Source organism: Pedobacter alluvionis, from assembly GCF_003664035.1.
Classification (GTDB): domain Bacteria; phylum Bacteroidota; class Bacteroidia; order Sphingobacteriales; family Sphingobacteriaceae; genus Pedobacter; species Pedobacter alluvionis.
Window position 1 is genome coordinate 173,015 of sequence record NZ_RCCK01000016.1, and the last position, 57,671, is coordinate 230,685.

Consider the following 57,671-nt stretch of genomic DNA (forward strand, 5'->3'; position numbering starts at 1 on the left):
GTGTAGGTTCACTTACTCAAGTCAACAATGTTGAAGTTGCTTGGGGATTGGATGATGGGTTCGAATTTTTCGGAGGAACTGTAAGTACATCTGACCTTGTTGCCTTGTCAAATGATGATGACCAGTTTGATTTTGATTTGGGTTACCAAGGAACTTTAGCTAATTCATTTGCTATCGCAAACAAAACTTCTACTCACAGTGCAAGCAGCGGTGCCAGCGATTCTAATGGTGCGGAAATAGATAACAACCCAGCAACGTTTACAGCTTCTCCGGTTACTCACCCTATCTTTAGTAACGTTAGGATTGTAGGTACTCAGGATCTTTCAGGAATAACTGCACCAGGTTTCAAAAACGGTATCACTGTCCGCAGAGGTGCTGAGTTAGAGCTGTTTGATTCAAAAGTAACTGGATATAACATCGGATTGAGAATCGATGCGAATGCTACTGCTGCCAATACATTGGTAGGAACCAGTTCTGTGTTTGGGTTTGTATCAGCAGTTAGCGCAGCTTCTGGTACCATTACAGATGATGGTGGAAACACTTTCCCTCCAGCTGCTGCTACAGCTCCAGGCTTCAGCATCAGTACTCAGCCTTTCTATAATGTTGCAGGCTTTGTTGCTCCAACATCGTATTCTTGGGCTAAATATGTTTATCCGGTTGTTCCTTAGGCAGTAAGTTTTTAATTATAGTCAATTGTTCAATCTCGGGATGCAGGTTATTTGCCTGCATCCTATTTAAAGTTTTTCTCATTTTATGAATTATAAAAATACCTTTTATTACATTTTTATCGTAGTTTGCTTCACTTTACTTACGAACTCCTGTAAAAAGTCGGAACCATTGGAACCAGTAACACCTCAGATTGTTAAAGTAAAAATCAGTGGAAGTACTTCAAAAGATCTTGAATTCGTTTTCAGGGATAGCATAATCGCATCTGGTTCTCAAGCATCAGGTGGCTTTGAATCGACAGTATTGTTGAACGTTGCCGGACAATCTGCAGATATTCTAATAAGGGAGAAGGGTTCATCAATTACGCTAGAGTCCTGGAAGATCTCGCCTGCTCTTTTTAACCAATCCTTTAGCATTTACTACGATGGTACTGGCGTTTATGATGGTGCCGTAAGTTATCATATCAAAGGATATGCAACGTCTGGCGAACTGGAATTTTTACTAGATGGGCAAGTAAAAGGCGAAGGCTCCTTGAAAATAGAAAACACTTTTAGCATTCTGATAAACAAAGGCCAAAGCAGGATGTTCGAAGTGCGCAAAAAAGGAGAAACAGTTCCGTTGATTAGCAAAGTGATCAACGCTTCACCAGCCACCGGGCAATCATTAAATTTCTTTTTTGATGGAGAGAAAATAGTAGACAACGTAAAATTAAGTCCTCCGGCCAACCCAAATAATATGGCTATTAGTGCACAGTTCAACCCTAACTTTCAAGGATCTTTGCCGCCAACATTTTCCGGTGATGCAGAACTGGATCTCGTATTTTATATTCGTAATACGGACGGGGTTGTAACAGACCCAAATATCCGGATCACGATGCCGACTGACGGCCGTTTCGTGGATTTCGAATTACCATCCTTGTCAGACGAAAATTCCCTTTACACTTTTGACATCTGCAAAAAAGGAACTCATGAGATACCTTACAGCAACTTTCCCTCCGAGGCTACCTCTCCCCCTAAGCAAAGCATGGGTTATTACGGGGAATTGGTTTTTGGGACTATAGCTGGGCCTAAATATTTTGAACCCGGTGCTTCAAAATTGCTTTTGTTGGGGCCCACATCCAGATCTATTAGAAGCCCCACTCGATTTAGGGCCGTATATGGAACGATCTTTCAGGATCTTTCAGAATATTTTCAATAATTGAGATCCATATTGCAAGTAATTAAAACAAAATATTAAAGGGGAACGCAACGGAAATACAACAGCTCTTCCCGGGTGTTTGACGCATATGGATACTATGTCAGAATGCCCCTTAAAAAAGTTCCGACAATGTACAAACCGTGTTGGGCTGGCAACGTTTCATGCCGAATCCATAGGAAAGGACGTGAACGCCACGGGAGCGCGACTATTATAAAACCCTGTCTTGGTGACCCGGCGGGTGCAGATTATTTGCCGGGTTTTCTTTTGAGAAGGATGGTGGAACTTATAACATTACCCACATAATCTCGCCCCCGATGTCAACGCATTCGTTGATGAACTTGCCTGTTGGAAGCTTTCATCTGTAATAGATGCCGGGAAGGATATTACCGAGAAAGATCAGTTGATATTGAAGAATTCACTTAACGAGGTCAGCACCTATTTAAAAAGAACTTTGATAAGGGCTGGATATGACCAGCAGCATATGCAAGTGCCGGACGATGAAGAAACAGGTCGGCTGATCAGCTTAGTGATTAAAGAAATAATGAAGGGGGAAGCCGGTCATCCTCCGCTGCTTTCTGATAAAAACGATCAGAATACTCAGTTGAAGAAGCTTTTTCGTTAATAAAGCGCATTCTAAATAACGGAATTATGCAATCAATAATGATAAAAATCTAGCGCAGATTATAAAGCAATTAATATGAAAATAAAAGCTTATGCAGGGTGTAAATAAAGGCAAACACGAACAGCTACAAAACGCCCTGGTTCAATTGTCAAACTTATTAGAGAACGAACAGGAGGATAAAGAAAGCATCCAACAGGCCATTGATTACCAAAAAAAACTGGAATATGTGTACAGCGACTATCAAAAAAAGCTGGCCGATCTGGAGCAAGTGGTAATTGAATACGAAGACTTCTATGCCCATGTTAAAGCGCAGTTTTTGACGAGAAAATTAAAAGAACTGAAAAGGGAAATCCGGACAAAACAACCTGCTTATGGACTGCTTGCAGAAAATATCCGGCTCTCCTATGGAACATGATTATTTTTTATTTACAAATATGCAGTCAACTGACCTCGCCATCATCATACTAACATTGCTAAGTCTATCTGTCCTGATACTTTCAAACCACTTTGACCGAAAGTTCTACGGGATTACCTTTTTCGACCAGTTGCAAGCTTCCCGGAGTTTTTTTTATAACAGCTCCTATAAAGAGCCGGTAAACCGCTTTTTGCTTAGCAAAGGCGGACTGCTGCTCTCCACGCTGGTCTTAATGACCGAGATAACAGTAGGTATAATAATTGAGCATGCAGCCTGACCACATAGAAAGTAGCTATCAGGAAGACCTTAGATATAATCCGTATCTGTTAAGGACGAGCTGTGTGACTGTCTTGTTAGGTTTAATTATTTATGCACTGATCACCTGGCTAAGCATGTCGCTGTTAAAATTAAACGGATAAAAAGAAAGATGAATACACCTGTTAAAACTATAAATACTAACGCTTTGTAAATATACTAACTGCCTATTGCATAACCGCTACACCATATAAAATATATTTTAAAGCTCTGAACCCTTTTCCTGATCTGACTGGTTTTGGAATAGGGTTATAAGCGATGGCAGTTATGATAAAAGCGACACACGAAGACAAAGACCTGGTAGCAGGACTGCTGACCCGTTCTTTTGAAAACAACCAAACTATAAATTACCTGATCCCTAAAGGTAAAAACAGAATCAGTCGCATTGGCATGCTAATGCAGTACGCATTTTATAGGTGCCATTTGCAGGGGGACGTATTCTTATCCCAAGACCGCAGGGCATGCGCCTTGGTATTATATCCCCATCTGGAAAGGGCTACCTTGACAACAATATCACTGGAAATTCAACTGATCCTGAAAGGTCTCGGCCTGGGAAATTGCATAAGGGTACTAAAATACAGGCGTATGACGAAAACCAGGCTTGGTAAAACTGTGGTAGCCCGAATCTGGATGCTTGGAGTTTCACCTCGTTTCCAGAGTTTGGGAAATGGCAGCAGGCTCTTACAGGATGTAATACTGGAAATGCAGAAAAAGAACTTGCCGGTATATCTGGAAACCCCGGAATTTTCACAGGTAGCTTGGTATGAACGCTTTGGATTTATGCTCTACAATACGTATGAGTTGGGTCACAACCTTTATTTTCTGAAACGTGTAGCTGATAAAGGTTAGGATATGGTATTCGGATCCCAAACACACAACTTAACGCTTGTCTTTATCGTTCTGGAGATGATACTACTGATCTGGCAGCTAGCCAGGTACTTTTACCGGCCCGGGGATCCGCACCGGGGCTGGTATATTTTACTGTTATCCCTGTTATTACTCCACAACATTACCGCCGCATTTTTTCCTGATCCTAAGCGCACTTTGCCTGTTTTGCTACAGAACGGCCGTCTATGGAACGGGGTTTGTCATGGCCTCTATTTTCCCTTTTATTTTCACAAAGAATTAGAATTGGTTGAAATACGCAGGCATGTCCTGATATGGGCCTTCATTTGTATTAGTGCCCTACCTGATCTTCTTTGTGATTATATATTCCATATACGGGAACCTGGATTTAGCTATCAACTACGGCTTTATAGTTCCGGCTGCTGCTTAATCTAGTTATATAGGAGACACGCCAATATGAGAAATACATGGCTATGGGAGCCTCGCATGTTCACATGCTTTTACTAAACTATTTTCGCTTTCTTAAAATATCAAATTTATCAAAAGCTTAAAGCATAAATAAACACTTTAGGTATCAGGTAGGAAAGGTATACATATTGTTATTCAATATCTTATATGTATATTTAAGAACTGTTTACAATCTTATTAACCACCTCTCATGGACGAAGAAATAAAAAACATTATTCAACATTATACGCTGAATCCCATTCAGATAGCGCTTTTAAGCGTCGTAGTTTCGGTAATAACATTTTTAATAACCAATTATCTCAAGAATATTTTTGAGAACAAACTGTTGCAACGAAAACTTGAAATAGAACATAAGTTTGATCAACAGAAAAAAATCAAAGAAGTTTTAGCTAAAAATAAAGTTCATTTGCTGACAGCATGTGAAGATCTAAATCATAGAATGTGGAATTTTGCTAACTGCTATAAAGAAGGCTGGCTAAATATCAAAGGAGACTTTGCAAACCACCATTATTATTTTCATTCTTTCGCTTACAGATTTCTTGCAGTCTATGCCTGGATAAAGAAAACTCAAAAAGAGATGATTTTTCTGGATACAACAATAGCTACAAAAAACGATATGGAATTTATTAAGTTCCTTAAAGTATTTCCTCAGATATTTTGCGACTTGACATTTCTAGAAGGAAAGAATGCAGATGGCAATTACGCAGATGACCATTTTTTTAGAAATGTATTTGAACTTCTTCCTGATTGTATCATTTTGGAAAATGGTATTAAATCTTTTTCTGAATATACAGATGCGGTTCCAAATTTACAGGATTGCTTAAAAGAGCTATATGTCGCTTTAGATGGAACTTCTCCAGACGAAAACCGTAAGCGTTGGGATAGACTTCATTTGCTTAACTTGACATTGATAATTTTTTTAAATAAATATGGCTACGACTTTCAACGAACTGACGTAAAGAAAATGGAAGAGGCAGTAACTAAACCTAAAGTTTCCTCATACTTGAAAAATTATTTCACTTTGCTTAAAGAGTATCGTTTGGGCGATAGTGCTGAAGTTTTAAAACTTGAAAAAATAGCTAAAAAATATTATTTGTAAATAACGAACTTCAAAGGTCAATAGGCAACATAGGCTAACTGTAGCAAATGGTGTTACTGCTAAGAATAGCTGATGAAGAAATATTTAACTAGATTACAACTATGAAAATCTAGACCTCAGAGGGATAGTAGTTGTTGAGCTGAAAAATGAAGAATAAAATACAAATAGGGCTATATGGAAGTATATAAAGCAGCTGAAAATATTTACTGGACTTTCAGCTCTCAGCACAAGCAGTCGCTGCATTTATTGGTTTTATATCGCGGGCTTCTTTTTTAGTCATGACCGTATAGATCGGCAAGTGGATCGGGATGAAACCTTGATGGAGATGTATAGCTTTTTAAAGCCCAGCACGTTAAAAAGCTACAACTTTTGCTATAGCTGACTGGATTTTCTATCATTTTAAGCCTGTTAGTGGTATTTCTAAATGGGTTGAATACAGGGTATTTTCTGCCTGTTTTTGCTTTATTTTTTGCCCTTCTCAATGGTTATACTGTTTTAAGGGCAGTTTTGCTGGTAATTGATATGGTCAATCCGAAAAAAAAGTTGAAAATGCAGCTAAAAAGCTTATCAAGTAAAGTAGTGGTGAATCAATAAGTGGATCTTTATCACAAAGCCTTTCTAGAGGAGAGTTCCTTGAGAAGTTTATCGAACTCGAACAGCTTGCGAGAAATATGGCAAGCCGAAAATTTGGTGCTAGCGTTAAGGATAGGGAAGACCCTCGGTCCGTGCCATTTTCGTCAGTAATCAGACTGCTTGCCGGTAAAGGCATAATCACTAGAGACCAGTTCGCAAAACTTAGTGAGGTGACTAAAATGAGAAACCTGGTTTCTCACTGTCAAATGGAAAAAATCGATAGCAAACAGAGTATTAACCTTGATGAACTTATCTGCATATTTAAGAATCTTTAGTTATAAAGCCACTACTAACTATGGTTTAAAATTACTCCCTTATCATTAATTATCCATTAAACACTAGTTTACAAAAAAAAAGCAATTTTGTGGCACATGGAAAAATCCTAAGCTTTAGGGCAATTTGAGCTTAGGACACTAAGCAATCGAACATTCTTGTTTTTGACTTACTTAGGTTTTTCTTTGGATTTCTTTTGGCTGATCCCTGCCACACATCATTTCCGCCTTGATTGGGTACCCCAAAGCAATACCCATCCTTCCTGGCAATCCCTCTATCTAAATAAACCACAGTTTTTCAACCAACATATCAATTTGAATCAGGCTTTGCGTCATATCATCAAAGGGTCTAAAGACCCATATGCCTATGAAAAACCAAAACGCAAGAGAACTAATTGATAAATGTCTGGAAGGAGTGGCCACAGCATAAGAAAAGAGCTTTTTTCTTAATGACTGACTATAATCTGCTGTTTGCTGGTTTTTCCATCTTTAGTTATATGTAGAAAATAAGTGCCATTGGGAATAGTAGTAGTATTAAGTGTGATCTTATCCTTTGCAAAGGGATTTGTTGCAACCACTTTACGCCTTATATCATATAAAACCGCTGAAAATCTGGAATTGCTTTTGGCGTTAGCCTGTGGCTGAGCTACTTGGTTTTGAAAAGTGGATGTTGTTCCTGTGAGCTGTGTTGTTAAATCTTCGTTTATTGGAACCAGTTCGACTGAAAGCTCACTGCTCACAGGATTTGGATAAACCTTAAAAGCAGAAGATGCCGGTAAATGTGGATAATCATCCAAATTGATTGCAAAATGCTGCCAAGCACTTACACCACAAGTATTGGTATAGCGAACAGTAATGGTCCGGTACATCCCGTAAGTGGTATCAAAGGAAACACCAGGTACATTTTGAAGGTTGGTTGCAGGATTCAGGGTGTTCAGGGGGATGAAGGGATTCCCGTCCGCGCTTTCCACATCAAAATAACTCCCTGGATATACATTGTTATATTTGAACATGACAGTAACATATCTGGGGGCCGGGGGAGGTGGACCTGATGCCAGGGTGATGTTTGCTATACCAACCTGGACAGTTTTGCTTACGTTTACTATCCGACTATAACCCTTGCTATCAGTAATAGTTACTGTAAGCTGGGTGTAGGCTGGTAATACCGCCGCATTCCTGTTGACGACAATACTGGAGGTATATTGGCCGCTGATTAAGTTGAGGGTATTAGGAACATTCCAGCTATAGCTACAGCCAACAAGATTTGGCACTGAATACGTATGGTTGTTATTATCGCAATAGTCAATATTTTCATCACCATTCATTATTATTGTGCTTAGGATAAGGGGATTTACCGCTTGGTTTCCTGATGGAGATAATAAGGGCTGTAGTCCAGCATCACCCCAGGAATAGCTGAATTTGCCGTAGCGGTCGCCAAAATCAGTGAAATCGCAGCTGCTCCATCCCCCACGCAGTTGTCCAACGACCTGGTCATATTGATTAAATAGACCAGCTCCTGAAGAACCAGGTGATACGACTCCCTCAGCATAATGCGCCGTCCAGAATTTATTTCCCCAAAACCAGTCTCCTACATCGCGGGTATCTGTGATCCGCATGTCTTCTCCATTTGGATGATGCAGGATATAAGAACTGTAATCCGCAGGAGCAGTGGTCTGCCGGTTCCAGCCAGCATAGTTGACCCCATCACCAACGCCAGGAGGGTTAGTGAGCTCAAGTACTACTACATCGGTTTCTTTAGAAGATGCCTTCAGGATTGCACCGGTGAACTGGATTCCAAGATCATTAACACTACTCAAGCAGTTGTTGCGCCAGAACTGAAATAGAAATCTTGCTCCAGACAGTGCAGCGATTTCTGAAGGATCCAATACATCGTTTTCATCAGCGTCCAGGACATGAAAAGCGGTTAGAAAGTAAGCCTTCCCGTTATTATATTCATTGTTGATCAACGTACCGGTACCTGCGAACCCATTGGAAGAAAACCTGGCGACTGCCCTTGCTGAATTCATCATATAGGGCCGGCACATTACCGTGGGGTTACAGTTTGTGGAAGCCTCACGCATCAATGTTCCATCTTTGGAACCGCCTATTTCCTTGAATCCTACCTCTATTTTATTGATCGAGATACTGCTTTTAAAATCTCCCGAATTATTAGGTTCAACAATGTAGATTGTGATATTGTTGCCGCCAAAAGGTGAAATACCTATTGTGTTTGAAACCGTGAAATTATTTTTTTTAATGCAACTGTCCATTATGGTTTTTTGATCATTGAAGATATACATCTCTGCTGTCGGAGAAAGGTCAAAACTATTAAAAATCAGACCGATATTTAAAGCATTGGGTATGCTGATGCGGAGTGCCCATACTTTTCCCGCTGAACTTGAGCTGATCTTGCCATCAGCCATACCAATGGCTACAGAAAGGATATCGGCATAATGATCAGTCTTATTGATTTCAGTTTTTGGATCGCCATCAATCGGTGTCAGAATTTTAGCCTTTGAAACCTTCGGTGAATAATTGAAGGTTTTGGTATTAATGGTTTTAAGCTCTGAATAGCCAGGGATCTGGCGATTGATTTTTTGAGCCGAGGTAGCGACCCTTAAAATCTGCGCCTTGGCAGAAAAAATCAGGATGCTCAAAAATACACTGAAAAGTATTCTCATATGTGCGTTATTTGCTTGAAAAATGAGAGAGATTTGTTAAAAGACAGCTGGGCTTCCGCGTATGAGTTCCGCTACTTTGACTGTATATAACCACAGGAGTACTTACGCTACAGTTTGAGGTTGAAGTAGCTGTACCTGCTATTGTAAAATCAAAACCTACCTTTTGCCCTACTTTCTTTAAGCTTTCTGGTAGGCCAGTTGTTTTAATGACATTTGTATAGGTGATTCCGTTTAGGGTTAATTTGTCGCCAAACTGTTGTTGGACAGAGGAAGATGAGGAAATTTCAATCAGCCAGTAATCTTTGCCTTCATCTGTATTACAGGTTTCTTTTGCGATAACAGTGCCTGACGCACCATCATGGGGTGGTTTGAACGGTACTTTGTCTTTACAGCTGGAGGTGATGAGGAAAAATATTGCTGAAAGAAGTAATTGGACAGATGTTTTTTTCACTAGAGATGAGTTAAGAGCTTGATATTTTAAAGTTAGTTGATATATATAATATTAAAAATTATCCGACATTAACTTATTGTTAAATATTCCCAATTGCTATATATTAGGCAGATTTAGTTATCAAGATTATGTATTTCCTCACAAAGCCAATTGTTTATTCGCCATCTCGCCAACTATATTACCTCATCGCTAAATTGATTGCTAATTCTATTGCAATACCCATGCTTCCCAGCGAATCGGCTACCTTGAAAGATAAACTACATTTTTTCTCAAACCCATGTACCAGTTTGAACAAAGCTTTGTGTCAAAGTATCAAAGGACGTAAAAGATCCATATACCTATGAAAAACCAAAACGCAGAAAAAAACTCATTTACAAATAGCTGGAAGGAGAGGCCACAACTGAAGCAAAGGCCTATATCGAAACCTGGTATAATAGAATTTCCGCAGATCAAGTTGAACCAGAGGGTATCACTGATTTTGATGCTCGCTTTGAACAGATCAAAAGCGGCATTCCAGATGAAGCTTTTTTTTAGAAAAGAAAGCATGCAACTGGTTTTAAGCTATCTTATGCGGTTGACATCAGGTCCAATGCTTATTTGTCTATTAAATTTTTCTGGAAATGGAAAACAACTCTGTTGATTTGCTTCTACCTTTTAAAAGGTTATATCCAGAAACATAATATCCTTTCTTCCTGCACAGGGTGATGGTATGTTCCCCAAAAAAAATACGCAATGTGCCCTGGCCCAAACTGGCGCTAAATTCGGAATAGAATTCGGTAATCACAATTATTGCACCCATATTAGATCATAATGCCGATCATTACATAGTCAGTTAAAAAAGCTAAAGCTGGCGATGAAAGGATTTTGAATGTCTCGGTAAGTATTCCCATGAACATTCCTGCAGTCGGGATCGCGATTATACTTCTTCCAAAATTATAGGAAACACCAGTAGCAGGATAGGAATCCAGATGTCCCAGAATACCTTTCTCCAGTCTGCAATAAATCAAGCTAAAAATAAACCACAATACGCCGAAAGGAATGACGCGTCCAATATTTCTCTTGGTTTTTGGTGACAGCATAGACAAGGAAATTTATTTAAACCCACCCTAAAATACCTTCCGACTTTTATTATAAGTTAGAGATACTGGTGCTAAGTTCAAGTTACTGAAATCTACGGAAAATATTTGTCATCTGGCCGATATCTCTTAAGATATTGGTTGTTTCTTGACTTTTGACAAAACTGGTGTCGGTAATTTATAGCTATCATTATATTTTAGAGAGCCTGTGTGCAATAAAAATGAATTGGTTTGAAGACAAAAAGTTAAGATAAACTTTTTAAAATAAGCTTTAGGCCGGCTAATGAATTAAAATAAGCATTTTGAAACATGCCATTAAATAGGAATGTCAGAAATTTCAAAGTTACAGGCTATTACAAAAGCCGAGGATAGGAAGTTAATCAGGCAGATTGTTTTCATCGTCTTGAATTAGTTTTTAGTATTTAAAATCACCTGAAGGTTACAAATCTTCCGAGGATATCAACAGGAAGAAAAAAACTTTTTCCATAGCAATAGCCTGGCTCAAAAAGTAAGCGGAAATATTTTCATACCACGATTTTTCCATCCGGGAATGCGTTTGAAGATACCTTTGTTGTGGACCATTATACAAAGGATATTGAAAAACGTGGTGGTGTGCAGATTTATCGAGCAGGTTTACCAAATGCAGCCAGTGAACTGATTAATAAAGAAAAACCGGCGTATGCCGAAGATATGTATGATCCAAATGCCATACAAATACAAGCAGTTTCTTATTAATAATAAGACAGAGAAAATTTGGATCGAACTGTGCCATAGGCTGAACTCAAACCAGATTGATCTGACCGTTATGCTTGAAAAAAAGGATATAATAAAAAATCTGTCGTGGAATATTTCTGTTTTGGTCCAGGGTTATCTATAGGAAATCATTAAAGGGCATGCGCTAATGCGCTGCCCTTTAAATTTATGGAATTGGTCGCCTAAGTTTCGTAAGCCAACTGAATATTTTCGATCAGCATCGGGAAAGCCGGCTTTTGAACCGAAATCTCTTTTTTTAGCTCTTTGAGCTTTTTGGCCAGGAATTGCACCTTAACCTGGTTATGGAAAATTTCATAAGCGGTAATCTGCCCGGCGAGCTCACTTAGCAGCCGCTCATAGGTCCGGTACATGATTTCCAGCTCCCGGTTGTAATCAATCGCCTGCTGTAAACAACCACATTCCTTTTGCCGCTCGCTTAATAATCCTTCCATTTGCAGCAAGGCAGCTTTTAAATGCTCATGCCGGCTTTTACTAATTCCATGCATTTTTTAAATGATTAATTTGCTAACCGTCATTATCGTGGAAAAATCTGTACGAGATCATAAGACTGTAGAAAGAAATTTTTATCGGCCCCTATTATCTTGTTTAAATTTATGCTCTGTACTTTGCCAGGCGAAACACCAAAGTATGGTATTTCCATATTAATTGTACTGTAGTCCCTGCTTTTATTGACATAATAGTCTTTGGTTTTAGAATCCCTTACTACTACTATCGGATACAATTCTGTTCCACTTTGCTGTTGGGTTACCATAGGTACTTGAACTTTTACGTAAGGAGTCCATTCTCCAGGCTTAACATTCTCTACTATTGGGATGACAGTGGTATTTACCACGATGAGCGGATCGGGCTTGGTAGCATCATAATAGTATTCGAGCACCTCTATATTGATGTCTACAGGTGCAGAACCGCCTTTTTTATCTACATAAAAATTAGCTGTATAGTCATCTCCCTGCGGATCCGGGTATTGATATCCCTTGCGGAACGTTATACCATCATAATAAAAACCCGGAACGATATTTTGCTTGTCGTTGATGTTGAATTTTTGCTGATAAAGGACCTTTCCGGTGCTTTTGCTTTTCAATTCCATGTTGATTTCATCCTTCTCAAACGCAAGCTGGTTCTGCTGGCTTGTAGTCATCCTCACTTTTCCGTAATAGTCACGCATTTTAACTCCGTCAAAATACTGTTCAATCGTATCTCCCAGTACAAATCCGCTTATACTAAATTCGTTATTAATAGCTTTTATCTTCGGTATGATATTAGTTCCGTCCTTTTCGCAGGAGCTGAACAGGAATATAGTCAGGATAACTGCCAGAAATATTTTATATGTTTTGATCATGATTAATAAATTAGAAATTATACGTAATAGAGAAACTGAACGTACGGCCTACATAGCGGGTAGAAGTTTCCCTGTCGCCAACCCGTCTGTTCGTAATCGGATCAACATAGCCCTCTTCAAATTTTTCCGTGAAACCAAATTTATACGCGTACTTGTCATTCCATTCCAGCCCTAAGCCGTTCTCTGTGCCTGGCTTTTGTTCATAGGTAGTTGGGTCATTGATAAAATAACGGAAAGGAGCATCCAGCAAATTACTGATATTCAACTTGGTTTCTATCTTCCCCTTCAAAAATTTATAGCTAATCTGCGCGTCCATTTGTGAGCGTGGCCTTTCATACTCAACATAAGCAGGCTCTATTCCGGTAATAAATGTTTTGTAGCCGGCATGGTTATAGGTGAGATTCAAACCCAATTTTTTGCCCGAATATCGTATCCCGGCGTTATATAACAATGGAACCTGCCCATACAAGGCGCGTGGATACTTCAGGTATTTGTAGTACATCGTATCGACACCGGCAGGAGTAGTTTCATACTGGACCTCACGTGCCCTTACCTCTGATTTTTGAAGAGTGAGGTTACCGCTGATATATACATCCTTAAGAAAAGGAAGGCGGTCATAAACAAACCCTAAGCTTTTACGAAATTCAAATTCCCAGCCCCTTACCTTTGCCCAGTCAGAATTGGCAATGGAGATGTAACCCCTTCCGTTATTTTCATTATCTAATCTGTAATATTCTGCCGGTTTGTCAAAATACTTATAGAAATAGGCTACCGACAAGAGTTCGCCCGCACCGGGAAACAGCTCTATCTTGGCATCGTAATTATCAATAATGGTACTGCTAACACCATTGCTCCTAACAACCGATCCGTAGTTTGGATTGAAACGCGAGAATCTCGAATTTTCCATCAGCCCCGGACGAACGGCTGCCTTAGCATAGGATGCACGGAGGTTCAGGTCTTTTAATGGGGAGTAAGTAATGTTCGCCGAAGGCAGAAAATACCAGTCCTTGTCTTCTGCAAAAAATATCCTGCTGTTTTTATCGGCCAGTTTACTGGCAGAGTTGATCAAGGTATCCAGCTTGAAATATTCGGCCCTTATACCCCAAACCAGCCTAAGTCCCGGCAGCAATTTGTGATCTAACATGGCAAATGTACCAGTGTTTACGCTCTTAGCCTCAAATTTATTTGAAGTATAATCTTGCTTAAAGTAAAACAAACTGTTCTCGGGGTTCTCCATGCTCATATAGTTGCCCCAGTCCTGAATAGGGATCAATTCAATGGGAACGGTGGAGTTTGTTCCCTTTACTATAGGAAGCACCTGCCAGTCATAAAACGCATGCTTCTTTAAATAATTAGCACCGGTTTTAAAGGTATGGCTGGTTTTGCCCAGCTTAAAATCATAGGCAGCGCTTACCACAGCCTCAAGGTTATTTTCCCTGTAAAGATATTCATCGCGGTGTAACGGGCCGGCACCAGGATCACTTACAGTACCCGGCTGATACACGTACAATACCGTGTTTCCAATTTCTCTTGCGCCCATCGAGGCCGAGATCGCGTCGCGTTCTGCAGATTTTAAGGTGGTTCTGGCTAAACCCCATTCAATTTTAACTGAATTAAGTTGATGGGTGCCACTTACCTTGTTTTGCAGCAAATCTGTAAATTTAGGCCGGTCATCTTCCAGTATCCCCCCATATTTCATGTCCTGATCGTTTTTCGGATTTTCAAAAGTCCATCCGGTATAACGGCTAAACCGATTGTCAAATATGCGTGTATATAGGTTATAGGTGTTGATCTGGTGCTTCTCAGTCTTAAAACCACCGTTCAGCAATAACCCTAACGTGGTGTTAAACCCATATATATTCCCGGTATTTACATCCGTAGGATCATCGCCGCGCGTAGGCTCATGCGACCAGTCGCCCCGGCGCATGTTGGGAACGTAATCATTGGTTTGCGTATTCCGGTAACTCAGCGAGGCCACAAAACCGAGCCTTCGCTCTTTTGTACTGCTTAGCGCGTAAGTGCGGCCCAGGCTTAACTGGTAATTTTGCGAAGGTAACGCGTCAAAACGCCGCGCTCCTAACCGCTCTGTTCCGCCGATACGTTTATTCTGCTCGCCAACCTGAGCGGCTTTTATCTCATTCTGCTCATCGCTTCTGGTGGGGTCGAACTTACCTACCAGGTTCAGGAGGTCCTTCGGAAAGTGATCCCGTGTACCGTCGTCAAAACCCAGGTAATCATATTTTCCGCGACCATAACCCAAAAATTCTTTCCCCGTGGTGCGGCTGTTAAAAGAGGTGCCCGCGCTTACTGACAGGAAATTGCTTTCAGGAACTGATTTGGTGGTGATCTGAACCAAACCTCCGGCAAAGCCATATGGCATATCCGCGGTGATAGACTTAGCCACCACTATGTTTTCTACCAGGCTGGTAGGGATAAGGTTGAACTCAAAGTCGCGCTCCTGCACATCTGTACTTGGCAGCGTACTTCCGTTTAGCAGCGATACGTTATAACGCTCGGCAATACCACGTATAACCACCTTCCTGTTTTCGTTGGTAGATACACCTGTGATTCGTTTCAGGGTTTCACCCACATGTTTATCGGGCGTGGCACTGATCTGATCGCCAGAGATGCCGTCTGAAAGATTGGAGGTGTTCTTTTGCTGCGCATATAAACCCGCAACAGAAGCCTTTTTGTAGCCGGAGGTAATCACCACGTCTTTTAGTCCCTTTGTATCTGTTTTTAGTGCGATATCCAGCGGCGTGCTTTTGTCTTCTGTTACCACAACACCGGTAACCCTTTGGGTTTGGAAAGATATGAAGCTGAATTCAAGCGTGTAAGTGCCCGGCGGCAGGTTTAATACGTAGGTGCCATCAACAGCTGACATTGCGCCGCTGCCTGTTTCTATCACCCGTACCGATGCGCCCGGCACGGCCTGGCCTTTGTCATCTGTGATCTTGCCGGAAACACGGCCGGGTTTGGCAGGAATTGGTTTCGCATCAATAATGATAAAGTCCTTTACCAGGCGGTAATTTAATTTTGTGCCTGAAAGTATCTTTCTAAGTGCATCCCCGGCGGTAATATTGCTACTATTCAGTGTTATTTTTTTTGCTTCTTTCTGTAACAATTCATCAAAAAAAGAGATACGAATACCGCTTTTGCGCTGAAGAGTCAGAAGACTCTCCTGTATGGTCGCTTTATTTAGCGACAGGTTTACTTTAACCTGATCCAGGTTCTGGCTCTTTACGTCGGATGCCAGCAAAATCCCTGAAAAGGTTAACTGTATGGCTAATATGATGAAAGAACACCGCATAATAATAAATAGTATATAAGGACGTAGTTGTACTACATTTTGCATATTTTTGAAATGTTAGAGTTGTTTTTTATAAATGATTTTAATCACGCCGCCGACCTGGTCGGCAGCATTTCCCCATTAGCAAAGGGTCTTCGAAAACTGTAGCTAAGGGAGAAAAGAATGACCGCTCCCATTTTGGGAGCGGTTTTTTTATGGGTATGGTCAAGGTCTAAATCATCATCCTCCTTTTTTCGTTATGTTAACTGTGTGACCCTTGATTTTATAGTGCAGGTGTGTGGTATTGCAAATAATGTCGAGTGTATGGGTTAGCGGATCGGTGCCTTTTACGATCAGGGATACATGGTAATTCGCGGTCTTCCTGTCTTCGAAATTGATTTTCACGTTATACCAGCGTTCCAGATTTTCGGCAATGTCGCTAACTGAAGCGGCGACAAAGGTCATTGTTCCGTCCTTCCAATCCCGTACGCCCTCTGCATCTACGATGTCAACTGCTGCTGTTTGGGTTTTTACGTTCCATTTTACCACTTGTCCTGGTACAAGAACCGCCAGGGATTGTAAGGAATCAGTACCGGCTATTTTTTTGGATACCTGCACTTTTCCTGTGGCTACTGATACGCTTAGGTTTTTCCCCTCAAATGCGTCAACCTTGAAGGAGGTTCCCAAAACTTTGGTCTGCACTTCGCCTGTATGAATGATGAAAGGATGCGCGCGATCTTTGGTAATCTCGAAAAATGCTTCACCCGTCAAAGAAACTTCCCGGTTACCCAAGCCAAATTTTTCCGGATACCTGATGCGGCTTTCTGCACCTAAATACACAACAGAACTGTCTGGCAACAAGATCCTGGAGCGCTGTCCTCTTGGGTTCAGCGTTTGGAGCATAGCAGCGACAACCTGTTTTTCCCCAGCTGTTTTATTGGTATTGAAAAAATATAAGCCTATGCTAAACATCACAATGCAGGCGGCGGCATATCCCAGCCAGGGACGGCGCCACAGCGGGCGAACAGGGTCAGCAATATACTTTTCCTGAAAACGCCTGTTCCAGGCATTACTTAACTCTTCATCAGGCAGGTCAACCTCAAAATTCTTGAAATCCTCATCCAACAGTTCATCCAATGCCCGTTGCCACTTCGGCTGCAGTAAGAATTTTTTTACGAGTATAGATTCTTCTGCATTGCATTTGCCTTGCATAAACCTTACCAGTAACTTCCTGTCTATTGATTCTTCCATATTACAGCTTTATAAAAGCGCTTCTATTAGGTATACCGTAAGAAAGGGAGAAATTCCGGGTGCTTAAAACAACTTTTTATTAAAAAAAGCTATAATTGCTTGATTATCAATTTAAAAATTAGCTATAATGTATTAGGCTTGCAAGCGAAGCTGGCAGTTAGTTTACAAATACGGAATCTTATAGAATGAAGAGAATAATGATTAAAAGAGCAATATCAGTATGTTTTCTAAGATACTCTTTTACGTGCAACACTGCTTCACTTAGATAAGAGTCGACAGTTTTTACGGAAATATTAAGCTCAGTTGCTATCATCTTATAGCTCATGCCTTGTTCCTTTCTCATTTCCAATACCAATCTTTTTTTTGGGCTTAAATAACGCAAGCTGGTCTGGTATAAGTCGCTTAACTCTGTGGCAAGAAGGTTGTCGTCAGATTGTGCAGAATGTTTAGGCTCCTCTTTGATCTCTTCAATATGGATAAGGGCTACTCTTTTTTTCCGGTAGTTATCAATGATTGCCGCTTTCAGGGTATGGAACAGAAATGGTGCTAAAGAAGCCTGTTCCTGTTCAAGCTTATCTCTTTTTTGCCATACTTTGAGCATGATATCCATTACCAGCTCCTCGGACAGTTCCGGGTCGCCGGTATGACGAAGGGCAAACTGATTGAGCTTATAAAAATGAAACTTAAACAATTGGTCAAAAGCCTTTTCGTTGCCGTTTCTCCACCCGGAAATTAACTCGTACTCACTTTTGGGTTTTGAAAACATTTATGACCTGCTTAACAGCTTCAAAAGTACAGCACCCTGCAATAACCATGCATTAAATGTATGTTAACCAATCGTTAGCTCAATCGAAGTTTATACTTTCAGATATTCATCCAATTTTCTTATATTGAATTTTAGTTTGCCATAACGTTGATAACGAACCACACTACATTCTCCAGCTTCGATGAAAATAAAATGGAAGTTTTTTCAGAAAGGCTCGCTAAAAAAGCTTTATAAATTTACTCCTGGTAACATTACCGTTTAAATACATCTTATGCCCAATATAATTGAACTTTCGGTAAGTGATTTTGCGCTCGGGGGCAGGTCCCAAACAGCGTTCCTTTGATTCTAATAGTTGTTGGTGAGTTGATATTTCGCCGCAGATGATTTTTTATAAAGGATGCGCACAGATATAAAAATCCGTGTTTATCTGTGTGCATTTGTGGTTAAAACCTTAAATTAATGACATTGGGATTTGTGAGATAGGCCGATTTTGGTTCCAAAAAAAAATGGATAACCAAATTAATGGTTACCCCCAATCTAAATTAACGCTCTCTCAGGCTTTCACCAGATGTAGGACTCTCACCCCGTAAATTATACTATGCGTAAAAGTTGATCAAGCGGTTTTCTTCTAACAAGGATAAATTATGCTTGGAGATGATGAAGTCGGTACACCTGAAGTATCCGTTGCTTGTCCGCTGGCGTAATATATTATCCGACAGCTAGCTTCATTTAAAGGAGTTTTTTCCAAATCCAAAATCTCTTAAACAACATTGCCTAAACCTTTCCTGCTATTTTCATGTTAAGAGGAAGAAAGAATAACAATCTGGTTGTATACTGATATGAGCTTAATGGCCATTAAATCTCACATTCAATAATATAATGATAAAAATCATATCTTACAAAGCACTCCAACGTTAAAAAATGATCAAATATGATAGATCTAACCTAAAAATTAAGCGATTATGATGGCGTCATTAGACTGGAAAAACATATTTCTAAACGATCTTGATTTTACCATCGCGGTAGAAATTGGCATGCGCACCATTATTATGTTTGCCCTGGTACTGATATTCCTGCGGTCTACGGGTAAAAAAGGAGTGAGGCAGCTCAGTATCTTTGAGGTGGCCATTATTATTGCACTTGGCAGCGCCGCAGGCGACCCTATGCTAAGCGGTGAATCCGCTATTATTCCATCTGTATTGGTTTTCTTTGTGATTTTACTGGTTTACAGGATCATTACTTTTTTTGCTGCGAAATATCAAAAAATTGAGAATATACTCGAAGGTGTACCCATGTATATTGTTGAAGATGGCAAGTTTACAATGAATGAAGAAGGGGATGCCAACTTTGCTCAAGATGAGTTTTTTGCTGAAATGCGGGTAAAGGGGATTGAGCATGTTGGTCAGGTGAGGGCTGCTTTACTTGAAACTAACGGTCAGGTGAGTTTTCTTTTTTTTGATGATGAAGAGGTAAAACCAGGATTGCCCATCTACCCAAAAATATACAACAAGAAATCTAAAGTTATAGCTAATGCCGGACTTTATGCATGCACACACTGTGCAGAAGTGCTGCACTTAAGGAGCCAGCAGGCTTGCAGTCGTTGTAACAGAGAAGAATGGGTGGCCGCGATGGATGATAAGCGTATAAAATAGCGGTGCTCAACGACAAATTGGCTTCGGATGATCTTGAATATCGAGCCTTTTCCAACCTCACTTTCCACGCTGATTGTGCCTCCGGCTAAAATAACAATCGCATTTACCCAGGTAAAGGTCGTTGTGTTGGAGGCTTTTAGTGCAGGTATGCAGGACAAATGCTTTAAGTTTTTCATTGGTTTATAACTTGTTAGGGTGCTTTGCTATCCCAGCCGTTTTTTCCAGTCTGCCTTCAGCAATTTATAGATCGGGTGGGCCTCTGCCAGTTTGTAGGTGGAATAGAAAATTTCAGCGGATTGTGCTTTTTCTGCCGATCCGGTGCCGCGTTCCAGTAGCTTATAATCTTTGTCCTTGTCGTATTTCTTTCCGCCTTTGTAATTGGCATACCGCCTGGCGCGGGTGTAGCCCATCTGCAGGTATTTCCTTGCCATGTCCGCCCCCACGAAATCATTTGCCCTGATGTAATTACTGAACATTTCAAATATCTTTTTACTACTTTCTTTTGCAACCTCTGGTGTCCTGAACCTCCAGAATTGGCCGATCTCAGATTTATAGGGCTCGCAAATCAGAACACCCTGTTCGCCCTTTCCAACCCTGTATTTTTCTGGATTGTCTTTATAATCAATGTCCTGCTTCCATGGGTATTTTTCGCTATCAAAATTAAGGTAGGATGGTTTTCTTTCTGCTGGCATAGCTAAGCAACATGTCGGCTTATTGTTATGTTTTTATTGCCTGTGGGATTTTGCTAAAACCTTATAGGGTTGGTTGCTGTTTTTTAGTAAAATAATTCACCATGGAAAACAATCAAGAGATCATTTCGGACCTAAAGGGTCTGGTATCCATCATCAACGATGGAAAAGAAGGATATAGTTCAGCAGCAGAATCCACCGATAATGTGGAGCTAAAAGCAGTATTTTTGAAATATGTTGCAGAACGTGCCTTGTATGAAAACGAGCTGAAGGCACATCTGGAAAAACATGGCGGGGATTCGGATAACCAGGAGGGTGGAATATTGGGAGCGATCCATAGAACCTGGATCGATATCAAGGAAGCGCTGACCGATAAAAGCGAGACCGCTTTGTTAAGTGCAGTCGTGACAGGTGAAAAGGCAGCACTAGAAAAGTATGACATGGTCATAAAGGACAATGAACTCCATTCTGACCATTTAAATTTATTGACCACCCAGCGCAACGGTATTGCCGAAGCCTTAAAGGAGATCGAGGTTCTGGAGCAGAAATATTCGGACAAGTAGTTTTTGTTTTTTTTTGCGGGGATAAAATAGCTGTAATAGCTATGCGTTAAATTATTTGTGAGCGATAATCTATAAGCGGGAAAGGCCTTTGGTTTTTCCCGCTTTCTTATTTGCCAGCCTGGCTTTAGTAGCGGCGTTTGCTTAAGCTTTTTAGGTGCAGGAGCTGCACTTTTTGGCGATTTGCGTATAGGCTTTTTCAACGACGTTTTCTTCTTTCGTGCATTTTTGATGCGGTATTCAAGCAGGTACAGCCTGGTCTGCCATTTCTCGATGATGGTGTCGTCGCTTTTTGGAAGGCCTGTTGGTTCCAAAAGACCGAGTACATGGGCCAGTTCCCGGGTGCTGTCTGCCTTGGCCTGGTTTTCTTTCAGCCAATCTTGTTGTTTGGTTTCATGCGATTGCCGGTATTCGGCTATGGCCAGTTTGATGAGCCTGACCTCATCTTCTTTTGATTTAGCTTTGCGCAAAAGCACCATCTGTCTGTTCCACGCGTGGGAATTGGCAGGATCTGTTATTGCAGATTTCCGGTAAAGTTTTAATGCGGCAGCATTATCGCCCGCTCTTTCCAGTTCGAGCGCAGCAGCAAACTGCTCTTTTGACCGTATCTGTTTTCTTCTTGACATGACTGATTTTGGAACAATTAGCCCGGGCTATTGTTTGCCAATGGGTAGTAGAGGTTATGACTACACAATGACCTTTGCGCTATAGGAGTAATGGTAACTTTGAATTTAGCAATTAATGAAATGAAGAAAATCGGATTTTTATCGTTCGGGCATTGGTCAGAACATCCCTCATATCAGGCGCGTACCGCTGGTGATACTTTGCTGCAATCTATCGATCTTGCTGTTGCGGCCGAAGAGATTGGCCTTGACGGAGCGTATTTCAGGGTACACCATTTTGCAAGGCAATTGGCATCACCTTTTCCGCTGCTTTCGGCAATTGGCGCAAAGACTTCTAAGATCGAAATCGGAACTGGCGTTATCGATATGCGCTATGAAAACCCTTTATATATGGTCGAGGATGCTGGTGCGGCCGACCTCATCTCTGGTGGCAGGTTACAACTGGGCATTAGCAGGGGTTCGCCCGAGCAGGTGATCGAAGGCTGGCGGTATTTCGGTTTTGCACCAAAGGATGGGGAGAACGATGCTGATATGGGAAGGCAAAAGGCTTTGGAGTTTCTGGAAAGACTGAAAGGCGAAGGTTTTGCAAGGCCTAATCCAAATCCAATGTTTCCCAATCCTCCGGGACTGTTAAGGCTGGAACCATATTCCGAGGGACTGCGCGAGCGCATCTGGTGTGGAGCCGCTTCCAATGCGACTGCCGTTTGGGCGGCAGAGAACGGAATGTACCTGCAGAGTTCTACTTTGAAGTTTGATGAAAGCGGAAAGCCCTTCAGTATCCAGCAGGCCGAGCAGATCAGGCTGTACAAGGAAGCCTGGAGAAAAGCGGGACATGATCGCGAGCCAAGGGTTTCTGTCAGCCGTTCAATATTTGCGCTGATGAACGATCAGGACCGGTATTATTTCGGGCAGCAGGGAAAAGGGGCGGATAGTTTTGGCTATATCGAGCCAACCCAAAGGGCGGTTTTCGGTAGGGGATATGCCGCTGAACCCGATCAGCTGATAAAGGAGCTGGCTGCCGACGAGGCGATACAGGAAGCGGATACGGTGCTGTTGACCATTCCAAATACCTTGGGCGTAGATTACAATATCCATGTGTTATCTGCCATTCTGGAGCACGTTGCACCGGGACTTGGATGGAGATAGGTTAGTTTGGTTTTTTTTAAATCGCACAAAACAAATTGCCGGCAATGGCGTTTATATTCAGAGAGCGTTAATTTAGATGAGCGGGAAGAGCCTTTGGTTTTTCCCGCTTTCTTGTTTTTATTCCCTACTGCAATCTTTCGCTTTGATGATGGCACGTTAAAGCCTGTAAAACTACCGGGTGGCGATCGTTTTTACCTGAAAGATCTGCTGGCCGCCTACCTGGAGAGCCAGCGAAAAGGCCGTATCTGATTACCCCTTCTTTACCTGTTGTTTACCCTTTCTTCGTACCAGGTTAACCCCAGGGTTACCCCATGGTTACCTATTCTTTACCTTTTGGTTACCTAAAAGGTAAAGCCAGGCTTTGGCTTGGCTAAACGGCACCACTGTTTATGGTGCTGCTGCCCTTAAGCAGCCTGCCACCGGCGCCCCGTTTTTTGCACCGCCTGGCAGTAATCCGATGGTCCATTACGGCTCAAAAACGCCAGGATTTGGCTCAATTTAGCTCATTTTAGCTCAAAATGAGGTGATAATGCCGCCAGGCCGCTAGGTTTGAGCATGGATTTAAACATACCGGTATAAACAGAAATCCTTTGATACAAACATTTTTTCAATAAAAAACAAAAATTATGGCAACTTATTCAAAAGGCGCAAATGGCGCATTCTCTGGCAAAGTAGGTAGTGTAATTGGCAGCAACTGGCGCAGCATCGATTACCTGAGGGGCTTACCAAAAAAAAGCAGCAAACCCAGTACCGAACCCCAACTGGCCCAGCGTGCTAAATTTGCGCTCGCCGCGCTCTACCTGAGCCCTATTAAAGACATTTTAAACATTGGCTTTAAAGATAAACAGCTGAACAAGATTACAGGTTACAATGCAGCAGTAAAAATCTTCTTAAACCAGGCGGTTGGAGGCAGCTACCCTGATTTTGCAATCGATTTTTCGCAGGTGGTGATGAGCAGAGGTTCGCTCTCGGTTTTTCATGGCCTTAATGCAAGCCTGCAAGGGGCAGATCTGGTACTGAACTGGCAGAGCATTTTAAACCGTTACAATTCTTTTACTGATGATTCGCTTACCGTAGTGCTTTTTAACGCTACCAAAAGCATGTACCTGGTGTACGAAGATGCGCAGCGCGCCGCACTTACTTACACCGCGGTAATTGGCGCCGGCTTTAGTGGTGATGTTTTTCACGGATGGGCTTTTGCAGTGAAACGCGATGCCATGGCCGTGGCAAACAGCCAATACCTGGGTACCTATACCATTCCTTAGTTTAATTCATCACCCGCCCAAACCATGCAGTATTGCGGGTTTGGGCTATTTAACAGAAAAAATATGAAAACATTAAAACTGGCTTTAACGGCGCTAACACCGAAAAGGCAACTACTCGAAAAACTGATGCTGGCCACCATCTTAATTCTGGGCTGGCTTACCCTCCCTAATTTATTAAGAACCTTCGAACCCACCGCTGCTCTGCTCGATGCAGGTATTTGGCAGCTAATTTTGCTTGGCTTGTTGTGTTATGTTGCCCTAATGCAGATTTCCTGGTGGCTTTTGTACCGCTTTTGGCTCGGCTTGGGCCTGCTTAATTTAACAGATATGGTTTTACGATTTAAACAGCTCACATCATGGCAACAGTTAAGATTTTTCTGGGCATCGTTTGCTTTGCTCTTTTTAGCGGGTATAGCCTGCCTGGCCGCAATAGTATAAACCTGACGCCGAGCAGTGAACTAGCCGATAGAGAAAATCTGTTGTGCATTGCAAAAAACGAAGTAGGTGTGCGCGAACTTTCCGGACACAACGATGGACCGCGGGTAGCCGCATACCTATACTATGTAGACGTAGAAGAGGGCAGTGCCTGGTGTGCAGCTTTTGTAAGCTGGGTTTTTAGCCAGGCCGGCTACGCGGCACCGCGTAGCCCCTGGAGCCCGGCCTTATTTCCATTCGATAAACGCACCGAACAGATACGCCCTGCAGTAGTATTCGGCATCTACTTCAGCAACCTGAAACGTATTGCCCATTGTGGCCTGGTGGAGCGACAGGAGGGCGATTGGCTTATTACCATAGAAGGAAATACCAATATGGAAGGCAGTAGAGAAGGAGATGGGGTGTACCGGAAACGGCGTTCAGTAAAAGCCATCAAATACTTCGCCGATTGGATCAATAAGAAAGGAGCGGATGATGAAAACTGAGTTAAATCTATTGGTGGCCTGTAGTATGCTCATTACAGCTTGCGGAAGTTTAAAAAGCAATAAGACGCTGCACACGCAAGAGTTTCAATCGAACAGCTATAACGAGGAAAATACAAATCAGCAAAGTTGGGCAACAAAAAACACCGTTTTGCTTGATACCAGTAACAGCGAATATGTGGTGCAAATTACACCATTGGGGAAATTTTTCTACAGCACGGAAAAAGGTTTCGAGGGCATGGCCGAAAAAGTTGTGGTTCGAGGGAAAGCAGGTAGAAAGCAGATCCTGCACCAGCAACAACAAACAGGCCATCAGCTTCAGCAGCAAAAGCACAGTCTGGAAAGCACACAGTTAGCAACCAGGGTGCAGCGCATTGATAAAAGCAGAAGGCCAGCTTCGGCCGTTTGGTGGATAGGGCTGGCAGTGGCACTTGGCCTGGTTTACTGGCTAATAAGAAAATGGCGCTTCGCCTGAATTGTAAAAATGCTCCCTTTAAACAATTTAGGGGAGCATTAATTGCTGGTTTATGCTGTTGACAGAACCTTTAAGCGTAAATTATGTAGTTTAGCACAGATGTTTACCCTGAATACATTAAATTTATTTTAGTTAAATAAGTAAAATGGAGACAGCACATAACGAGTATAAACAAGGTTTTATCGACTTTGTAAACAGCCTTAACAATTTGCGAACTGAGGTAGCCACTGTACTGGCGCAGCAGTTAGAAACGGTTTCATTTAAAAAAGGGGAAGCAATACTGGAACAGGGAAGTGTATGCAGATATGTCTACTTTATCAATAACGGATTGGTTAAAACTGGTTTTGAAAGTAAGGACCGTACTTTTATTATGCGTTTCTTTGCGGAAGGAGCGATGTTTACTGTTCTTGACAGCTATCTTAGCCGGCAAGCATCTGCTTACCAGATCCAGGCACTGGAAAATACCGTGGTTACGCGTATCTCGCGAACAGCGTTGGATGATTTGCGGGCACGTTTTCATTCCATGGAAACCTTTTTTAGTAAACTGCTTGCCACGGCATCGGTTAACATGATGTGGAGGATTGGGGAGATCTTAGAGGAGCAAGCCTCGGTGCGTTACGCAAACTTCATCAAAGAAAATCCGGATCTGGTACAAAGGATCAGTCTGGGCGACCTGGCCGCTTATTTAGGAATCACCCAGGTTTCTTTAAGCAGAATCAGGGCAGGAAGGTAGTTTTTTATCATTTGATAAATTTTCGACGGGGCAGACGGGCTAATTTTGGTGCATTAATTTAATGTGATGAAAACAAAATTCGCTATTTCGCAAAAGTTAAGCCTGATGATTGCAGTTGTGTTTACGGTTATTGCACCGGTAATGGGGTATTTAGCTATCGGATTACCTCCCGTTATTATTGTGGGTGGATCTGCATTAATCGGACTAGTATGCTGGTATTTTACCTATCTTCAAAAACCGGTAGACCCAAAAATTATTTTACCACTTTTTCTGTTAACCGTGTCCGGTCTTCAAATCCACATTATAGAAGAATATTTAACAGGTTTTGCCCCTGCAATGAGCAGGCTGTTTGACATTCCATGGACTGAAAAAAGTTTCCTGATGGTTTTTGCACTGGTTGGTCCTACCATTTATACCCTTACGGCCCTCGGTTTGTATCATCGGGTTCCGATTGCTGGTTTTGTGGCCTGGTTTATTTTTATAGGCCCTGGTGTAGCGGAGTTTACACATTTTATCTTTCCGCTGATTAAGCCGGAATTGAACGCAACGGCATTGAATCCACTTAGTGCAACCATCGATGGAACATTGATTGCCAATATGCGCAATTATTACCTTGGTGCTACCGGAACTTATTATTTTCCGGGCATGTGGACGGCAATATTGCCAATGATACCCGGGATTTATGCCATTTATCGTTTGTTTAAGTTGAACAGATTGGAAAGGGTATAATAAAGGCATTTTGCATACGCTGGCTTGATAGCTGGAATACCTGTCAAAGCCCGTCAGTATTGATTTGTTTTTTGCATAGCGATCAAAACGGCTCCCTTTTGTACAGAACAGGGAGCCGTTTAATGCTGATTAGTTCGGCCTTATTTTCTTCGCTTTAAGGTATTTGATCAGTGCTTCCGGATGATCAGTTTGTAATCCCTGAACGCCGGGTTTTATCGCTTTGTCCCAATTTTCAGGGCTTTCAGTAGCGTTTTGCACATCAGCGAAAATACTGATCCCCATTCTTTTTAACAGGGGCAGCAGATCTTCGGCCGGAACACGATCAATTACCTCCAGGGGTGCTTTTGCGAAGACCTCCATCAGCGCTTCCTTTGTGGTAACCGACTGTGCTAAACTGGCTATCAATGGCATCTGGGCTGCAGTTTTTCGCCACGAAGTATAATCATGGCTGTTCCCTACATACACCAGCACCTGGTGCTCCATGTTTTCTTTTTTAATGGCGCGGTAGGCTTTTTCCGGATCGGCCGATTTAAAATCTAAATAAATATTGATTTTGTTTTTGCAGGCTTTCAGGGCTTCATCAAAACCGGCTATTTGATGTAAACTGCCGTCTTTGCCTTTGAGTACAAGTTTTTTTACCTCCTCAAAATCAAGGTCTTTTATTAAACCCTGGCCATTGCTCACCTGGTCTACCCCTTCATTATGCAAGAGTACCAGTTGCCCGTCTTTTGTTGTCCGCAGGTCCAGTTCCACATAGTCGGCCCCTATAGCAATGGCATCCTCAATGGAAGCGATTGTATTTTCGGGCTTGATTAAGTGGCTTCCCCGGTGGGCAATCACAATAAAAGCATTTTTGCTTTTAGGCAATGGCCGTAGCGCCTGTTGTGCAGCTACGGTGATCCAGAAACTGCTCAATAACATGATGGTGAATGACAGGCCTGCTTTAATGCTCATGGTTTAGTGTTTTTTGCAGGGTTCAGATCTGTAAATGCTGCCGCATGGTCACGGCCTGCTTTTTTTAACGAAAAAGCATCAAAAAGTTCGCCCGAAGTTTTATAAGCCTCAAATTTAAGGTTGGCTCCATCAACATGGATCACCTGGAAAAGCTGCGTATTTTCTAAAGAGACATCCATCCATTTTGCACCATCTACCTGGTACATTTTAGGGCCTGCAACCGAAACCAGGTAAACCGGTCCGTTTACTTCCCGTCCCGATAGTCCTCTTGGCAGGTTTTGTCCGCGGCTATAGGTATGGTCGTGCCCCTGTAACACCAGATCGACATGGTATTGGTCAAACAAGGGTTTAAAACGTTCCCTGAATTCTTTATTGTCTCTGCTTTTCGCCGTAGAGAAAATAGGGTGGTGAAAGGTGATTACGGTCCACAATTTTTTATTCTCTTTCAGCACTTTTTCGAGCCACTCATATTCCGCTTTGGCCGAATTTTCGTCTAATATAATCATTTGCGAATCCAGTGAAATGATGCGCATATCCTGGTAATCTACATAATAAACCGATTCTTCCAATCCCTTTGGTCCGTTGCCGGCAAACGTGTACTGTACGCCCCAATGTGGATCGAGTACCAGTTTTCTTTTGTCATCCCGTACATATTCGTGGTTTCCGGGAGCGGGAAGGCTGGGAATCATACCATTGATGAAACCTCCTCCATAATGCCATTCGCCCCATTCCTGGTCGTTATTGGAACGGTTAATCAGGTCGCCGGCATGGATAATAAACCTGGCATCGGGCTGGTGTGAAAATGCCTTACGGATTACCCGCGACCATTTTGAACGGATATCGTTCTGTGCATCGCCCAGGTAAATGAAAGAAAATGGCTTATGGTTAACTGATGCCGTGGTAAACTGGAACCACTCGCTCCAATGCTCGCCCGACCCCACACGGTAGGCATAAACCGTTTCCGGTTTGAGGTTGGTAAAAGTAACATGGTGGTATTTGGCGATTTCGTAATTATTTCCGCTTCCCAGCAGGGTAGAAGTGGCCTCATAGCTGGTAATGGATTGTTCGAGTGCCGGATTGGAATCTTCAGCCTTGATTTGTGCTTTTGAAGCTTTAATCGTGGTATCGGTGCGCCAGTTAACCGTTTGGCTGGTAGCAGGATCTGCGGCCCAGGTTAAAATTACGCGGTCGGGAAAATGCCCGGGTTTAAAATCCTGGGCATGAGTTTTAGCCCCAACAGCTAAAAAAGAGAGTGTAAATAGAAAAAGTGCTTTGATATATAATTTCATTGTTGTAATGATTAAGAATTTAATTTATTTAAGGGACCACATTAAGGTGTACTGATTATCAGCACCGAAAACAGCAACCGCTTTTTGATAATTGACGCGGTTTTTTGCGCTTTCCGAATCAGGATAGGTATAGCGTTTTGGTATGCCTCTTCCGGCCGCAAGCGGACCGGTAACAAAAGCAGGGTAGCCGGTGCGGCGCTGATCAAACCACCCTTCTGCACCTTTGAATAACATAGCCAGCCATTTCTGGGTAATTAACTGTTCAAGCGTAGCATTATATTTCACCAATTGCTGCTCATAGTAAGTTTGTGGGGCGGTTATGGCATAACTGCTCATCGATTCCCTGATGCCTTTATAGTACAGCGATTCTGCTGTTTCGCCGGGTACGGTAAGTTTTCCTTTTTGCACGGCTTCTGCTAAAATAAAACACTGCTCGGTATACGTGATGAGGCTGGCTTTTAACAAGGTGTTAGCAGTGCCTCCGTTTTTCCGGAAAAAAGCAGAAGAGAAAACGGAAACATGATCTTCGCCACCGTTATAGGCTGATGGCGCATCGATGGCATTGGGTACGCCCACATATCGGTTCAGATCTACCGTAGCACCTGTGGTGCTTTTTACCGGTTCTACCCAGACACCAAGTCTTGGGTCGGTCCTTTGGATCAGCTTGTCTACCAGTTCTTTGCTTACTTTGGTTTTCTGGTAATCGAAATCGATCATCGCCAAAGGTCCACCAGGCCAGCTATAGGCGGCAATATTGCCTAAATAGGCCATTTCGGCATTGTCTGCACTGCTTTCGAAGATAGGATATGCTGTTTTATCGTTCACAATTTCCTGCATCTCGGTAAAGGCTGGTGTATAGTTTTTCGAGATGCGCAGCAACATCCGCAGGCGCAACGTGTTGGCAAATTTTCGCCAGGCAAGGGTTTTGCCTTTAAAAAGTACATCGCCTTTGGCATTTATTTCCTGACTGTTGCCTTTCAATAGCTCGTTCGCTTCCCTTAATTCTTTCAACAAATCAGGATAGATGGCCTGTTGCTGATCGTATTCAGGGTAGATGAGGTTGGCCTCTTTCGATTTTAAGGCCTGCGAATAGGGGATATCGCCATATAAATCGGTAAGGTAGCCAAAGTTAAAAGCCTTCATGATTTTACCGATGGCAACATACTGGTTCTCGGAACGTTTCTGTGCCGTTTCCATAAAGGTTTTATTTACTGTTAAGCGGGCATAAATATCATCCCAGTCAACCGGACCCCAGTCTAACAGATCGTAACCGGTATTTCGCACCAGGGTAAGGTAGCGCGCTGCCGAAGCCGGTCTTCTGTTAACCGCATTTTCCTGGTAGGCATAAGCGGTAGAAACCAATACATCCGAGAGTAAAAACTCGGTATTGGTCGTTTCAGGTGCATTGGGATTGGTATTTATTTCTTCAAAATCTTTAGTACAGCTTGTAATCAGGGCAAGCAGCACGAAAAGCAGTGTGGTATATTTGAATTTCATTTTTGTACAGGTTAAAAGTTACAACTTAGTTTAAAACCGAATGAACGTGTACCCGGTAAAGTCCAGTGGCCTACGCCGAGTTTAAAGCCCTCGGTAACACTCATGGTCGTTTCCGGATCATAACCCAGTCCGTTGGCGGTCCAGGTGTACAGGTTCCGTCCGATAAGTGATAACGACAGGTTACTGATGGGCAGTTTACCCGTTACCTTTTTGTTGAATACGTAGGTTAAAGAAGCTTCCCTGATTTTCAGGAAGGAAGCAGAATACGTTAATCTTTCGTAGTATTTATTATAAGTGTTGTTATAAAAGTCAGAAGCTGCAATAATCACGGTGTTTTGGCTCAGGTTACCATTTGCATCAGCAATATAACCGGGAATAATCATCCCATCGTTCCGTTTTCTACCCTGCGAATCTGTCCATGGTAAACCACCGGTTTCCGCATCCCTGCCAGCCAGGGTATTATCGGTTAAACCGGCATTGATCAGGCTTTTAACCACGTACGAATAAAAATTACCGCCTTTTCGCCAGTCTAAAAGTACATTTAACGTAAAGTTTTGATAGCTGAAGGTATTGTTAAAGCCGACGGTAAAATCAGGGTTATAATTTCCCACCTTAATGTATTCGCTATTGTTGCGGATATAATGACCTGTTTTATCCAATAAAGCCGCTCCTGCATTTGGGCCGCTGCTTACCTTGGTATAGCTCGGCGTATAGAAGTCGCCGATTTTTGTACCCTCCTTAATCAGGTAACGGATATTATCCCCGTCGGCACTGCCCATCGAATATTCTTTTAAACCGTCTGATAACTCAATGACCTTATTTTCATTTTTGGTGAAGTTGACATTGGTTTCCCATTTAAAGCTGCCATCAAAAGGAACCGCATTTAATCCGATTTCCCAACCGCTGTTCTGGATATTTCCGGCATTGATTAATCGGTTGGATGAACCTGAGGCAATGGTGGTTGGGATGTTAATGATCTGGTTTCTTTTGTTTGTTTTATACCAGGTTACATCGATGCCTACACGGCTTTTAAAAAAGCGCAGGTCTCCGCCAAACTCGTAAGAAGTAGCAATTTCAGGTTTCAGGAAGTTGTTTTTAAGGTTAAACTCAATGGTAGCTCTTTTTACATCGCCCCAGTCCTGGTTAAACGGAATGGTATTGTACAATTGGTAAGGATCGGTATCACTACCCACCTGCGCCCAGTTGGCCCTTAGTTTAACAAACGACAACACATCTGATTTGATCTTGAACACATCGGTTATGATGGTGCTTAACGATGCGGAAGGATAAAAGTACGAATTGTTGCCGGCCGGGAGTGTACTCGACCAATCGTTCCTTCCTGTAAGATCAAGGAAAACCATATCCCTGAACGATACCTGACCGAGGCCATAAATACTATTGATGCGTTTGCGTGAATTGTATTGCGAATTTACGATGGTACCCGCCTGTGCATTGGCAATATTGTAAACACCCGGAATACTCAGGCTTTCTGTTTTCTGCGCGGTTGACCTGTTGGTCTGATTCATTTGGTTACCCCCGGCAGAAAGACTCAAAGACCAGTCCTGATTTAACAGTTTTTTATAGCTCAGTAAAAAATCGGTGTTCTGTTCCTTAAAGAAGGAATTATCTACACCATAACCCCCAAATTTAAACCGTTTAGAACTAAAAGGGCGTTTGGTTTCGTGCGCTTCATTGTACATATCAAGTCCGGTACGTACCATTAAGCTCAGGTTTTTGGTAATGTCGTAAACCGCCTGTACATTTCCGGTTAACCGGTTCCTGTCGTAGCCGTTGGTATGCTCATAAGCTACAAAATAAGGATTGTCAGAATCATCTGCTGAAAACTGCTCGATGTTTTCCCGTCCTGGTTTCCAGTAGTTTTTCAGGTCATTGATGTTCATATTAGGTGGAAGTGAATACAGCATCTGCGTAACACTTTCCCGGTAAGCCGATGGCCTGTTGTCGCTTTTATTGTTTACATAACCAATATTGGTGCTGATCTTTAATTTAGGATGCAGCACATAGGTGGCAGAAAGGTTAAGCGTATTCCTTTTCAGATCGGTATTGGGTACGATCCCTTTATTGCTCAGGTTGGTGTACGATAAGCGGTAATTACCATCCGCATTTTTTCCGCTGATGGAAATGTTGTTGGTATAGGTAGCACCGGTTTCATAAAAATCCTGTGGATTGTTAGGATGAGATACCCAATCAGTGGCAATTGGTTTTCCGCTGGCATCCAGGGGACTGTTCCATTGCAGGTGTTTTGTACCTGCATCAAGCCTCGGGCCCCATGCAGAGGTGGTAGAAGATGCAGGGTCGTCGGTATATTCGCCGCCGCCAAAGGTATGCTGAAAATGTGGGAACATCCATGCCTGATCGTACATGGCGTTTGAGTTAAAGTTTATCCCTAAACCCTTTTTATTTACCGAGCCACTTTTTGTGGTAATCAAAACCACACCACTTCCGGCCCTGCTGCCGTATAATGCGGCGGCACTTGCACCTTTTAATATGGTGATACTTTCTACATCATCCGGACTGATATCTGCAATCGGGCTACCATAATCAACCGATGAGCGGCCAACTTCTGATGTTGCACGAAGAGAATGTGCCACCGGAACGCCGTCTACCACAAATAAAGGCTGGTTGTCTGTCGCGATTGATGATTGGCCCCGGATGGTGATAAATGAACTTGATCCGGGATCAGCACCTGTGCTTACCACATTTACACCAGCTACTTTTCCGGCCAGTGAGTTGATCACATTCACCTCTTTTACCGTGTTTACATCGCTGCCTTTTACCGTGGCAATGGAATAACCAAGGGCTTTTTCTGCACGTTTAATACCTAAGGCGGTAACCACCACATCAGAGAGCGCCGTTTCATCAGGAGAGAGACTGATGTTTAGTTCAGTTTCGCCATTCAGGGCAACCTCCCTGCTTTGATAACCGATCATTTTAAAGATCAGTAAGGCCTGATTATTTAATACATTCAGGTTGAATTCTCCGTTTAAGTTGGTGCTGGTAGCGTTGTTGCTGCCTTTTTCAATTACGTTTACCCCCGGCACTGGCAGACCTTTTTCGTCAGTTACCTTACCTTTAATTCGTATCGACTTTTTGATAATGATCTGGTTTTTCTCGATCAGGTAGGTGAGCTGAAAAGGAGGTAATACCCGGTCGAGCAAAGCGCTTACAGCTTCATTTTCTGCCTTAAAACCACTTAGGTTTTGTTTTTCTATGGCATCTTTGTTGGTGTATACAAAATACAGGCCGGTTTTCTTTTCTATGGTTTTGAAAAGTTCCGTTAATGATCCCTTTTTGATATTGATACTTACTTTAACGTTTAATTGCTGTGCATTTACGGGTGATGCCTGCCCTACAAAGAGCATAGTGGAGAGCATGATGTAAATAAGGGTAAAAAAACGCATTACGCTAAAAATTAATTGACTAGTCACTGCGGACTTTTTCATAACTTTGTTTGTTTTAATCTTGATGGGTTAAAATAAAATTTAAAATTTCTTAGCTGTGGCATGCGCCAACATGCTGCAGCTATCTTTTACTCGGTGTTTAGTTACATCTACCTCCTTTTATATAAATAATCTGTTTGTTTATGGTATAATGGATATCAAATGTAAGCTCCAGTGTGCGCAACACCTCTTTTATGCTTACATTATCAAATTTTGCTGTCAGTTCACAGTTATCGAACGATCTGTCTGAAACTACCTTAAGGGCATATTTACGTGATATGGTCTGGAATACATCTTCCATAGGCGTTTTATTGAAATACATTTTTCCGATCCGCCAGTCAGTTGATGTTTTGGCATCTTCTACATTTTCGCGTACCAGGAGTGCCAATTTCATATTGTAAATTACTTTTTGATTTGGAAGAAGGTGGACCGCTGCTGATTGTGTGCCTGCCGAATCTCTCGAAACTGCTACCTTTCCGGTGAGTACAGTTACTTCTGGCCTGTAATTTTTCCATGCCCGGATGTTAAAACTGGTTCCCAGTACCCTGGTTTGGATATTCTGGCTTTTTACTATAAAAGGATGGGCAGGATCTCTTTTTACTTTAAAAAAAGCCTCTCCATTGAGTTTAACTGTTCTGATGCCGGCATGTTTCAGGTTTTGCGGAAAGCTGATGCTACTCCCTGAGTTTAACCAGATCTCGGAACTATCCGGAAGCAGTACATTAACGATTTTACCGGGCGCTGCAGTTTTGGTTGTCCACACCACCTGGTATTCATTAACCGGAAATGGCTTTTTATCGCTAGCCATAAAAAAGAGGAGTGCGCCAATAATTGCTGCAGCAGTTGCCGCCGGCCACCATTTTAATATTTTGAATTTTCTAACTGGAGTCTGATTTATCTGTTCTTTGATGCCGGCAAAACTTTCCTTCCACAATCCGTCATCGGGTAGTTGCGCGGTATCCTGCCATAACAATAATACCTCTTCCAACTGCTCCTCATGGTCAGGATCTTCACTTACCCAATCCCTGAGCTTTTTTTCAAGCAGTGCAATTTCAGCTTTACTGCTGCGCAAATCTTCCTTTACGGCCAAATATTCGAGTACTAATTTCCAGGTTTCCTGATCCATTCTCATGCTTTTGTATCTACAGAGACAAAGAAATGCAGGAGCACTACGGGCCGAAAGCTGTTAACTTTATATTAACAAATTATTAAGCGGTGCTTTACCTGAATTCAGCGCTGTTTTGCAATACTTTTTGCTGAAGAAACTGAAAGCCCTTTACCAGGTGGTCTTCTACTGTCCTCACCGATATATCGAGTAAAGCTGCAATTTCTTTATAACTAAAGCCATCAATCCGGTATAGGTAGAAAATAAGCCGTCGCCGTTCAGGCATCTGATCAATCAGTGCATAAAGTACACGGTTCCGGTCTTTGTTCTGGAAAGCCTGTGACGGCGTTTCTTTAAGATCGATAATTTCCGGGGCTTCTTCTTCGTTATCAATACGCAGGAAATTGGCTTTGGGGATTTTATGGTAGTTGATAGCAGCATTTTTAACGGCGCGGAAAAGATATGCTTTTTCATCAGCGATCATGGTGCTGTTTTTCCAGATGGCTATAAATACGTCATTTAGAACGAGCTGTGCATCTTCTATATCCTTTACCAGGTAAATGGCGTACTTTTTCAGCGTGGGGTACATACGGCGATAAAGATCTTCGAAAGATTTTTCATCAAAGCTCTTTTCTTCATTGTTGTTAAAACCGGCAGTATTGTTTTCGCCCATAAAATTATCGCGTCAAAATTAAAATTCAGAAACGATACCCATATTAACTCAATATTAAATACTCGGGGTTATTTTGCGTTCAGGTATCAAAGGTCTGAGAAGGAATATTAAGCATTGGACTCTTTTTAAATCTGTTTTTCTTTGGGATATTTAATTAGTGTTAAATTACAGGCAGGTTAATTCATTGTTAAGGATCCTTTTTATCTTGTTATAATGATAATTTAACATTAAATTCATTATTAGGTAACTTTGTGCCAATGAAATTTCCCCTTTTTCTTTACTACGAGCTACTGATCAGATTGACCATTTTTAAACCTGAGATTGGAGAATTCCAATCTGCACTGCCTTTTGATGATCATGTGCTGCTCAAAACCGATAAGGGAATGATGGAGATCCCAATAGATATCATGAACATGCAGTTCAACGATCCAGAATTGATCCCGGAGCAGGAGATAGGCAAACTTGCTGCTGCCTTTCGGCCCTATAACGAAATTGACTCGATGACCGGTAGACCGGTTTCAAATGCCTCCTAAAGCAAGCTTAAAGTATCACTTCGGCACTTACCAGAAATGCTGTCATAAGCAGTTCATTGAGTGAACATACAGAGGGATCCTAAAAAAATAGCTTGCTATACCGAAAAGTGAAAAAAAGGATTGAGATGCTTTTGTTGTTTCAGCAGGCATAGCAAATTTTATTAGTGCCAATGATGCCAGGAATTTAATGCTATTTACCGTTTGTTTAAGTTGAACAGACCGGCAAAACCTCAGGAATAGCCCTATATTATCAAACTGTTAAACTTTTGCTTTGCACTTTTAAATGCAAGCTGACTTACTACTTTTGCGGCGATCAAAAGAAATGATCGTGTAGAGCGCTGGCCGGTAGCATGCCGAAGGTTCGATTCCTTCCTCTACAACTCCATTAAATCCTTACTATCAGTATTTATTCACTCAGACTTGGTCTGGATCGAAACTTCATTTTTTGTTCATGTTTAGTTTCTAGGTTTGTGACATAGATATTGGTTAAATCTATTAGGTTTTGGTTAGGTAAAAATAAGCTGCAACGAATGTTGCGGCTTATTTGTTTTATTTCCACCACATTCTGCAGGATAAAGTAATGTTCAATAACTTAATATTGCCTTAATATACAGCGTTGCTATAGGTTTTATTTTTGCCGAACAGAGATTCTCTTCGCAAGGCATGTTCAACGAAATAAAAGATTTATCAGATGCAGTACTATTAAAAAAGCATAAAAACGGAAGTTCTGCTGCCTTCGATCTTCTCTTTAAACGGTACTATTCAGCCTTATACCGTTATGCCCTAAAAAATAGTAAAGATAACTGTGTTGCCGAAGAATTGGTAATGGATGTGATGCTGGGCCTGTGGAAAAAACAGGGTGACCTTTCAATTGAAACCGATCTGGCTCCATACCTTTACCGGGCGGTTAAAAATGCATTGTACAATCATTACCGTAAAAAAATAATGGCCACCGTTGAGCTTGATGAACAGCTCGATGCCGATGCTGTACAATCGAGGCCTGCCGATGATGCGCTGGTATATGCACAGCTTGAAGAAATTTACCGCGAAAAACTAGCAGAGTTAAGTCCTGCACGCAGAAAAGTATTCCAGATGAGCAGGGAAGAAAATAAAACCTATGCCGAAATTGCCAGCGATATGAATCTTTCTGTAAATACGGTAGAAAATTATATGGTTGCTGCACTCAGCTTTTTCCGAAAGCATATAAAAGAACATGCCGATTTTACCCTTTTTTTGCTTTTAGCGCCACATATCCTGTTGTTTCTGCCTTCTTAAATAAAAAAAGACATTTTTTTATCTTTTGATAGGTGGTACGCTTAAAAAGTTGTGTTATGACTATTGAAGAACAACATCAATGGATCATAGAACAGAAAAAAAAGCCCTCATCAGAAAATACATTAATGGCGGATGTTCAGCGGAAGAAACTGCTGAAATAAAATCGCTGTTAGCTACCGGTGACCTTTCTGTTCTTTTTGAGGAGGTAATGGACGAGATTGCATCATCAGATGTAGATCAATACCACGAACCGGATCTTGAGCAGGCTTTGGCGAAATTCCACGAAAAACAATCAGCGGAAAATACAGAAGGAAATATATTGCCCTTATCATCAAAAAAGATAAAACTGCGCAGGTATTTGTCGTATGCTGCGGCTATTTTATTGCTTATCGGTTCTATTTCACTGTTAATCCCCAGACTGAGCAAAAAAACTCAATCTTATGCATTGGTTTACCAACATTTCGAAAATCCAAAAGGCAAGCGTTCCAAAATCCTGCTGCCAGATAGTTCGGTGGTTTATCTGGGCTCAGGCAGTACGCTTTCTTTCCCCGCAAAATTTGCCACCAATGTGCGGGCCATCTCTTTAAGCGGAGAAGCTTTTTTTGAAGTCACCAAAAATCCGAAAAGGCCATTTATCATTCATACCGGAAATATAGTAACCAGGGTATTGGGTACCTCTTTTAAAGTTGATGCTTTTATGAACCAACCAGTGAGTGTTTTGGTCAGTACCGGAAAGGTAAGGGTAGACCGGAAGGTGAAGAAAGTATTACATCCCATTGCCGTCTTGTTGCCTGGCCAAAGTGTGGTATGGGATGAGAAAACCCAGCAAAGCAAACTCGGTACTACACCAGTTAGCGATATTATGGGGTGGAAAGATGGTAAACTGGTATTCAGGAAAACGAAGCTGGCTGATATTGCCACTATTTTAGAAAGAACTTACAATGTTGCCATTACCATACATCATTCTGCAGTAGCTGAAAGGCAGATCAGGGTGAATTTAACCACCGATATCCCCTTAAGTAAGCTGATCAGGATATTAAGCATTGCAGGCAACTTTAAATATAAAATCAATCAAAATCATGTTAACATTTTTTAGGAGAGAAAGGATGGGGATGTAACAAACAGACTAAAAATAAAAACGTCCCCCTTTGAGGGAGGACGCGTAAATCATCAACGGACTGGCTGTTTTCGAAGACCCGTCGGCCCGAGATAAAGTATTCATAATATCCGCCCAAAGGCGAAAAATCATAATGATCAAAAATATGCAAAAAGTATTACATCTGCATGTTTCTTTTCAATATGCAAGGCAATGTTATAATGCCTTGTACCATGTTAAAAAGAAACTGAGGCAGGTGGCTGATAACAATCTGTCCGCAGATAAAATTTATTTCTTTATGAAATGCTCTTTTCTAGTGATCCTTGCAAATCTTACCGGCTTAGGGCTACTCTTTGCCAGTAATGTATCAGGTCAGGATCTGAATCGGAAAATCAAACTCAAACTTGAAGCTGCAACGATAGAAAATAGTTTGGCTGTTGTAGAGAAACAGGGCAATATCCAGATTAATGTAGCGGTAAACCTGTTGAACAAGGTAAGTAAAAAGGTAAACCTCAGTACCGAAAACATGACCGTTGCGGAGGCATTGAACAACATTTTAGCCAATACCAACCTCAAATACAGTGTTGTAGAAGGTTATGTGGTCATTACCCGAAAACCTGTGCCCATTTTAATTACCGGAACCGTTCTCGATGAAAAGACCAGGGAAACACTGATCGGGGTAAGTATAAAGGTTAAAGGCGGAACAGCTGCGGCCTCGACAGATGTGAACGGAAATTTCAGGATTACCGTTCCCGAGGGAGGTGCCACCCTGCTTATTTCTTACATGGGTTACATGAGTCGCGAAATTAAGGTAGATGCCAGTACAAAAGTATTGAACATTGCTTTAAAAGCTTCATCAACACAGTTAAATGAGGTAATGGTACAGGCCAGGAGAAAGGCAAATACCGAAGTGGCCGTATTGGAAGAACGCAAAAAGTCGTCGATCATCCAGGATGCAATATCTTCTCAACAAATCGAGCGTACGGGTAGTATTACCACCACACAGGCTTTACAAAGGGTGTCGGGTGTTACGGTGACGGACGATAAATACGTGGCCATCCGCGGTTTGGGCGATAGAAGTGTAATTGGGCAGTTGAACGGCGTACGTTTGGCCTCGTCTGATCCTGACAGAAGCACGATCCCTTTGGATCTGGTTCCGGCATCACTGCTCGATAACATTACCATTTATAAAACCGTAACCCCCGATAAACCGGCCGATGCAGCCGCAGGTATTGTGGAGCTTAAAACCAAATCTGTTCCGGAAAAAGAAACTTTCGAAATCATTGCCCAGTCGGGTGTAAACTCAAATGTGGGTATCGGCGGACAGTACAATAGCTTCTGGAACAGCGATATGGGGGCATTTGGCAATAAAATCAGTAATAAAAACTTAAGCAGCGAATTTAAAAACCTCGCCAGCCAATATCCAAATGGTTTGGGGTCTATACAGAGCATGATTGCCAACAGCAATTATAGCCCGACAGCCTACCAGGAAGTCAACCGCATCAACAACATCATGCAGTCTTTCGATCCGGTAATGACTACGCAGTACAAAAAAGCACCGCTAAACCAGTTGTATTCGGCTACCTATGGCAATAGCTTTAATATTTTTAAAAAGCATAAACTGGGCTTAATTATGGGCGGAAATTATTATCGCCGCATTACCGATATCAGCGGAGGCGATTTAACCCAGTATAGCATTTACCAGGGCGTGGTTACCGGTAACCCAGATGTGTACAGTCCACGTAATATTCCAAACTACATTACACCAAACAGTTTATTTATGGGTAAATATCAAACTTATAAAGAAAACACAGGTGTAGAAACGTTAAACTATGGCACTTTGGTGGGCGTTACTTATCAGTTTAATAAACGTAACGAAATCAGCATGCAATACCTGGGCAGCTGGGGCGGCGAAACCAAAGCCACTAATTTAGCTGGCCGCTACGAATATACGGGATTACCTGGAGAGGTTAAAACAACAACTTATTCGTTAAAACAAACCTTCCGTAACCTCAACACTTTTAACTTACAGGGCGAGCATAAATTTTTTGATAAAGAATTATCGCCACGTTTAAGTTATAATGTGGCCAGTTCACGGTCGAAACAGAATGATCCTGATTTCCGTTTTGCCAGTTTAGCCGACTACAGCCCGAGGGGTGGTGGTTACTATACCGTTGGAACAGGAAGTAATGCGCCGGCAACTGTTTATACCAAACATCTTTATGCCTTAACCTCAGGTTATGTAAATGGTTTTGGTCCTTACGGCATTATCCAGGCCGAGCCTAACGGAAGAAGATGGAGGAACCTTGATGAGAAAAATTACAATTATAAAGGCGATTTAAGTATCCCTTTTAAACTGTTCGGACAAAAACAGGAGCTAAAAACTGGTGTAAATTATTTGTTCAGAGACCGTGATTTTAGTGAAAACCAGCTCTTTCTGCCGGGATCTAACTTCACCAGCAATAGGGCCTTACCGCTTTACGGTGCCGAAGGCAACCTGAACCGCCTGTTGAGCAGCGAATTTATCGGTGTTAAATTGCCTGCCGGAAATCAGGGTGAAGGCATGATGCCGATTGGCGGGTTTTTATATAACAGTCAGAAATCGCCCAATAATTATACAGGTTATTTCGAAACCAATGCTTTTTATGGCATGCTCGATTTAAAGCTGACCGAAAAACTGCGTATTGCAGGCGGTGTCCGCTTCGAAATGACCAATATTGGTTCTTCGGTTGATACCTCGGGTGTATTTTTAGATCCTTCGCTAACCGCAGGCGGTGCAAATGGAAGCAAAATCCCATTAAACCCGATAAATCCAAACTCGGTATATAAAACAGGTTATAAACCATTTTACTCGGTTAACGCAACCTATACGCTAAACGATAACATGAATTTCCGGACTGCTTATAATACAACGCTGGCCCGCCCTGAGTTAAGGGAAATCACTAATGTTTTCGAATTTGATGCCTTTCAGATGGGTTTAGTTGTTGGTAATCCAAACCTTAAAAACCAATTTACCCAAAACCTCGATTTCAGGTGGGAATGGTTTCCTTCAAAAGGAGAGGTGCTTGCCGTTTCGGCATTTGGTAAACGCATAGAAAACCAACTGGTAAAAGTTTTTAGCTTGCAAACTGCTGGTTTAGCCGCTACCTATCCCGAGTTTCCAACCATTCAGTTCCAGAACGATCCTAACGTAGGCCGGGTGTGGGGACTTGAATTAGAGGTAGTGAAAAGCCTGGGCAATATCTGGGATCCATTGAAGAATTTCTATTTCGGTTCTAACTTGTTGCTGGCACAGAGCGACATTAAAAAAACACCTGAACGTTACGAAGCCATCCGATCGCTCGATCGTTATACGCCAAAAAACAGTCCGCTTTTTGAACAGGCACCTTATTCCATCAATGCCTGGTTAAATTACGAAAACCCAAAATCGGGCTCTGATTTTACCCTAACCTTTAATGTAGTGGGCGAACGTTTGGTACAGATTAACCTCACCGGCGAACCCGACTTATATACCCGTCCGGTGCCTGTTTTAGATTTTGTATTCAGTCAGCGCCTGACCAAAAGTGTCAAATTTAAGGGGTATGCCAAAAACATCCTTAATCCCGATATCAAAACCGTGTATGCGAACCCGCAAACAGGCGGCAAATGGTATGGCAACGAGTATATCAACCGAAGTTATACCCGCGGTGCCGAAATTATGTTAGGCTTTACCTATAATCTATTTAAATAATGAATAAGATAAATTATAAATGCTTTAGTCTGCTCTGCTTCAGTATGATGCTGCTGTTTCAGGCCTGTAAAAAGGACAAGGTAGATTTTGAGACAGACAACAGAGTTTTAACCCAGAACCGGACCAACTCAACCACCCGCATTATTAATGTAGCAGGTTTTAACCAGGTGATTGCCAATGGCGATAGTCTGACCAATTTTATCGTGAGGGAACCTAACAAACCGAACAGTCAGCAGTATCCGGGTACCTCTTATTTTCCATCGAACGGACAGCTGGGAAAAACCTGGTTTGTTCCGCAAGACCTGTTTAATGCACAGGAAACTGCAAAACTCGATTTTACAGTAAGAAGTTATACCCCTGTATTTGCCAGCAATGTAAAACTCGATGTAAAAAACGATTACAGCAATCCAACCGATTATTTTTTGTTGCCAACTTTTGCAATGGATGGTCAGCAAGAAGTGGTACCCGTAAAAAGAGGTGTTTCGGTAGCTTCGAAACCCGATTATTTTAAAATCAGGATTGTAAACCTTTCCGGAACAATTAAAAATCCTGCAGTTAACAGTAGTGGCATGCAGGAAGATTTAAGCGGAGCCGTATCGCTGGCTTATGCCGATGGCACTTTGGTTGATGCAAAGACCAATAATATCAGTTCGGCAATCAAAACTTCAGAATATATAGAACTGCCTTACGGAACCTATCAGTTTAAAATACTCATGGCTGATGGCAGACAGATGCCAGCCTTAGGCGCAGGTTTAGATGCCATAACGCTGATTGATCCGCCTACATCAAGCATTCCTGTTAATTTGATGAATTCGACCAAACAAACTTATGCACCCATCCAAACTTACCAGCCAGGAGGGATTTACACCATTTTAATTGCGCCGCAAAAATTTGATTACTTGATTAACGAAGTTGATGAAACGGCATCAACCTATCAAAATTCCTTTCAGGTAATTAGCGATAACAGTCCATCGGCCAATACTACTTATTTCAGGGTACAGGGCGTAAACGGCCTGGCAGCGCAAAATGTAAGTTTTAAGGTAGATGGAAAAACAATAACCAGCAATTTAGCTTTTGGTACGGCTGGCGCATATACAAACCTGATCCAGGGCAGTCACACCGTTGAGGCTGTAGATGCATCGGGCAAAACCATTGCCAGTACCAGTCAGGTGCTTCGTCCGGCGCAAAACTATACCGCATGGTTATATCCCGATCAATCAGATGCGCCAAAAATACTCCTGGTAGCCAACGATTTAAGTGGTGTAACCTATCTAGGGGCAGAAGACGATGCGACTTACAGCCGCAATCAATACTATTATTTCTTCTTTAAAAGGTTTTTAAATCTTTCAACAGGCAACCCTTATATCACTTTTACACAAAGCAACGGGCAATCTTCAGCCGGAGGAAATGATAACGCGAATGCGGGTGTTAATCTTCAACCTGGTCTGCCCTTGTTCGAACGTCCTTATATCAGCAATGTCTACACACAAAAAGCATTCGAAATTATGGCCTATCGTTCTAAACCCAATGTGGTGCCGGGTATATGGGCCAATGATATCGAGGTGTTAAAAAGCGATGCCTTTATTGCCGACAAAAACCTTTATCAGAAAGTAGGGCGCGGATTGCCTGTACAAGAGCCTGGAATTTATACTGTGGGCCTTATCGGCCAGTCGGGCACAGGCAGTACACCTGCAAATAAAGCAAGAATGATCATTATCAAACACAACAAATAATGAAAAACGAGAGATTAAATCAGAGAATGATAAAAACCGGATTTCTACAGTGGGCATGGCTTTTTGCTGTGTGTTTTCTGTTGCTCAATTCGGGTTGCGTTAAGGTAGAATACTCTAAGATCGACGATCCGGCATATTTGAGGGTATTCAATAACCTTAATTATATACAAACGCTTGGCAGTAAGGACAATAAAGTGCCGTTTTTTTGCATGCTCATCAATCCGGTATTGGATGCTAACGGCATACCAACAAGCGCCGAAATTGTAGGCGACTTTTTAGATCAGCGTGATGCCTACGCACCTCCATATCCATCACATATTGGTACCAGTACATCGGTTAACAATCCAGAATATCCGGGAAAGGAAAATGTATTGGTTGGGCCCATTTTAAACGGTTTCGATTTAAGCAGCTGGGCACAGGTGCCATCAGGCAAAATGCGGATCATGTTTGCTTACCGCCCGAAAAATACAGTGCCCTTTTTTCAATTGGAGAACCAGCTAAAAAAAGATATCCTGATCGATACCGTACTTAATCTCACCAGTAAAGAGGTATATACCCTGCACGTACTGCAAAAAGATTTTGTAACCAAAAGAACTGGTCTTTTACTCCGTCAGGAGATTTTTCAAAAGCTGCCTTTATCTGATTCGCTTACCTATGTGAACTTTTACAACATGAGCGCCAAAGGCTATTGGGAAGCCGATAAATCGCTTAAGGCCCAAGATTATTTGATGGCCAGTTTTCAGGGTGGAATGAAAGATGAAATGAATGTTTTTCTGTCGCTTTACGAAGATCAAAGTATTTTGAGCGCCAGAGCAGCCACTATACCTGGTTTTAAGGGAAAATATATTGCCAATGTTAAACTGAATACGGCAATAAGTGATGTAAATCCTTATGTAAGTTTCCCGGTCTGGGCAAGTAATACCGGCAATGGCATCACCACAAATATGTGGCAAAGGTTCGATTTTTTTGTGCCGGGGATGGATGTTTCCAATAATCCTTTTTACGAAGCCTCAACCGATAACGGGGGCAACTGGGTTTCGGTTAACTGTTTGCAGAATGGCAAAGTAAAGATGACGAGCAACGACAATGCGGCCATACTGCCCAATTTGCTGGTCAACATCCATTCAGGTGTAAATAACCCTAAAACTTTTGCCACGGTTAATACCATCGAAGTGGTTAATGGCAGGGTTTATTTAACCACCATTCAACGAAAATATGCACCGCCCATTTATTAAAAACATGATTTCAATGAAAAAACTAAATAATGTAAAGGATAGCAAACCGGTTTTACATATAGGGAAAATGCTTTTTGCATTGGCAATGGCTTTACAGCTGCTTTTTATTACAGGCTGTAAACACGATGATTTATCGGTAGCCTTACCCAACGAAAACATTCGTCCGGCAGCTGATTTTGTGAAGAACAATTACGAAATGCGCCTTTTTTATGCCGCACTCAAAAAAACAGGCTATACCGAACAGTTAAACGGAGCCGGACCTTTTACCGTGTTTGCACCAACTGATGAAGCTTTTAACCGCCTGGGTATTTACAGCACGGCCGATTTTGACAAAATGAATGTTGATAGTTTAAAAAAAATAATCGGCTATCATATTCTGCCCCGTAAACTGATGGTAAATGATATGCCGAGCAATGGGGTAGATATACGTTATGCCACGCTGAGCGGTTCGGAACTCTATCTGTCACGGGCGGCTTTTAATCCCAGTGGAGGTGAGGTAAACGAGCTTTACATTGATGGGGTGGAAGTGATCAGGAAAGATGTGGTTGTAGCCAATGGCGTACTGCATTTAATTGATAATGTAATGAAACCAAACTTTAACAAAACGGTACAGCAGTGGCTGGCAGAACATGCCGATTACAGTGTGTTTGTTAAAGGACTAAAAAAGTTTAACCTGTGGGATCAGCTGGCCACCGGAGAAACATTCACCATTTTTGCACCCAATAACCAGGCCCTCGAAAATGTGGGTATTACTGAAGCTTCTTTAAATACCTTAGAGACCGGTAAATACATTGGTGACCGCCTTTTTGGGGCTTACATTTTATACGGCAGGCACTTTTTTATCTCCGATTCCCAGGTGTTTTCACTAATCAATTCTAACGGCGTCTATAACTATTTCCTTAAAAAAGATAGCTATTACATGAATTTCGGAGGGGGGAAGTTATATCCAGAATTTAAGCTGGGTTATTCCCTTACGCTGCGTAGCGGTAACACGGTTTCTGATGTCATCTTAAACTCGGTAACCAGCAATTTAACCGCAAAAAACGATAACCTGTGTAGCAACGGCATTGTCCATCACTTAATCAGTGGATTGGTTAGGCCAGAGCAAGCGATCAAGAAATAATATATCATCATGAATATGAGAAATTTAAAAAACTTTTGGGTATTCGTTTTATGGGCATTTATCCTCTTTTTAGGTGCCTGCTCCAAAACGGAATTTATACCCGATCCTGAAGGAACCCAGGTTCCATATCAAAGCGACGCTACACAAACTGTAGAACAGCTGCTGACTGCTTCGCCTGCAAAACTGTTTTACAGTGCCTGGCAAAAAAGCAATATCAAAAATATCCTTAAGCAACAAGGGAGCAAAGTGGTATTTACGGTTTTCGCACCGAACGATGCTGCCATGCAGGCTGCAGGTTTAAGCGCCAGTGCCATTAATCAGATGCCCGTAGAAGAATTGGATAGTTTGATGATGTTTTATACCACCATTGGCCCGGTGACCAAGGATGAATTGAAACTGAGGAGCGATAATTTTATGGTAAAAAGCCTGTTGCTCCATCCCGGTTTGTATGTAAAGTATTATGACAATGCCGAAAGCAATAGTCAGTATGATTTATACTATTACAGGCATTATGTAGGGCTAAAAGGTGAAGATTTACTGATGAACGGTAAAAATGTGGGTAAGTTGAATTACCTGCCTGCCACCAACGGCGGACTTTACATTATGGAAAAAGCTGTAGAAAGACCTACAAAAACCATGTTGGAAGCTTTAAAAGCCGATGGTAGGTTTAATATGTTCATCGAATCGCAGCGCCTGGCAGATGAGCTTTTTCTGAATAAAATTGGCGACGATATTGAGGCCGTGTTCGGGGACAGGTTAGCGCCTGAGGATATTATGAGAGACTATGCCTACAACCGTCTTTATTATAAAAAGGATTGGGGAATAGAAACACCTCCATATCCTGGTTATACAGGACCAAATATTACGGTCTCCACTTTGTTTGCCCCAACTGATGAAGCTTTTCATCAGGCCGGATTTCAAACCGTTGCTGATATCCTGAAATTTAACGAACGCAGTATGGACGGGGTTTTTTTTGATGAAAATACCTATTCGGCAACAGGTGCTTTCCCGATGGATACCGTGTACAATTTTCACCGTAACTGGGGCAGGATGTTTCAGCCTGTAACTGCAGGCGGTGATAAGACCATGAATAATGCAACGGTATTTTATAGTAATGTGCTGCGCCCGGCACTCAATACTTATCCGGTTAATATTGGCGGAAATCCTCCGGTAGAATATGCCTATACCATGCCACTGGAGTTTTCACTCAGCAATAATAATGTTCAGCTTAAAGTAAAGGGTTCTGAGTATCCTGCGGCAAACGTTGTTGATACGGATATCAATACGCTAAACGGACCAATACATGTAGTAGACCGCCTACTTTTCCCCAAAGGATTTAAACTTAAATAGAACATGGCACAGCAATTTAACCAATACCATAAGAATACCTTATTTTCTTTATTGCTGATGGCCATTTTGGGTACATCGTGTAGTAAAGATGAAAATAAAATAAGCGATTACGACAACAATAAAATTAACCTCGTTATTGCCGATAATTTTAATCTATCGGCCTTTAGCGCCGCTTTAAAACGCAGTGGGCTTGATAAAACTTTACAGGAAGGAGCAGGGCCCTATACAGCTCTAGTTCCGTCTGATGCGGCATTTTCTCTGTCGGGTTATGCAAATGCGGTAAGTGTACTCACCGCAAACCCCACCATCATTTCGCGTATTGCCCAATATCATACCCTGGATGGAAAATACGAGCTGAACAAACTGCCCTACCTGTTTAACCAGGAATTGCGCTCGCGCGGGGGTAAATTGTATGCCACACACTGGATCAAGGGAACCGATACTGTGTTAACCTTAAACGGTTCGCGTATTATCTCGCAGAATATCCCGGCATCAAATGGATTGATCCAGGTACTTAATCGTGTGTTAAGTCCTTATCTGCACGATTTACTTGGCGATGCCGTTTCCGCTGAGCCGAGCATTACCCTTTTTACACAGGCTTTAAAAAGTTCTGGTTTGCTCGAAACCATTAATGGGGCAGGGCCTTATACCATTTTTGCGCCCAGCAACCAGGCCATGCAGGCCATGGGTTATGCCAGCGTAGAACAGATCAATAATACTGATGTAGAGGTGTTGAAACGCCTGGTAAATTACCATATCGTAAAAGACAGGCGGTTTATTTACGATTATATCCTCAGTACCGGATCGTCCAATACCAGCCGTCAGGCCATGCTCGATGGTAATTCGGTAACCATGACTTTAACACCAGATTCTAGTGTTCCGGGTAGTTTTAATGGCATAACCTTAAGGGGAATCGGAAATACAACGGCAGTAAAACTGGTTAAACAGGATATCCTGGCTGGAAATGGCGTATTACATATTATAGATGGTGCTTTACGGATTACCCAACAGGAAACCTTAAGCAATTAAAATTAAACTGATGAAGAAAAACATATATCCAACACCCGTCTTTTTGCAGGAGGTGTTTTCACTGCAACAGGCTGGGCTTAAAATAATCATGCTCTGTGCTTTCCTGTTCATGTCCTTTTGCGGTATGGCGCAAGAAACCAGCGGATCCTTAACCGGGCAGGTTAAAGATGCAAAAGGAATTGTTATTCCCGGTGCAACCATTGTGGCTATCCATACGCCTTCGGGAACACGTTATGCCATCTCTGCCGATGCCGATGGGCGGTATTTTTTAAACAATTTACGCATCGGTTCACCCTATACGGTAACTGTCTCTACCACCGGGATGAAAACAGAGGTACTGAATGATGTTTCGGTACGTTTAGGCGGTAGCCAGCAGCTTAACTTTGTGCTGCAGGAAAATGCGCAGGAACTAAGTACGGTAATGGTATCGGGTAGGGCAAAACCCAAACAAAAGGCCGATAATTATGGGACTGGTAAAAATATCAGTGCCGAACAGGTCAAAAATATGCCCACCATTAACCGGAGCATCACCGATATTACCCGGTTAACCCCACAGGGAAGCCGCGATAATAGTTTCGGTGGAACCAATTTCCGTTACAACAACGTAACCATTGATGGAGCCGTAAATAACGATGCCATTGGTTTTAGTCCTTCGCTGGGCGGCCAGACGGGTACATCAGGTATGAACGGGAGCAGTACAAGAACAAACCCTGTCTCATTAGATGCCATTGAGGATATGCAGGTTTACCTGGCCCCGTTTGATGTGAAAATCGGAAATTTTACCGGGGGATCTGTAAATGCTGTAACGCGGAGCGGTACCAATAAAGTTAGCGGCTCGGTTTATGGTTTCGGCAGAAATGCTGCAATAACCGGGAATGATAGAGTGGGCAGTCTGGGTAAAATGAACAGCGATTTCCAGGATTACCAGGCAGGTGTGCGCATCGGTTTCCCGATTATCAAAAACAAACTCTTCTTTTTTAGTAATGAGGAGATTACCCACCGCCAGGATCCTACCCAGCTGAACGTAGGTACAGCAGAAACAAGCCATATCCTCAGCGTAGCCGATGCTGATTTAATCGGTAATGCGGTTAAAAGCCGTTATGGCAATGTTTTCGATGCAGGTACAGCAGGAGTATACACCAATTCGAACAGATCACAGAAATTTTTTAACCGGTTGGATTGGAATATCAGCGATAAACATCAATTGGCCATCAGGAACAATACTATTTTTAGTAAGGCCACGCACATGGATCGCGATCAGCAGGATTTCCGTTTCAGCAGTATGGCTTTTGAACAGAAAAATAACCAAAGCAGTACCGTTGCCGAGTTAAAAAGCCGTTTCAATAACGAACTCTCTGGAAATTTATTGGTGGGTTTTACGCATGTGAGCGATAGCCGCGATCCTTTAAGCGATCCTACATTACCGCAGGTACAGATTATGGGCCGTACGCCCGGAACCACCATTTATCTGGGTACCGACCGCGAAGCGAGTATCTTCAACATGAAACAAAAAACATGGGAATTTACCGCAAACTTAAACTGGACCAAAGGACGCCATAAAATCTTAGTGGGTACGCATAATGAGCTTTATAACATTCAGTATGGCTTTGTTAATGCCTGGAACGGTCGTGTTGATTACCAGAGCATTGAAGATTTTATCAGCAACAATCCATACCGTGTGAGGGGAAGTTACAATTACACCAATAACAACAGAGATTATCTTTTGGCCAATCCCGCTGCCGATTTTAATGTAAACATGTACAGCTTGTATGTGCAGGATGAAATCAGGATCAGCGATAAACTGAGCATTACACCAGGTTTACGTGCCGATATGGTGAATCTGCCAACCATGCCGTCCTTAAGCGATAAAGTAAAGGATATTATGGCCGACCCAAATTTTGGCAATACCTATACCTACACACCGCTTAACCGCATCGAAAACAAATTTTTAAACAAAGTACAGTTATCACCGCGTTTAGGCTTCAGGTATGATGCGCTGGGCAATCAAAAACTGATTGTAAGGGGAGGAGCAGGATTATTTACCGGCCGTATTCCTTTTGCCTGGTTAGCCTATGCTTATTACAATACAGGCAATAACTTTGGCGCTTTCGATCAGCGTGCAGATCAGCAGCCCTTTACACCAGGCAGCGATGCCATTAAACCAGGTACCAACGGAATTGGAAATTTTATTGAGCAGAACGGTGCCGTAATCAATAACCCTAACAGCGGCCGCACACAGATCGATCTGGTTGATAATGGTTTCGTCATGCCCCAGGTATTCCGTGCAAGTTTGGGTATCGATTACGAAACCGATAACAACTGGCGGTTTACGGTTGAAGGCATGTACACCAAAAGTTTAAAAGATGTGCTCTTTCAGCAGTTAAATACCAAAGATAACCCCTTGTATTATGGTTATGATAAACAGAAACAACAACCGGTTTACAGCGGAACGGTAGATTCCCGTTTTTCGAACATTTACTTATTAAGCAATACCAGCCAGGGCTATCGTTATAGCCTTACCGGAACAGTAACCAAAACTTTTATCAAAGCATTGAACGTTACAGCTTCTTATACCTACGGCGAATCGAAAGATTTAAGTAATGGCGTACGGAACTCCATGGAAAGTAACTGGCAGTTAAACCAGGCCCTTGTACCCAATAACCCGGCTTTAAGTTACAGTAATTTCGATACCCGTCACCGCATCGTGTCCAGTATTGGCTATAACCATGAGTGGGAAAAAGCCGGGAGGACTACGGTAAGTTTGTTTTTCAGCGCACAATCGGGCAGTCCGTTTAGTTATGGTATCGTAAACAACAGCATCCAGGGTTTATCGCAACAGGTAAGTTTGGCCTATATTCCGTTGCGCGAAGAAGCCATCCGTTATTTTAAAGATCTGCCTGCGCAAACGGCCGCTCAACAGGCGGCAGCCTTTAACCAGTTTATTGATGGCAACAAATACCTGAGCCGCCGCAGAGGTGATTTTACCGAGCGTAACAAAGGGCGTACGCCATGGAATGTACAGGCCGATCTGCATCTGGCACATGAGCTGTTTGTAAATAGCGATAAATCGCAGTCGCTGAGCTTAAATGTAGATATCATCAACCTGACCAACCTCATCAATAAAACCTGGGGTGTACAGTATTTCTCGCCAAATACCTTTAACTCCACCAGTAGTGTAGGTTTAACCCCAACTTTGTTCCCTCCACAGCAAAATGCAGGCAACTATCCGGTATTTACCTTCAATAACCCTGGTCAGCCATACAGTATCGATTATTTTAGTTCCAGGGTACAGATGCAATTGGGATTGAGGTACAGTTTTTAACATTAAAGATAAATCTTATGATCATTCAACATAAAAAGAGTTTAAGTATCGGATTGATGCTTTTCCTACTGCTCATCATCGGGGCCTGTAAAAAGGATAAAACCGAACCTGTTGCAGTCGCATTTAAAATAGAAAGTTATTACCCCAATAGTGGTAACGCCGGTACATTGGTAACCATTACCGGGACAGGTTTTGGTACTGATATTAAACAATATTCTGCCACCATTGGGGGTAAATCAGCTGAAGTAATCAGCGCAACAGCCCAGGCTTTGGTAATTCGTATGCCCGAAGGTGGAACTACGGGTGCGCTGGCCATAAAGCATGATACCCAGAGTTTTGATATCGGTCCGTATACCTATCAGGATTTAACCATTACAACCGTTTTGCCTGCAAATGGACCTGCGGGTTCACAAATCAGGATAACAGGAGCAGGTTTTAGCAGTACAACCGCGCCTGCTACCGTTTTGATCAATGGTAAAACTGCGCTGGTGGTTAGCGTATCGGATAACCTGATTGTTGCTGAAGTACCAGCTGAGGCAGGCTTTGGTGCAATTATGGTGAAAGTAAACGGAAAAGAAGCCAAAGGCCAGAATTTTACCTATCAGGCTATTGAAAATATTAAACCTTTAACCGGTGGTAAAAATACAAAGGTTACCATAAATGGAACCGGATTTGAAGAACTTGCTGCCGGGAATATTATTGATTTTAATGGAACAGCTGCAACCGTATTGGAAGCCAGCAAGGAAAAACTGGTTGTTGTAGCTCCTGATGGCGTAAAAACTGGCCCGTTATCGGTAAATATAAATGGACAAAAAATTACCGGACCAATTTTTACTGTGGTTGCGCCACCGTCAATTGGTGTTGTTACCCCATTAAGCGGACCGAAAGGTACAGAGATGACCATTTCGGGTGCATTGTTCAGTAACATGACCGATGAAAATAAGGTCTTTATCAATGGTGTTTCTGTTCCTTTGACATCGTCCTCCGAAAACCAGATCAAACTAATCTTGCCAGGAGGTACAGGAAGCGGAAGTGTTAGGGTTGTGGTAAATGATCAGGTCACCGATGGACCACAGTTTAAAGATCAGACCCTTGGCATTCTTTCTGTCAGTCCGGATAATGGTTTGGCCGGAACAACCGTTACCATCAAGGGGTCTGGCTTTAGTACAACGGCTGCAAATAACAAAGTTTATTTTAACGGCGTACCCGCTGCGGTGAAAACGGCGAGCGAAAATACATTGGTGCTGGATGCCCCGGCAGGTTTAACTACAGGCGATTTAAAAGTGGTGGTTGCCGGTCAGGAAGCTTTAGCACCGCAGGAATTTAGAAGAGCAGGTATGGTTACTTTAGCCGGGGGACCAAACAGCAGTACTTTTGGCAGTTTTATGGCAGGTATTGCGGTTGATAATAATGGTAATGTTTATGTAACAGACCGATCGAACAATGTGGTGAAAAAAATTGCCCCGAACGGTACGGTGACTGTGTTGCAGGCTAATGGTACCGATATTGTTTTTGATACCCCTTATGGTATTGTGATTGATAAACAGAACAATATCTACGTGTCGGATATTGGCCGTAACCAGATTAGAAAAATAACACCTTCGGGCCAAAATACCGTTTATGTTTCCGGCTTTTCGCCAGGTTTAATGACATTTGATACTGCAGGCAACCTTTACGTAAATATTAATGGTGCCTTTGCGGGAATGAACAGGGTAAATACCGTTGGTGGTTTTACAAAAATTACCGGACCGCTCTGGCCTATGGCGCACCCTGTAGTAGATGCCTCAGGCAATCTATATTATGTAGATTCGGGCTCTGCAAGCAATAATGCCATTTCATATATAGCATCTGGTGGATCAAACCTGATCAACTGGATAGGCTTTAGTGATCCGGGTTATGTGGACGGAATTGGAACCCAGGCCAGATTTAATAGCATTGCAGGTGGTTTGATACCTTATGGTAAAGGGCGACTGATCGCTGGCGACCGTCATAACTATGCCCTCCGGGAGATCGATATTGCTTCCAAAAGCGCATCAACCCTCGCTAAGTTTTCTTCAGGCTTTGCCGATGGAACATTGGCGGCTGCTAAGCTGGGATCTATGGACGACATGGCGATAGATCAGGACGGGAATGTCTACATCCTGGATGCCGAAAATAAAGCAGTCCGAAAAGTATTTTTGAAATAAATTGATCTGATAATTAACCTGGGGAGAGGATAATGCTCCCCGGGTTTTAACCAAAATGAATGCAGGGGATTAATAGAAGCCAGCATGAGCATTTAAAAAGCCTGCTGATCAAACTGGAAGAAGGCCTCAGTATTGAAGAGGTTTGTCCGATGGACGAAAATGACCTTCAGCCACACTCAGAGCTTGAAGTTATCCGGGCTAAGCGTTTGCAAATGCAGGCATTATATATCGAATACCTGAAAAAACTTGCCGATATTGAAATGCATATTGCGCATTATAAAAAAGTTTATAACGATGTTAATATCAACTTTGTAAGCGCAAGGATCAGGAAGTTAAATAAAACTGAAAGGTTAAAATGCCATCAAGAATCTTGATTTAAACCTCATATAGATTTAGTAGAATACAATAAGCCACAGATATTTAAAGGATCTGTGGCTTACTGCTTTTCGGGCAAATGCTTCCCGTCAAAAGTTATTTAATACAATCCCAAGCAGGCTTCTAAAGGGCGTAGTTACATCAACCGGCCGTTAAGATGTTTTAGGAGTGGTTTAATCAGCGCTTATTTGAATTGGTCATGTTGGAGGTTATCACTTCCTCTAAGTGTTTTGCGATAGTCCTGGATTATTGTCAAAAGGTTATTTGCGTTTATATCCAGTTCTGATGCAGTAAGAAAGATCTGCAGGTTCCCGGATGGATCCTGTATGCCGCTGACCGCCATGGCAGATAGTTTTTTTTGAATGATGGGCATATAATGCGCTGCCCTGCCTACGCTTAGTACCACCAGGGTATCCCATCCGGCTTTCGTAATCGAGATGTCCAGGATGTCTTTCCATGAGATCAGGCCTGCGGCCTTGCTCACTGCGGTAACTTCTGAGTATATTCCTTCGCTACTGAGTATGAGTAGGGGAGCTGAACGGTTCAGGGAGATCAGCATCCTGATGATGACAATGAGCAGGATGATTCCTAAAACGGCAGACACCCCCGCAAGTTTAGTGGCAATATTACCAGTGAATAATCCGATGCTGTATAAAAATACCGCCACAAGTGCAATCAGGATGCCTGAGCAGATAAAGATAAGCTGCGCTGATTTTTTTTTATTTCTGTAAAATTCCATTTATTGTATTTGAATTCAACTGTTTAATGTTGTAGATAGTTCACTTCAAAGCTGCCATACATCGCCATTTCAGCGCTGTGGGATATGACAAGTTTTAGCTTTAATTTTTCTATTACTTCTTTCGCGAAACTGATGCTTCGGTTCAGGTCCTTAATCCCGCGTACTTCAATTCCCCGTGAAAGCATTTTGAATTTTGATGGTTCGAATTTTTCAATGAATTTTTGAATATCGGTTACTCTTTTGTTATCTGACATATTTTGATTTTTAGTGCTTATAACTTCAAGAAATGCTTTTTGTTTGCCCTCTTTTTGCACAATGTTTTTTTAAAATCGTCTTATCCTTCGATGTTTTTTTTCTTAACGCCACTTTTTCTATTTTTATGTATCAATGCTGCAGGGGTTTAGGGAGATCGCTGAATGCCTGTCAGCATCTTAAATCAGGATCCGGTATTTTTAAAATAATTTTTTAACAGGCTTTTCGATTACATATCACTGCCCTTTACAGGTAAGGACCCGTGTATCATTTAGACTGAGCCTATTGCCCACTATTGATGGAATACACATTATACTAAAACACTAACTTTGGAAAATGAAGCCTAACCGAGTTATATTTTTCATATTTAATAATGTTCACCTTTTAGATCTGGCCGGTGCGGTAACGGTTTTTTACGAATCGGGATGTTGCGGAAAGCAGTATGATATGCGTTACGTTTCGCCATATGACAATCCGGAAAGCTCATCTGGCCTTGGATTTACAAATGTTGAACCGCTCAGTTCCATTACTGTTAATCAGCACGATATTGTAATTGTAGCCGGAATGGAAATTGAAAAATGGAACAGGGCAGATGACCATCTCTGGATACCCTGGCTGCAGTCTGCTGCAGCAACCGGCGCTACCATATCTTCAATTTGTACAGCAGCCTTTGCCCTTGCTGCCGCCGGGCTTTTAAATGGTCAAAACTGTACTACGCACTGGGCATGGACTACGGCTTTACAACAGAGATACCCCCTGATTAAAGTGATCGAGAATAAACTATTTGTGCAGAGTGGCAGGATTTTTACCAGCGCGGGGATTGCTACAGGGATTGATCTTGCGCTCTACCTTGTTGAAGAGCAGCATGGAGCAGCTTTTGCATGTCTTGTGGCAAAAGATATGGTTGTTTATATGCGCAGGGATGGAATGGAAGCGCAAAATAGTATTTACCTCCAAAACAGGCAGCATATTAACCACCTTATACATCAGGTACAGGATTATATCACCAAACAGCTGCATCAAAAAATAACAATAGGGGAACTGGCTGAGTTGGTCTTTATCAGTCCGCGTAGCCTTACACGCCTGTTCAAATCTGCCACAGGAATCACCATCGGGCAATATATTCAATCTTTAAGGATGGAAAAGGCAAAACACCTGCTTAAAACCGGAGAGAAGGTAGCCTGGATAGCTAAAGAATGCGGTTATAACAGCGCTTCCCAGCTGAGGAAATTGACAAAAGAGATAAAAGATTAACATTTCATAATAGATTGGCCGGATTGTGACTATGGCTGTCCTGATTTATTTGCTGTATCCGGTTAATTTTGGATTTAAATAATACGTTTATGAAACAGTTATTACGCTTAATCTTTTTCATTCCTTGCTTCGCATTTTCACAGGTCTATGCAAACACTTATGTATGTCCGCCATGTAACCGTCCGTGTGATACCGCGACTTACCAGCAGCCCGGTATTTGTACACAGTGCGGGATGAAACTTGTAGAAAAAAAAGCATCATTATTAAAGGATAAACAAATAACGGTCTGCTTTTACCTATATGATGGGGTAGAGATACTGGATTTTGCAGGCCCGATGGAAGTATTTTCCTATGCAGGATTCAAAATCATCACCGTCGCAAAAACCAAAGCACCCCTTTTGACACAGGGCATTTTGAAGATTATCCCTGATTACAGTATTAAAGATGCTCCACAGGCGGATATCTTTGCTGTATTTGGTGGCTCAGATGAAGTGGCAACAAATGATCCCGA

Annotated in this window: 50 protein-coding genes (2 of these 50 running past the window's edge); 32 read left to right on the forward strand and 18 right to left on the reverse strand. The window is 42.1% G+C overall.

Annotated elements, in window-relative coordinates; all coding sequences use genetic code 11:
• The 6 genes from BCL90_RS24645 to BCL90_RS24665 form a co-directional block, all read left to right on the forward strand.
• On the forward strand, positions 1-668 hold the 3' end of the coding sequence (locus tag BCL90_RS24645) for a hypothetical protein (protein ID WP_121287959.1). Its footprint begins 709 nt before the window's first position; the window shows 668 of its 1,377 coding nt (coding positions 710-1,377); the start codon falls outside the window, past its left edge; the stop codon is at positions 666-668.
• Between the two features lie 169 nt (positions 669-837).
• Positions 838-1,863 carry a hypothetical protein gene (locus BCL90_RS24650; protein ID WP_134380774.1) on the forward strand — a complete coding sequence of 342 codons (1,026 nt, stop codon included), beginning with the start codon at positions 838-840 and terminating at the stop codon, positions 1,861-1,863.
• Positions 1,864-2,269: 406 nt separating this feature from the next.
• Positions 2,270-2,485, forward strand: coding sequence for a hypothetical protein (locus BCL90_RS25465; RefSeq protein WP_134380771.1), 216 nt, complete (start codon positions 2,270-2,272; stop codon positions 2,483-2,485).
• A gap of 91 nt (positions 2,486-2,576) precedes the next feature.
• Positions 2,577-2,900 (forward strand): hypothetical protein, encoded by a 324-nt coding sequence (locus BCL90_RS24655; RefSeq protein ID WP_121287961.1) that lies wholly within the window; start codon positions 2,577-2,579, stop codon positions 2,898-2,900.
• A gap of 582 nt (positions 2,901-3,482) precedes the next feature.
• Positions 3,483-4,064: a GNAT family N-acetyltransferase gene (locus tag BCL90_RS24660; RefSeq protein ID WP_166792274.1), complete on the forward strand. Its 582-nt coding sequence runs from the start codon at positions 3,483-3,485 to the stop codon at positions 4,062-4,064.
• Between the two features lie 655 nt (positions 4,065-4,719).
• Complete coding sequence (locus BCL90_RS24665) at positions 4,720-5,628, forward strand: hypothetical protein (RefSeq protein WP_121287963.1); 909 nt, start codon at positions 4,720-4,722, stop codon at positions 5,626-5,628.
• A 1,351-nt stretch (positions 5,629-6,979) separates the two neighbouring features.
• Here BCL90_RS24665 and BCL90_RS24680 read toward each other — a convergent pair.
• From BCL90_RS24680 to BCL90_RS24695, 4 genes are all read right to left on the reverse strand, one after another.
• Positions 6,980-9,214, reverse strand: coding sequence for a trypsin-like peptidase domain-containing protein (locus BCL90_RS24680; protein ID WP_121287966.1), 2,235 nt, complete (start codon positions 9,212-9,214; stop codon positions 6,980-6,982).
• A gap of 7 nt (positions 9,215-9,221) precedes the next feature.
• Complete coding sequence (locus BCL90_RS24685; protein ID WP_121287967.1) at positions 9,222-9,665, reverse strand: hypothetical protein; 444 nt, start codon at positions 9,663-9,665, stop codon at positions 9,222-9,224.
• Between the two features lie 604 nt (positions 9,666-10,269).
• Positions 10,270-10,464 carry a hypothetical protein gene (locus BCL90_RS24690; protein ID WP_121287968.1) on the reverse strand — a complete coding sequence of 65 codons (195 nt, stop codon included), beginning with the start codon at positions 10,462-10,464 and terminating at the stop codon, positions 10,270-10,272.
• 1 nt (position 10,465) lies between these two features.
• Positions 10,466-10,744: a hypothetical protein gene (locus tag BCL90_RS24695; protein ID WP_121287969.1), complete on the reverse strand. Its 279-nt coding sequence runs from the start codon at positions 10,742-10,744 to the stop codon at positions 10,466-10,468.
• Between the two features lie 570 nt (positions 10,745-11,314).
• On the opposite strand from BCL90_RS24695, the gene BCL90_RS25860 reads away from it, so the two are divergent.
• Complete coding sequence (locus BCL90_RS25860; protein WP_166792273.1) at positions 11,315-11,476, forward strand: hypothetical protein; 162 nt, start codon at positions 11,315-11,317, stop codon at positions 11,474-11,476.
• Positions 11,477-11,676: 200 nt separating this feature from the next.
• Here BCL90_RS25860 and BCL90_RS24700 read toward each other — a convergent pair whose 3' ends face one another.
• The 5 genes from BCL90_RS24700 to BCL90_RS24720 form a co-directional block, all read right to left on the reverse strand.
• The gene (locus tag BCL90_RS24700; protein WP_121287970.1) at positions 11,677-12,000 is read right to left on the reverse strand and encodes a hypothetical protein; all 324 of its coding nucleotides are present in this window, start codon (positions 11,998-12,000) and stop codon (positions 11,677-11,679) included.
• A gap of 29 nt (positions 12,001-12,029) precedes the next feature.
• Positions 12,030-12,854 carry a hypothetical protein gene (locus BCL90_RS24705; RefSeq protein ID WP_121287971.1) on the reverse strand — a complete coding sequence of 275 codons (825 nt, stop codon included), beginning with the start codon at positions 12,852-12,854 and terminating at the stop codon, positions 12,030-12,032.
• 10 nt (positions 12,855-12,864) lie between these two features.
• Positions 12,865-16,209, reverse strand: coding sequence for a TonB-dependent receptor domain-containing protein (locus BCL90_RS24710; RefSeq protein ID WP_121287972.1), 3,345 nt, complete (start codon positions 16,207-16,209; stop codon positions 12,865-12,867).
• 174 nt (positions 16,210-16,383) lie between these two features.
• Entirely contained in the window at positions 16,384-17,394 is a 1,011-nt protein-coding gene (locus tag BCL90_RS24715; protein WP_121287973.1) for a FecR family protein, read from the reverse strand.
• Positions 17,395-17,572: 178 nt separating this feature from the next.
• Entirely contained in the window at positions 17,573-18,160 is a 588-nt protein-coding gene (locus tag BCL90_RS24720; RefSeq protein ID WP_121287974.1) for an RNA polymerase sigma factor, read from the reverse strand.
• 962 nt (positions 18,161-19,122) lie between these two features.
• On the opposite strand from BCL90_RS24720, the gene BCL90_RS24725 reads away from it, so the two are divergent.
• Both BCL90_RS24725 and BCL90_RS25965 read left to right on the forward strand, forming a co-directional pair.
• Positions 19,123-19,812 (forward strand): DUF421 domain-containing protein, encoded by a 690-nt coding sequence (locus tag BCL90_RS24725; protein WP_244095142.1) that lies wholly within the window; start codon positions 19,123-19,125, stop codon positions 19,810-19,812.
• Positions 19,813-19,839: 27 nt separating this feature from the next.
• Positions 19,840-19,998 (forward strand): hypothetical protein, encoded by a 159-nt coding sequence (locus BCL90_RS25965; RefSeq protein WP_166792272.1) that lies wholly within the window; start codon positions 19,840-19,842, stop codon positions 19,996-19,998.
• Positions 19,999-20,015: 17 nt separating this feature from the next.
• On the opposite strand, the gene BCL90_RS24730 is transcribed toward BCL90_RS25965, so the two are convergent.
• Positions 20,016-20,504 (reverse strand): DUF4385 family protein, encoded by a 489-nt coding sequence (locus BCL90_RS24730; protein ID WP_121287975.1) that lies wholly within the window; start codon positions 20,502-20,504, stop codon positions 20,016-20,018.
• Positions 20,505-20,605: 101 nt separating this feature from the next.
• Between BCL90_RS24730 and BCL90_RS24735 the strand changes: the two genes are divergently transcribed.
• The 9 genes from BCL90_RS24735 (at position 20,606) to BCL90_RS24780 (ending at position 26,949) form a co-directional block, all read left to right on the forward strand.
• Positions 20,606-21,064 carry a PA2169 family four-helix-bundle protein gene (locus tag BCL90_RS24735; protein ID WP_121287976.1) on the forward strand — a complete coding sequence of 153 codons (459 nt, stop codon included), beginning with the start codon at positions 20,606-20,608 and terminating at the stop codon, positions 21,062-21,064.
• A 743-nt stretch (positions 21,065-21,807) separates the two neighbouring features.
• Positions 21,808-22,830, forward strand: coding sequence for an LLM class flavin-dependent oxidoreductase (locus BCL90_RS24745; RefSeq protein WP_121288017.1), 1,023 nt, complete (start codon positions 21,808-21,810; stop codon positions 22,828-22,830).
• Between the two features lie 6 nt (positions 22,831-22,836).
• Positions 22,837-23,079 (forward strand): hypothetical protein, encoded by a 243-nt coding sequence (locus BCL90_RS24750; RefSeq protein WP_121287978.1) that lies wholly within the window; start codon positions 22,837-22,839, stop codon positions 23,077-23,079.
• Positions 23,080-23,456: 377 nt separating this feature from the next.
• Entirely contained in the window at positions 23,457-24,095 is a 639-nt protein-coding gene (locus BCL90_RS24755; RefSeq protein WP_121287979.1) for a DUF6266 family protein, read from the forward strand.
• Positions 24,096-24,158: 63 nt separating this feature from the next.
• A complete protein-coding gene (locus tag BCL90_RS24760; RefSeq protein ID WP_121287980.1) occupies positions 24,159-24,533 on the forward strand; it encodes a hypothetical protein in 375 nt (124 codons plus the stop codon).
• Positions 24,452-25,015 carry a C40 family peptidase gene (locus BCL90_RS24765; RefSeq protein WP_244095141.1) on the forward strand — a complete coding sequence of 188 codons (564 nt, stop codon included), beginning with the start codon at positions 24,452-24,454 and terminating at the stop codon, positions 25,013-25,015. Before BCL90_RS24760 ends, BCL90_RS24765 begins: the two co-directional genes overlap by 82 nt.
• Positions 25,002-25,487: a hypothetical protein gene (locus BCL90_RS24770; RefSeq protein ID WP_134380768.1), complete on the forward strand. Its 486-nt coding sequence runs from the start codon at positions 25,002-25,004 to the stop codon at positions 25,485-25,487. Before BCL90_RS24765 ends, BCL90_RS24770 begins: the two co-directional genes overlap by 14 nt.
• 145 nt (positions 25,488-25,632) lie before the next feature.
• Positions 25,633-26,220, forward strand: coding sequence for a Crp/Fnr family transcriptional regulator (locus BCL90_RS24775; protein ID WP_121287983.1), 588 nt, complete (start codon positions 25,633-25,635; stop codon positions 26,218-26,220).
• 66 nt (positions 26,221-26,286) lie between these two features.
• Positions 26,287-26,949, forward strand: a complete 663-nt coding sequence (locus BCL90_RS24780; RefSeq protein ID WP_121287984.1) for a hypothetical protein — start codon at positions 26,287-26,289, stop codon at positions 26,947-26,949.
• Between the two features lie 129 nt (positions 26,950-27,078).
• Here the strand turns inward: BCL90_RS24780 and BCL90_RS24785 are convergent, their stop codons facing one another.
• The 6 genes from BCL90_RS24785 to BCL90_RS24810 all read right to left on the reverse strand — a co-directional run bounded on the left by BCL90_RS24785 (position 27,079) and on the right by BCL90_RS24810 (position 35,928).
• Positions 27,079-27,903, reverse strand: a complete 825-nt coding sequence (locus BCL90_RS24785; RefSeq protein ID WP_121287985.1) for a glycerophosphodiester phosphodiesterase family protein — start codon at positions 27,901-27,903, stop codon at positions 27,079-27,081.
• Complete coding sequence (locus tag BCL90_RS24790; protein ID WP_121287986.1) at positions 27,900-29,192, reverse strand: purple acid phosphatase family protein; 1,293 nt, start codon at positions 29,190-29,192, stop codon at positions 27,900-27,902. Before BCL90_RS24790 ends, BCL90_RS24785 begins: the two co-directional genes overlap by 4 nt.
• 24 nt (positions 29,193-29,216) lie before the next feature.
• Positions 29,217-30,689 (reverse strand): SusD/RagB family nutrient-binding outer membrane lipoprotein, encoded by a 1,473-nt coding sequence (locus BCL90_RS24795; protein ID WP_121287987.1) that lies wholly within the window; start codon positions 30,687-30,689, stop codon positions 29,217-29,219.
• An 11-nt stretch (positions 30,690-30,700) separates the two neighbouring features.
• Complete coding sequence (locus BCL90_RS24800; RefSeq protein ID WP_121287988.1) at positions 30,701-34,153, reverse strand: SusC/RagA family TonB-linked outer membrane protein; 3,453 nt, start codon at positions 34,151-34,153, stop codon at positions 30,701-30,703.
• Positions 34,154-34,250: 97 nt separating this feature from the next.
• Positions 34,251-35,276, reverse strand: coding sequence for a FecR family protein (locus BCL90_RS24805; RefSeq protein ID WP_166792271.1), 1,026 nt, complete (start codon positions 35,274-35,276; stop codon positions 34,251-34,253).
• Between the two features lie 94 nt (positions 35,277-35,370).
• Positions 35,371-35,928, reverse strand: a complete 558-nt coding sequence (locus tag BCL90_RS24810) for an RNA polymerase sigma factor (RefSeq protein ID WP_121287990.1) — start codon at positions 35,926-35,928, stop codon at positions 35,371-35,373.
• A gap of 257 nt (positions 35,929-36,185) precedes the next feature.
• Between BCL90_RS24810 and BCL90_RS24815 the strand changes: the two genes are divergently transcribed.
• The 12 genes from BCL90_RS24815 to BCL90_RS24870 all read left to right on the forward strand — a co-directional run bounded on the left by BCL90_RS24815 (position 36,186) and on the right by BCL90_RS24870 (position 54,914).
• Positions 36,186-36,461 carry a hypothetical protein gene (locus tag BCL90_RS24815; protein WP_121287991.1) on the forward strand — a complete coding sequence of 92 codons (276 nt, stop codon included), beginning with the start codon at positions 36,186-36,188 and terminating at the stop codon, positions 36,459-36,461.
• Positions 36,462-37,124: 663 nt separating this feature from the next.
• Positions 37,125-37,736 carry an RNA polymerase sigma-70 factor gene (locus BCL90_RS24820; protein WP_121287992.1) on the forward strand — a complete coding sequence of 204 codons (612 nt, stop codon included), beginning with the start codon at positions 37,125-37,127 and terminating at the stop codon, positions 37,734-37,736.
• Positions 37,737-37,815: 79 nt separating this feature from the next.
• Positions 37,816-38,832, forward strand: coding sequence for a FecR family protein (locus BCL90_RS24825; RefSeq protein ID WP_121287993.1), 1,017 nt, complete (start codon positions 37,816-37,818; stop codon positions 38,830-38,832).
• Positions 38,833-38,998: 166 nt separating this feature from the next.
• On the forward strand, positions 38,999-42,562 hold the full coding sequence (locus tag BCL90_RS24830) for a TonB-dependent receptor (protein ID WP_244095140.1): 3,564 nt from the start codon (positions 38,999-39,001) through the stop codon (positions 42,560-42,562).
• Positions 42,562-44,295: a DUF4397 domain-containing protein gene (locus BCL90_RS24835; RefSeq protein ID WP_134380765.1), complete on the forward strand. Its 1,734-nt coding sequence runs from the start codon at positions 42,562-42,564 to the stop codon at positions 44,293-44,295. Before BCL90_RS24830 ends, BCL90_RS24835 begins: the two co-directional genes overlap by 1 nt.
• Positions 44,295-45,530 carry a hypothetical protein gene (locus BCL90_RS24840; protein WP_244095139.1) on the forward strand — a complete coding sequence of 412 codons (1,236 nt, stop codon included), beginning with the start codon at positions 44,295-44,297 and terminating at the stop codon, positions 45,528-45,530. The genes BCL90_RS24835 and BCL90_RS24840 overlap by 1 nt, the downstream gene beginning before the upstream one ends.
• A 13-nt stretch (positions 45,531-45,543) precedes the next feature.
• Positions 45,544-46,653, forward strand: a complete 1,110-nt coding sequence (locus BCL90_RS24845; RefSeq protein ID WP_166792270.1) for a fasciclin domain-containing protein — start codon at positions 45,544-45,546, stop codon at positions 46,651-46,653.
• A gap of 15 nt (positions 46,654-46,668) precedes the next feature.
• Positions 46,669-48,003 carry a fasciclin domain-containing protein gene (locus tag BCL90_RS24850; RefSeq protein ID WP_166792269.1) on the forward strand — a complete coding sequence of 445 codons (1,335 nt, stop codon included), beginning with the start codon at positions 46,669-46,671 and terminating at the stop codon, positions 48,001-48,003.
• Between the two features lie 3 nt (positions 48,004-48,006).
• Positions 48,007-49,032 (forward strand): fasciclin domain-containing protein, encoded by a 1,026-nt coding sequence (locus tag BCL90_RS24855; protein ID WP_244095138.1) that lies wholly within the window; start codon positions 48,007-48,009, stop codon positions 49,030-49,032.
• 10 nt (positions 49,033-49,042) lie between these two features.
• Positions 49,043-52,354, forward strand: coding sequence for a TonB-dependent receptor (locus BCL90_RS24860; protein WP_244095137.1), 3,312 nt, complete (start codon positions 49,043-49,045; stop codon positions 52,352-52,354).
• A 17-nt stretch (positions 52,355-52,371) separates the two neighbouring features.
• Entirely contained in the window at positions 52,372-54,540 is a 2,169-nt protein-coding gene (locus BCL90_RS24865) for an IPT/TIG domain-containing protein (protein WP_121287997.1), read from the forward strand.
• Between the two features lie 59 nt (positions 54,541-54,599).
• A complete protein-coding gene (locus BCL90_RS24870; protein WP_121287998.1) occupies positions 54,600-54,914 on the forward strand; it encodes a hypothetical protein in 315 nt (104 codons plus the stop codon).
• A gap of 185 nt (positions 54,915-55,099) precedes the next feature.
• Here BCL90_RS24870 and BCL90_RS24875 read toward each other — a convergent pair whose 3' ends face one another.
• A complete protein-coding gene (locus tag BCL90_RS24875) occupies positions 55,100-55,654 on the reverse strand; it encodes an STM3941 family protein (RefSeq protein ID WP_121287999.1) in 555 nt (184 codons plus the stop codon).
• Positions 55,655-55,677: 23 nt separating this feature from the next.
• Positions 55,678-55,968, reverse strand: a complete 291-nt coding sequence (locus tag BCL90_RS24880; RefSeq protein ID WP_244095136.1) for a hypothetical protein — start codon at positions 55,966-55,968, stop codon at positions 55,678-55,680.
• Positions 55,969-56,242: 274 nt separating this feature from the next.
• Between BCL90_RS24880 and BCL90_RS24885 the strand changes: the two genes are divergently transcribed.
• Entirely contained in the window at positions 56,243-57,160 is a 918-nt protein-coding gene (locus BCL90_RS24885; protein WP_121288000.1) for a GlxA family transcriptional regulator, read from the forward strand.
• An 89-nt stretch (positions 57,161-57,249) separates the two neighbouring features.
• Positions 57,250-57,671, forward strand: partial view of a DJ-1/PfpI family protein gene (locus BCL90_RS24890; RefSeq protein ID WP_121288001.1) — the 5' portion only. The gene runs 349 nt beyond the window's last position; only the first 422 of its 771 coding nucleotides appear in the window; the start codon lies at positions 57,250-57,252; its stop codon lies off the right edge, out of view.

Excerpts from the sequence above, each read along its gene's own strand:
- BCL90_RS24840 (WP_244095139.1), top strand. The coding sequence starts at position 44,295 with ATGAAAAACGAGAGATTAAATCAGAGAATGATAAAAACCGGATTTCTA.
- BCL90_RS24825 (WP_121287993.1), top strand. The coding sequence starts at position 37,816 with ATGGATCATAGAACAGAAAAAAAAGCCCTCATCAGAAAATACATTAAT.
- BCL90_RS24735 (WP_121287976.1), top strand. The coding sequence starts at position 20,606 with ATGGAAAACAATCAAGAGATCATTTCGGACCTAAAGGGTCTGGTATCC.
- BCL90_RS24655 (WP_121287961.1), top strand. The coding sequence starts at position 2,577 with ATGCAGGGTGTAAATAAAGGCAAACACGAACAGCTACAAAACGCCCTG.
- BCL90_RS24820 (WP_121287992.1), top strand. The coding sequence starts at position 37,125 with ATGTTCAACGAAATAAAAGATTTATCAGATGCAGTACTATTAAAAAAG.
- BCL90_RS24730 (WP_121287975.1), bottom strand. The coding sequence starts at position 20,504 with ATGCCAGCAGAAAGAAAACCATCCTACCTTAATTTTGATAGCGAAAAA.
- BCL90_RS24885 (WP_121288000.1), top strand. The coding sequence starts at position 56,243 with ATGAAGCCTAACCGAGTTATATTTTTCATATTTAATAATGTTCACCTT.
- BCL90_RS24785 (WP_121287985.1), bottom strand. The coding sequence starts at position 27,903 with ATGAGCATTAAAGCAGGCCTGTCATTCACCATCATGTTATTGAGCAGT.
- BCL90_RS24695 (WP_121287969.1), bottom strand. The coding sequence starts at position 10,744 with ATGCTGTCACCAAAAACCAAGAGAAATATTGGACGCGTCATTCCTTTC.
- BCL90_RS24665 (WP_121287963.1), top strand. The coding sequence starts at position 4,720 with ATGGACGAAGAAATAAAAAACATTATTCAACATTATACGCTGAATCCC.
- BCL90_RS24710 (WP_121287972.1), bottom strand. The coding sequence starts at position 16,209 with ATGCAAAATGTAGTACAACTACGTCCTTATATACTATTTATTATTATG.
- BCL90_RS24850 (WP_166792269.1), top strand. The coding sequence starts at position 46,669 with ATGAGAAATTTAAAAAACTTTTGGGTATTCGTTTTATGGGCATTTATC.
- BCL90_RS24790 (WP_121287986.1), bottom strand. The coding sequence starts at position 29,192 with ATGAAATTATATATCAAAGCACTTTTTCTATTTACACTCTCTTTTTTA.
- BCL90_RS24845 (WP_166792270.1), top strand. The coding sequence starts at position 45,544 with ATGAAAAAACTAAATAATGTAAAGGATAGCAAACCGGTTTTACATATA.
- BCL90_RS24775 (WP_121287983.1), top strand. The coding sequence starts at position 25,633 with ATGGAGACAGCACATAACGAGTATAAACAAGGTTTTATCGACTTTGTA.
- BCL90_RS24765 (WP_244095141.1), top strand. The coding sequence starts at position 24,452 with ATGGCAACAGTTAAGATTTTTCTGGGCATCGTTTGCTTTGCTCTTTTT.
- BCL90_RS24875 (WP_121287999.1), bottom strand. The coding sequence starts at position 55,654 with ATGGAATTTTACAGAAATAAAAAAAAATCAGCGCAGCTTATCTTTATC.
- BCL90_RS24720 (WP_121287974.1), bottom strand. The coding sequence starts at position 18,160 with ATGTTTTCAAAACCCAAAAGTGAGTACGAGTTAATTTCCGGGTGGAGA.
- BCL90_RS24870 (WP_121287998.1), top strand. The coding sequence starts at position 54,600 with ATGCAGGGGATTAATAGAAGCCAGCATGAGCATTTAAAAAGCCTGCTG.
- BCL90_RS24680 (WP_121287966.1), bottom strand. The coding sequence starts at position 9,214 with ATGAGAATACTTTTCAGTGTATTTTTGAGCATCCTGATTTTTTCTGCC.
- BCL90_RS24815 (WP_121287991.1), top strand. The coding sequence starts at position 36,186 with ATGAAATTTCCCCTTTTTCTTTACTACGAGCTACTGATCAGATTGACC.
- BCL90_RS24805 (WP_166792271.1), bottom strand. The coding sequence starts at position 35,276 with ATGGATCAGGAAACCTGGAAATTAGTACTCGAATATTTGGCCGTAAAG.
- BCL90_RS24800 (WP_121287988.1), bottom strand. The coding sequence starts at position 34,153 with ATGAAAAAGTCCGCAGTGACTAGTCAATTAATTTTTAGCGTAATGCGT.
- BCL90_RS24725 (WP_244095142.1), top strand. The coding sequence starts at position 19,123 with ATGATGGCGTCATTAGACTGGAAAAACATATTTCTAAACGATCTTGAT.
- BCL90_RS24745 (WP_121288017.1), top strand. The coding sequence starts at position 21,808 with ATGAAGAAAATCGGATTTTTATCGTTCGGGCATTGGTCAGAACATCCC.
- BCL90_RS24755 (WP_121287979.1), top strand. The coding sequence starts at position 23,457 with ATGGCAACTTATTCAAAAGGCGCAAATGGCGCATTCTCTGGCAAAGTA.
- BCL90_RS24780 (WP_121287984.1), top strand. The coding sequence starts at position 26,287 with ATGAAAACAAAATTCGCTATTTCGCAAAAGTTAAGCCTGATGATTGCA.
- BCL90_RS24835 (WP_134380765.1), top strand. The coding sequence starts at position 42,562 with ATGAATAAGATAAATTATAAATGCTTTAGTCTGCTCTGCTTCAGTATG.
- BCL90_RS24760 (WP_121287980.1), top strand. The coding sequence starts at position 24,159 with ATGAAAACATTAAAACTGGCTTTAACGGCGCTAACACCGAAAAGGCAA.
- BCL90_RS24715 (WP_121287973.1), bottom strand. The coding sequence starts at position 17,394 with ATGGAAGAATCAATAGACAGGAAGTTACTGGTAAGGTTTATGCAAGGC.
- BCL90_RS25965 (WP_166792272.1), top strand. The coding sequence starts at position 19,840 with ATGATCTTGAATATCGAGCCTTTTCCAACCTCACTTTCCACGCTGATT.
- BCL90_RS24660 (WP_166792274.1), top strand. The coding sequence starts at position 3,483 with ATGATAAAAGCGACACACGAAGACAAAGACCTGGTAGCAGGACTGCTG.
- BCL90_RS24795 (WP_121287987.1), bottom strand. The coding sequence starts at position 30,689 with ATGAAATTCAAATATACCACACTGCTTTTCGTGCTGCTTGCCCTGATT.
- BCL90_RS24700 (WP_121287970.1), bottom strand. The coding sequence starts at position 12,000 with ATGCATGGAATTAGTAAAAGCCGGCATGAGCATTTAAAAGCTGCCTTG.
- BCL90_RS24690 (WP_121287968.1), bottom strand. The coding sequence starts at position 10,464 with ATGGGTGCAATAATTGTGATTACCGAATTCTATTCCGAATTTAGCGCC.
- BCL90_RS24830 (WP_244095140.1), top strand. The coding sequence starts at position 38,999 with ATGCAAAAAGTATTACATCTGCATGTTTCTTTTCAATATGCAAGGCAA.
- BCL90_RS24770 (WP_134380768.1), top strand. The coding sequence starts at position 25,002 with ATGATGAAAACTGAGTTAAATCTATTGGTGGCCTGTAGTATGCTCATT.
- BCL90_RS24705 (WP_121287971.1), bottom strand. The coding sequence starts at position 12,854 with ATGATCAAAACATATAAAATATTTCTGGCAGTTATCCTGACTATATTC.
- BCL90_RS24855 (WP_244095138.1), top strand. The coding sequence starts at position 48,007 with ATGGCACAGCAATTTAACCAATACCATAAGAATACCTTATTTTCTTTA.
- BCL90_RS24865 (WP_121287997.1), top strand. The coding sequence starts at position 52,372 with ATGATCATTCAACATAAAAAGAGTTTAAGTATCGGATTGATGCTTTTC.
- BCL90_RS24860 (WP_244095137.1), top strand. The coding sequence starts at position 49,043 with ATGAAGAAAAACATATATCCAACACCCGTCTTTTTGCAGGAGGTGTTT.
- BCL90_RS24810 (WP_121287990.1), bottom strand. The coding sequence starts at position 35,928 with ATGGGCGAAAACAATACTGCCGGTTTTAACAACAATGAAGAAAAGAGC.